Origin of the sequence: Halapricum desulfuricans (assembly GCF_017094525.1) — an archaeon.
Classification (GTDB): Archaea; Halobacteriota; Halobacteria; order Halobacteriales; family Haloarculaceae; genus Halapricum; species Halapricum desulfuricans.
The window spans coordinates 2,004,626-2,062,296 of sequence record NZ_CP064788.1; the positions used below are offsets into that span (position 1 = coordinate 2,004,626).

A 57,671-nucleotide genomic window follows, 5' to 3' on the forward strand; every position below is an offset into this window, starting at 1 on the left:
ACTTCGCCTTCGAGGACGCGCTGGGCCGCAGCTGGGACGGACCAACCGTCCAGCTTGACTTCAACATGCCCGAGCGGTTCGATCTCTCCTACGTCGGCGAGGACAACGAGGAGCACCGCCCCGTGATGATCCACCGGGCGCTGTACGGCTCCTACGAGCGCTTTTTCATGGTGCTCATCGAGCACTACAACGGGAAATTCCCGCCGTGGCTCGCCCCCGAGCAGGTCCGGATCCTGCCGATCAGCGACGACCAGATCCCCTACGCCAAGCAGATTCAGAATCGATATCTCGACGACTACCGCGTCACCATCGAGGACCGCTCTTGGACGGTCAAACGGAAGATCCGGCAGGGACACGAGGATCGCGTCCCCTACATGCTCATCCTCGGTTCCAACGAGGAAGAGGCCGGGACGATTTCGGTACGCGACCGCAAGGAGCAGGAACTCAACGACGTCGACCCCGAGGCGTTCGCCGACCACCTCGGAACCGAGATCGACCAGCGACGCACCGACGTGACCTTCGTCCAGCAACACGGGAACTGACGGCGTGGCGCGCACCGGGAGGAATCAATCCCGATAACGCGGCCAGTAGATCTTTGATCCTGCGCCACAGACTGTCCTGCGATGTCGATTACGTCCCGTGGTCAGTCCGAAACGGTGGGGTTCGTGCTCGTTATCGCGCTCGTGCTGGCCGGGGCGGGGCTGACGGTCGCGATCGGCGGGGCCGCGATTCTCGACACGCAGGCCAGCAACGAGTACCAGCGCGCGGAACACTCGATGACGCTGTTCGACTCCCGGGCCGCGATGGTCGCGCTCGGCGACGCCGACGCCCAGCGCGTCTCGCTCGGGCACGACAGAGGAACAATCTCTGTTCATGACGACACCGGCTGGATGCGGATCACCCATGCCAACTACTCCGACAGTGGCGAGACGGAAATGATCTTCAACGAGACGCTCGGCAGCGTCGTCTACGAGAGCGAGGAGGGGACGATCGCGTATCAGGGTGGCGGCGTCTGGAAGACCCAGCAGGGCGGACAGGCCCAGATGATCTCGCCCCCCGAGTTCCACTATCGCGGGGCGACGCTGACGCTGCCGGCGATCCAGGTGACCGGAGATGGAGCTGCGAGTGGCAGCGTCGATCTGACAGTCACGCCGCGCCAGCAGGCCCGAGTGGTCTACCCGAACGCGACGACCGCGACGGAGGACGGCACCGGGGCACCCTACGACGAGACAGCGACGACCTCGTATCGAAACTACACCAATCCCGTTCGGTCGGGGACTGTCAACGTCACGGTCCACAGCGAGTACGCCGACGGGTGGGAGACGTATTTCCGCGAGCGCACGACCGGGAACACGACGCGAGAGGGAGATACTGTTACGCTAACCTTGGCGACGACATCCGGTCCGCCTGGTGCATTCGAGATGCCGGTATTTGGAACAGAGGACTACGTGGAGGCTTCAGGGATCGGTGACGACCACCCACTCACGGATTTTGAGACGTCTGTCGTGTTTGATGAGGGCGGCGGTACGAACGAATTCTCATACTGGTATGAGGACGAAGATTCCGGAACACAATGGGAGCTACACGTCTCACCAAAGAATTCAGGCAATTTTGACGCAAGTGACGAACCTGACGTATATATCGCCCAGTACTTTTACGACGGGAACAGTGTTGAAGAGTACGAGGTGTGGGAAACAACGGTTTCAGCGAGTTCAGACGCGATAGAATGGAGCGAAAAAGACAATGGCGATCCTGAACTGACGATCGACTTCATGGCGGCGGATACTGAAACGGAGATGGAATACGACGACAGCGGCGTCAAGACAGGCGGAGGAAAAAGCGGTGACGTCTGTGACGGGAACCAGTGGTGTTTCGGCGAAAATATCAACGATAAGGATACAGAGATGAAAAACGAGGTTACGCTTGATGGACACGGTACTATCGGGGGCTGTGAACCGGGGACATATTCAAAAGGCGAGACAGATACAGGCTGTATGCTCGGCCATATCGTCAACCACTATTTGAGTGAGGCCGGCCCGGACGTGCGGCTACACGCTAAAACCGGACCAGGAGGGAGCGATCCCATTCAGCAAGGTCGCTCAGGTGGCACTCTGCTCTACGAGGAACAGCCTGGTGCTCGGTTCGTCACATATCTTCACGTCACGAAAAATGAGGTTGACGTCGATCTTGACTGATCATTCGACAGCGACGATTGTACCAATGTGTAGACTAGACTTCACGCCTCACGTTTCGAACGCGTAGATGATCAGGTTTCCAGAGACGTGTACTGTGTCGGGGTCGTCGATCCGGCAGCGAACATTGTCGGTTCCCGTCTGTTGACAATCCGTGATACTGTCGCGAGACGAGAGATAGTCCGCCCACAGGTCACTGCGGGGGGATGTGATGTTAATGATCACTTTATCGAAAGACGAGGGAGTCCGTCTGAACTCGCCAACCGGTCGGCGGTCTCGCTCCTCGGCCCTGACCCGAACAGTCGTCCCGCTCGTGCTTGCGGTGTCTCCTCGGTGGCGAAGCTGGACAACCGGTAGTACGATGTCTCTGGAACCGATCAGAAACGGTGGCTCGGTGATGAGTATGCTCCCATCGCCTGTCGTCCGAAAGACGGCGCCACCCGAGTAGACGATTTTGGTATCACCACTGGCATAGACGATCGGTTCCGACGTGAACTCGTTGACGAACGACGCGCCGGTCTGGTTGACGCCGGTAACGTTAAACGTGACCGGGTCCCCGACTTCGAGCTGTGCCGATTCGAGATTGATCTCGGTCGCGCGGCTCGGCGCACCGTCGGCGTGGATGTCGGCCATGTTGTCCGCGAGCACGTCGAACGCGCGCTCGGCGTTGTTCAACTCTTCCTGATCCCGGGTGTTCTCCAGTTCGTCGAACCCGACCACGGCAACGAGGACGGTCGTCGAAACGACGAGCGCGAACACCAGTGCGAATCCGAGAACCTCGCTCATCCCGCGCTCGCCTGTGTTTCGGTCCTGCTCGGTTGTCGCGCGTCGGTCTGCAGTGCGTCGAGTCATCTACTGCTCCCTCCGTTCGAGGACGAGTTGCCCGCCGGTTTCGGTCACCTGTATCGGACCGCCGGTGATCCGCGTCGGCTGGACGGCCGTCCGATTCGAAAACTGTGCCATGACTTCGATTTCTGGGTCGTTCGACGTCAACACGAGCCTGGGATCGGAGCCGCCCTCGACGGCGATCGTGTACCCCGTTCCGCTGACCCGTGAGGGGACCGACCGCTCGACGGCAACGGTCCCGTTCTCGGTCGTCCGTGCCAGCCGATCCGCCGACTCGACGTCCGCTGCGAGCTGCTCGGCGACGACCTGCAGTTCCGTTTCGATACTCGTCTCGCGCTGGTCCTGCACGAAGTTCCCGCCGGCGAGAAACAGGCCAGTAATCAACAGGAACGTGATCGACAGCCCGAGCACGTAGTTCACCGTCGTCGAGACGGCACGATCGTCACGCGTCGCAGCGCAAGTATCACGCCCCGTGCCGGCAGCGTCCTCACGCATCGTTCTCACCCGGAACGACGGTCGCGTCGGTCGCGTAGACGTGATCCGGCGACTCGTGGCGCAGACGGAGCGTCGCTGCGTAGATCGCCTCGTCGTCGACAAACGGTGAATCCCGATCGTTGTGGTAGTTCGTCCCGTCGTAGTTGTCGTCCTCGTACTCGGTCGAGTTCACGACCAGCGAGTAGTTCCCGGCGATCGCGTCCGCGTTCTCGAACTCGATCGAGTAGGGCGCGGAGACGTCCTCACCGAACGCGAGCGCCTCACACGGGCTGCCATCGACCGTCCCGGCAGTCAGGTCGATCTCCGGCGTTGAACCGACGGTACACGATCCGGCTCCGTCGACGTCGACCGTCGTGTTGCCGCCGTCGTCGTAGATCTCCGCGGACCACGTGTTGCCGTCAGTCACGCGCACAGTGAAACGGTTGCCTGCTCCGTCCTCAAGCGCATCTTGATCCGTGATGTTGATTCGGAACGCTCTGGTTCCCTTGACGTCGTCAGCCAGTTTCCAGTCCGGATCCCCACTGGCGTTTCTGAGGTCCCGCGAGGCGTTGAACTGACCGATGAACGTCCCGCGCGTGACTCCTGTAACGGCGAGGTCGGTGGCGATCCCGTCGGTCGACTGCAGCAGCGCCGTGCTGTTGTACATCGATCGAGCGGACTCGTTGAATTCCCCGGTTCGATTGGCGAACGTCGATCGGTTCGCGTTGGCGTACTCGATGAGCTGCTCCGCGCCGTCGACCATGTCGGCCCGGTATGCGATCGCCTCGGCCCCGCGGGCGTCCTCGTCGCGGGTAGCGAGGTTCTCCGAGTAGATGACCGCGTTCAGCATCACCGCGACGGCGAGAAACGCCACGGCCAGCACGAACCCGGCGATAAGCATTACCTGTCCGCGACTGGCGCTGCCGTCGGCCGACCCCGAACGACGGCTCAGATCCGCCATACGACCACCTCCACGCGGATCGTGTTGTAGTACCCGCCGTCGCCGACGTCCGGAACGTAAAAGCCGGTCTCGTCGATCCGATCGCCGCTCGTCATGTTCACGTGCAGAATCCGATCGTCGTCGGTCAGCACGACCGATCGACTCGCCACGACGGCGTTGTCGCTGGGTACGCCTCGATAGATCAGCTCTTCAGTCCGAAGTCTTCCGTCTGCAGTGGTGTATTTCAGGTTGACGTTGTAGGCGATCCCCCGATCGCCGAAGGAGTCTTCCAGCGTCCGACCGAACGCCGTCGGCATCGTTTCGCTGTAGTAGCCGTTGATCGTCCCGCCGTGGAACCGCTCGCCGGACGCGTTCCAGTACAGGATGGACTCTTCGAGCGCGCCGTTGACCTGACCGATCGAGAGGACTCCGGCGGCGCTCGCCTGTTGCTGGTTTTCGATGTGCTGGTTGGACGTGCTCGCCGACAGCGGAGTCACGGCCGTGATCTGGAGCGCGAACACGACGCTGGTGAGCAACAGCAGTGCCGCGATGACGGCTTCGAGGGTGTGCGCCTGCCCCCTGCTCACCATAGCACCACCACCAGGAACACGTCCTGACCGTCCAGTTCGACGACCCGTCTCGCCGTCACTGTCGGCTGACTCTCGACCGGCGTGCTCCCGGCCGAGAGCCTCGTCGCGTCGTCATCGCAGTCGTCGATGGGGACCAGTCGCTCGCCCGGCGGCGCAGAGTCGTTCCAGCAGAGCAGCGGACTGGTCTCCGAACTCGCGTCCCCGCTCGCGCGGACTGTGATGTTCACGAACTGCCTGTCGGTGAGACCGACCCGTTCTGACAGTGTCGTCCCGCTGTAGCCACACTCCGACGATGGGGTCACGCCGGCGTCGAAAAACGCGACGGTGCAGTTTTCCGAGAGCACGTACGGTGTCGTCGGCTCACTGAGTGACTGTTCGGCCAGTTGATCGGCGACGCGATTGACGGTCACGAGGTCTTCCTGTCCACCCTCCTCGAACGGTTGCAGCGCCCCGGGGACGAACAGGAACACGCTCGCGAGTGCTGTCAGAAAGATCACGACGCCGATCGTGAAATCGAGCGTCGTCTGTCCGCGGGCAGAGTCGCGGCCCGCCGTCCTGTCACTCCTCATCGTCGTTTGGTCGTCCCGCTGTGGCTCTCATGGTGATCTCCCCGGTGTCGAACGCCAGTTCGCACTACGTGGGGCACAGTGGACTGTGGAGACGCTTATCTGTTGTGGCCAATTCTCAAAACAGATAGTTCCGTTCACATCGGTCGGTGATTCGCACCGAGAGCGTGAGTTTAATCCTCGTCGGGTCATAGCCACCCGGTATGGGAACCAGCGACCGGGTTGAACCGCGGGTACCGACAGCGGATCCCGCGACCGACGACCGGGCCGACTACGACTACGTCGGTGGCGAGGTGGATCGACCGGGGCTTGTGGCGGATCTGCGTTCGCGGGTCTCCGGCGACGTTCGGTTCGACGAGTACACGCGCCAGCTCTATGCGACCGACGCCAGCGCCTACGAGGTGACGCCGATCGGCGTCGTCTTCCCGACCGGAACCGACGACGTCGCCGCCGTCACGGAGTACTGCGCCCAGCGGGACATCCCCGTTCTACCCCGGGGTGGCGGGACGAGCCTCGCGGGACAGACCGTCAACGAGGCGGTCGTCCTCGATTTCTCGCGGTACATGACCGACATCGTCTCGGTCGATACCGACGCCGAGACCGCCCGGGTGCAGTCGGGGCTCTATCTCGAAGACCTGAACGAACACCTCGCAGATGCGGGACTGAAGTTCGGACCCGATCCGGCCTGGCGTGACAAGAGCGCCGTCGGCGGGGCGATCGGGAACAACTCCTCGGGCTCGCACTCGCTGAAGTACGGCATGACAGCCGCCTACGTCGAGAGCGCGGAGGTCGTGCTGGCCGATGGGACCGTCACTGAGCTGGGCGAGGTGACGCTCGAGGAACTCGACGAGCGGGCCGATCCCGATGGCGACATCGAGGCGCAGGTCTGTGCGACGGTCAAGCGCCTGATCGAGGAGGAGGGCGACCGGATCCTGGAGGCGTTCCCGGACCTGAAGCGCAACGTCTCGGGGTACGACCTCGACCGGATGGTCGAGCAGGCCCGCGAGGAGGGGACGGTCAACCTCGCGCGGTTGCTCGCCGGCAGCGAGGGGACCCTGGCGACGATCACCGAGGCGACGCTCGGCCTGGAGACGGTGCCCGAAACCAAGTCCGTGGCGCTGCTGTTCTACAAGGACCTGATCGACGCGATGGAGGACGTCTCGATCATCCTCGAACACGATCCTTCTGCCGTGGAAGTGCTCGACGACGTCCTGCTGGATCTGGCGGCCGACACCGAGGAGTTCGGCGACCTCGTCGAGGAGATCCTGCCCGAGGGGGCACAGGCGACGTTACTGGTGGAGTTTTACGCCGACAGCGACGAGGCGGGCGAGCGCAAGGTCGCAAACCTGCTCGCCGATCGCGTTCCGAACGTCGACACGATGGTCGAGCCCGACGAGGGGGCCGCCGACATCACCGACGCCGACCCGATCGCCTTCGACGCGAGCGAGGCCCACGACGACGAGCGCCGGAGTCGGTTCTGGAAGCTCCGCAAGTCCGGCCAGCCGACCCTGCTCGGTCGAACGACCGACGAGAAACACATCTCGTTCATCGAGGACATGGCCGTCCCGCCGGAGAACCTGCCGGAGTTCGTCGCCGACTTCCGGGAACTGCTCGCCGAAAACGACACGTACGCGAGCTTTTACGCCCACGCAGGTCCGGGCTGTCTGCACGTCCGGCCCCTGGTCAACACCAAGACACAGACGGGAATCGCGCAGATGCGATCGATCTCCGAGGGGGCGACCGATCTGGCGGTCAACTACGGCGGGAGCGTCTCCGGCGAGCACGGCGACGGACGCGCCCGCAGCGAGTGGAACCGGAAACTGTACGGCCAGCCGGTCTGGGAGCTGTTGCGCGAGCTCAAGACGGCATTCGACCCCGAGTGGTTGCTCAACCCCAGTCAAGTCTGTGGGTACGCACCGGACGAGCAACTTCCCGAAGGCACGCGCGAACGCGCCCGCGTCGCGTCGATGACCGAACAGCTCCGGTTCGATCCCGAGTACGAGCTGGACATCCCCTTCGAGCCGACGCTCAACTGGGACAACGACAACGGCATGCAGGGGATGGTCGAGCTCTGTCACGGCTGTGGCGGCTGTCGCGGCCCACAGGAGACGACCGGCGGCGTGATGTGTCCGACCTACCGCGCGGCCAACGAGGAGATCCAGTCGACGCGGGGCCGAGCGAACATGCTCCGGCAGGCGATGAGTGGCGACCTCCCCGACGATCCGCGCGACGAGGAGTTCGTCGACGAGGTACTGGACCTGTGTGTCGGCTGCAAGGGCTGTGCGAAGGACTGCCCGAGCGAGGTGGACATGGCCAAGCTGAAAGCCGAGGTCAAACACGCCCACCACGAGGAGCACGGGCCGGGGCTGCGCGATCGGATCTTCGCTAACGTCGATACGATGTATCCGCTGGCCAGCGCGCTCGCGCCGCTGTCGAACTGGGCCCAGAAGGTTCCGGGGACCGGCTATCTCCAGGAGAAGCTGTTCGGGATCGCCAGCGAGCGGGAGTTCCCGCCGTTCTACCGGAACACCTTCGTCGATCGCTTCGCCGACCACCAGCCGGCCGTCAGCGAGGACGAGGCCGACCGGAAGGTGCTGCTGTTCCCTGACACCTACACCAACTACAACCGCCCGATGGCAGGGATGGCCGCCGTCGAAGTGCTCGAAGCCGCGGGCGTCCACGTCGAGGTTCCGACCGATGTCGTCGACAGCGGTCGGGCGGCACACTCGAAGGGATTTCTCGACAAGGCCCGCGAGCACGCCGAGCACAACGTCGAGTACTTCGCCCCGAAGATCGAGGAGGGGTGGGAGATCGTCGTCGTCGAGCCCTCCGAGGCCGTGATGTTCCAGCTCGACTATCTGGATCTGCTCTCCGGTCACGATGTCGAACGCGTGGCGGATCACACCTATGGCGTCTCTGAGTATCTCGACGTCTATCGACTCGACGAGCACATCGACTTCGACGCGCCTGAAGAGACGCTCACGTATCACGGCCACTGCCACCAGAAATCGACCAAGAAAGACCATCACACGGCGAACGTCCTCCAGCGGGCCGGGTACGAGGTCGACGCACTGGACTCGACCTGCTGTGGGATGGCGGGTTCGTTCGGCTACGAGGCCGAACACTATTCGATGAGCAAGGCGATCGGGTCGATGCTGTTCGACCAGATCGATCGCAGCGACGGCGAGTCCGTCGTCGCGCCCGGCGCGTCCTGCCGGGGACAACTCAAAGACTACGAGGACGCCGAACCGCCACACCCGATCGAGCGTCTGGCCGACGCGCTCGCGGAAACCCCCTGACGGCGTCGTCCCGGTCCACCCCACAACACAGTACTTAACTGTCGTGCAGGGGACTAGGCTGGTAGATGGTCCGCTGGTCGAGCGTGCTCGCAGTCGTGTTCGTCCTCGTCGTCGGGACGGTCGCCGCTGTCGGTCTACCGACAGGTGCTGCGGCCGATCAGCGGTCTTCCGCTGCCGCGATCGATCAGCGACCCGCCGCAGCCGTCGAGCAGGCCGGCGCGCAATCACAGAACGGCGTCGAGACGGGGCTGCTCGCCTCGCCGGGCCAATTCACCAGCACGACGCACAGACTGACTGTCTACGCAAACGGGAGCGTCCGGTGGACGGACCGTCACACCAGACCGCTGGAGAACGACTCCGAAATCGACGCATACGAAGCGTATGCTGCCGATTTCAATTCCAGAGAGACGGAACTGTACACGCAGTTTCGCCGAACGGCCGCTCAGTTGACCGCGACCGGCGCGGAGACGACAGGCAGGCCGATGAACGCGTCGCACTTCAGCCGGCGTGCGTATGTCGCCGAAACCGGCGAGAGCGGGTTCACGCTTGGGACACAGGGCGTCGTCGAGATGTCGTTCATGTGGTCGAACTTCACCCAGCAGTCGGGCCGCCAGCTCCGGATCGGAGATCTCTTTACGAACGGGCTTTCGCTGGGTCCGGATCGGCGGCTCGTGGTCGAAACGTCGGACGACCTGCAGTTCGTCGAGGTCGATCCGGAGCCGGACAGTACGTCCGGCCCGAACGCCACTGCCAGTCAGACGGTCGCCTGGACCGGCGAACATGAGTTCAGCCCGTATCGGCCGCTGATCAGGCTCGCCGTAGCGTCCGCGGACCTGACCGCCACCGAGACGCCAGGCGGCACTGACACATCCGATGGCGGGACGGACTCGCCCAGCGACGGGACGCAGACACCCAGTGGAGCCGACGAGGAGAGAGGGCTCTTGCCGTGGCTTCCGATCGGTGTCGTCGTCCTGATCGTCACGGGTGGAGCCGGCGGCGTCTGGTATCTCGTTCGGCACAACTCCGTGCCGTCGTCCGAAACGACAGGGTCAGAGCAGCCGCAAGCAGGTCAGGCAACTGAGACCGAACCGATCGAGTCCGACGAGATTCTGTCGGACGACAACCGGGTGAAGTCGCTACTCGAGGATCACGGTGGCCGGATGCGCCAGTCCGAAATCGTCGAGGCGACGGGCTGGTCGAAATCGAAGGTGAGTATGCTGCTCTCAGACATGGAAGACGAAGACGAAATCACAAAGATACGAGTCGGCCGCGAGAATATCGTGAGCCTCCCCGGCCACGAGCCGGACGCCGCCGGATCGCCGTTCGAAGACGACCAGTAGGTCTGCGAACGATCGGCATACGGCGATCCGAAACGGAACGGTTTTACGTATCTCCCCGGTATGGTCGAATGCGCTCTGGTGGTGTAGTCCGGCCAATCATATTGCCCTCTCACGGCAATGACCAGGGTTCAAATCCCTGCCGGAGCATCCTTCCCCTCTTCCTTCCGGCGATTTAGCCTGTGACCGATACAGAATTTGACCAATGTCACAGGGCAACTCGATTGGAACGAAATCCGGAACCAGCCGCAGTCTTGCGATTGGTCGTATTGCTAGACCATATCGGTTCGAACGAATCACACATCTAGGAACTGTGATAAGTATGGAGGGGTAGCGATGAGTCTCCCAAAGAGCATCACAGTTGTGACCGAACCAGCGAGAGAGTACCTCAATCAAAAGCAGTTATTGGATTATCGGTCGGAGCGCGAAGACTGCTTGTCGTGGCTCCTCGCATTCGGCAAGGATCCTGAAACTGCAGATGGATACGCTCTGGGGACAGTCAAACCACGAGCCTACCGGATGGACCAGTTCTACCGGTGGATCTGGGAACAAGAAGGCGGATACACTGCACAGCTCTCTCATGATTACGCCGACGCGTGGATGCGTCATCTTGCCCAAGAAGATTACAGTAGCACACACCAGACAAACTGCCAAAAGGCAGTTAAGATGCTCTTCAAGTGGTGGAAACACGAACGTGGTGGCGGTCTTTGGGACCCGGAGATAACGTTCACGGGTGCCAATAGTACGAACCCCCAGGATTATCTCACTCGTGATGAACGCACTCAAATTCGAAATGCGGCACTCGAATACGGGAGTATTCCCGAGTATTCGAACGTCACGCCTGCTGAACGGGACCGGTGGAAACAGTATTTAGCCCAACGGTTTGAGAAACCAAAGTCCGAGGTCACACCGAACGATTGGGATCGAGCAAACAGTTGGAAGATACCTTCTCTGGTCTGGGCTAGTATGGATGCGGGGCTACGGCCAGTTGAAGTAAAACGATCGACACTTAGTTGGGTTGACATTGACAATCGTGTGTTACGGATCCCGAAGGAAGACAGTGCTAAATCCAACGATGCGTGGATAGTTAGCCTCCGAGAACGAACAGCGAAGTTCCTTGATCGGTGGCTCGATGAACGAGAACAGTACACTCAGTACACAGATTCAGAGTCAATTTGGCTTACGCGGGAGGGGAATCCGTACGAGTCTCAATCACTCCGGTATATTCTACACCGGTTGTGTGAGATCGCAGGGATCGAAACGCAAAATCGTCAGATGAGCTGGTATGCAATGCGACATTCGGTAGGGACGTACATGACACGTGAAGAAGACCTGGCAGCCGCACAGACACAGCTCAGACACAAATCAGCTGAGACAACGATGAAATACGATCAAACGCCAATTGAAGACCGGCGAGATGCCCTTGACCGAATGGGGTGATCAAGCCCTAGTCTACAATTTCTTGACGTACTCTGGCAGTGGTTGAGTCAGTCAGTACTGATAGGAGTTGATGTAAGTCTTCAGACTTTCCAACGTAGCGGATTACAGATGTGTTGAAATCGGCGTGCAAGATATAGAGCGTAAGTTCATCAGCGGGGTATATGTATCTGGGCTCTAAAATACATTAGAAAGAATGGAGAATCGCAGTGTTTCACCGGTTATTTCGGTAACACTCATGGTAGCAGTTGTGGTTATATTAGCAGCAGTTCTGTCTGTGATTGTTCTTGATTTCAGTGAGGATCTTGACGACCCTGCGCCGAATATCGCGGAAACAACCGGCGAATTTGAAGCTGGGGGTAACAGTGACGAACAAAACGTTCGGATTACCCATATCGCAGGCGACAAAGTGGATGTAGAAGAAATAGAAATCATCGTTCGAGTATCCCGGCCTAATACAGACAATATTGAGGTACGTCTGATTGATCTTCCCGGTGATGGATATTTTTCTTATACATTGGCCGATGAGAATATTTTGGGGGAAGACGACCTGATTGATCAAGGACCTGATGGGACCTCACGGATAATCGTTGTCGATGACTCGAATGTATGGACTGCGGGAGACACAATTCAATTTCGAATAGCAGTACAAGAAGCCGACTTCCGTGATCCACCGGACCTTGACCCCTCGAACCCAAGAGCTGACGAACTTGAAGTACTCGTCATTCATACGGAGTCGAACTCAATCCTCACAGAATACACGTTCAATCCGTAGTAGTAGTGCGACATTCGCGCACTCCATCTTGCACACCGTTTCTGACAGATTCTGAGTAGGTTTGCTACAAAACTATGGATTGCTCCGCTAATCCCTATGATTTTAGCCGTCTTTGGAGCTGTATTGGGGCATCATTAGGAATCGTCGGGATTAATTTCCTGGCGGAGCTTTTCGATTAGCATACGTCTGTCTTCGTCTACCTGGTTAGGATCTAAACCGTATTCATAGACCCATTCGAGAGGTGACTCGCGTTCGTGGAGAGGGGTCTCTGTCTGGAAGGCATCGGATTCGAACAGCAACTCCCCGACAACAGTACCATACGTCGTCATCTTCCACCCGCCTTGGTCACCTTCGACAATTGGGTACGTCGTCCAGAGTTCTTTCCCCTCTGTCTGTGATAACCGATCGAGAACGCCGGTTGCTAACCCCGACGCACTAGAAGAATACCCAGCTTTTTCTGCAACTCTTTGAGACTTTGGCGAATCCAATTCCCAGACTGGTTTGAGCATCTCCATAGCCTCTACCTTAGAGGTGGAGAAGCCCTTTTCGTCGATTGACTCTGCGTCAGCAATCACATTTTGATAGATATCATCTACGAGTTTGAGACGCGAGTACTCAATCTCAGCCTTAATAAACTCTTGAACAGTTTCTTTTGTTACGGGATGACCGCGTTCTTGGAGACGGCCCCGAATCTTTGAGACTAGCGTATCAGTAGGCGTTATACTATGGTCTTCTAGCTCGGTTCTAACCACATCTCGCCTTTGCTCATGCTGTCGAAGAAGGAAGTCAACCCCTGATTGTTCACGCTGCGAAAGATGATATCGTGCGGTACTTCGATCTTGAATTGTATCGATAAGACTCTCAAGGGCCTCCGCCTCCATATCTTCTTTACCGGGTTTTCCCCCAACAAAGCCAAGAATGACGCCCCAGAGGAAATCCGTCCAGTCCGGATCACCTTTCGCAGTCTGATAGAGGACGTTCATCACACTCCCAATTTCGAAACCAAATTGTACGTCAGAATTGACGCTCTCTGGGCGTGTGAAGAAGAAGTCACTGGGCTGATGAGTTCCTGTAGCGCGCCCTTTAATATTCCTAATATTTTCCCACTTTGTTGCTTGAAGATAGTTTCCATAGGCAAGGAGCGCAATATCGTCAATCACATCTTGAATTCGGGTGGGCAGTTTCTCGGCCTTCTGTCGAATAGACTCTGTCGGCGAACTTGTGTCATCATAGGGTGAATCTCCGGTTGCGATGAACGCACGCTGCCCGCCATGCAAAACATAGTCGGGAGGACTGTATCCACCGTCCACATTCCAGGGATCTTCGAACGTCATTCTCGTTACCCCTGTTATAAGTGCTGGTAAATACTGGTTTTGGTAGAAAACCCCACTATATAAACGAAATTAAAAATCCGTTGCCGTAACTGGGGACCCCCCTATATAAAAGAAGCATAAACCGGTTTTGGCGATTTGAACATGACGGGTAGCCACCCAAGCCAAGCCCGATGAGCGCTGATCGAGACACAGACTGCGACGTCGAATATCTGGGAGAGGAGAGCCTGTCCGCACTGAATTTTCAGCAAAAGATTCTCTACCAGGACTTCTGGGAATCTTTCCTGTCGTTTTTGCGAGAGAAAGGCAAGAACCCAGATCGATTCATCGGCTATGAAGAATCGAATATCCGACCAACTGCTCGTCGCGTGCATCAGGTTTATCAATACTACTGGAAGAACGAGCGAATAATTTTAGAACTCACTCCCGAACTCGCTGACCACTACATCGAGAATCTCGATAAAGCTGACATCACGACGAACGCAGGAGATGAGTACAGCGAGGGGGGGAAGCGAAAATTCGCGAACTCGCTTGAGGCGTACTTCAGATACAAAGGCACTGACTGGAACCCCCCGATCACGTTCGGAAGTGATGAACCCTCATTCGATTCGGACCCGTTCACGCGTCAAGAGCGCGAATTGTTGTTGAACACGGCCTTGGACTACAAATCCCCGCCATCGTACGCGAACGTATCACCGGAAGAGCGAGACCGATGGAATGCTCATATCGCCCAGTACTTAGGGAAGCCGAAAGACGAGGTGTCACCGAAAGACTGGGAAGAATTGCAGCGTACCTGGAAGTTTGCGTCGATCATCTCGACTGCGTTGGATGCTGGGACGCGAGCAAAGTTAATAGAGCGATTGGAGAAAGTGCATCTCGACCTGGAAAACGACCGAATCATCATCCCAGCGGAAATCGCTGTCAAAAACGACCGGAAGTGGACAATCGAGTTATCAACCCGGTCTTGTCGTATACTGAAGCGGTGGCTTGTCGAGCGGTCGAATAAACCGCGGTACGATGACACCGACGCCCTGTGGCTCAATCGGAAGGGAAACCGTTACGACTCGAATAATCTCAACACCCTCCTTAGTAACCTGATGGAGGACGGTGGGATTGAGGAGACTGGACGTACTCTGACGTGGCACAGTATCCGGCACAGCACCGGGATGTATGTTTACGATCGGGAGCGCGATTTGGGGATCGTCGCGGAAATTTTGCGGCAAGCCAGCTTAGAATCAGCCAAAAAATATGCGCATCCCACTCCGGAGGCAAAGAGAGATGTCGTCGAGGGTATCCAGGGGGGGACTCTCTCGCTATGACCATTACTACTGGTGTTGAGGCAGACAAACACGATCCCTTCGTATCTCGGTTGCCAGTAGATCGTGATCAAACTCAATCGATTGATCTGCTATACAACGTTCAAAATCTGATAGATATCCATCAAATACAGAGAGCCAATGGTAGTAAGATTGGTATTAACTACCCTGTAGAGAATGCTGAGAGTCTTGGCAACCTCAAATATATCGAGTCACAATTTGCCGCCGCGAACGCAATCAATGATCTTGATCCTGATCTCGTGGATACCACAATACTACGTGCAATGCCGGACTGTCTCGCTGAAGAAGGAGTCGTCCTCCCTGATGATCCCACCCTTGCTGCGAGAGTGAAAGCACTAATCTTTAAGGAAGCTCGTGGGATGCAATCCCGAAGAGATCTATTAGAATACTTAGACAGTCACTTAGAGACTGCTAAGTCACTCGGGCTCTGTATTGATCCGATCAAAAGTGAGAGTACCTACTCTAGGGCAGCTCAAGAATGGAGGATGGATCGGCAGTCCGTCCAAGACGCCATATCAAGACTACAACATTTCCTGTTCAGAAACGGATATATACTCAATTGGGAATCAGAAATGTACACTGAGAATCAACCGATTCCGCATAGCTCACAACTCCCAGATGCACTTTACTGTCAAGGTATGGTGAACTATACTGATCTATTACTTCGCCGATTAGGTGGCATCTCATTTAAACGTGGAACCGGAAATAAGTATAGCCCGCGTGAAATTATTGGTTCCTTGGCCCAACTGGCACTCCACGAGAATCCAACGAAAGCACGCCAACTTTCGAAATGGCATTATGAATCCGATCTCATCACAATGAGTAGAGTAAAACAAATAATATCTAATAATTTTTATAGAAATAATATTATGCTTGCTAAGTCTAGTATTGAAAGTCTCGATAAGACATTGCATCAGATATTATTCAAATTTGCCAACAATTTAGGATTGTATCAGCAACCTATTGATATCGCCCTTGATCCGACTTGGGTACCAGTTACCGATAACGTGGAAGACACTCCAGGAGCGATCAAAAATCCCACAATTGCTGACGATGCGGAAGGAGGGTTTACTTATCCAATGGCAGTTTCGGTTACGCCAATGTCTTCCTTCTCATTAGGTGTGAAATTTGTCACCGATAAATCCCAGTATCATAATGCCTTTCGACAATTGCTGTCAAGAATAAAAGATTTCTGCGATATCGGATGGATTTTTGCAGATAGAGAGTTTGACAGCGCAAATATGATTAGTTTACTTCGATCTGCAGCAGATAAGAAATGGATAATCCGAGTCAGAGAGCATAATAAAGTGATCACTCCGGGCGTATCTCGATCGCTGGAAAAAAACGGTAAAGCACAAGTATCGATCGGGAACCATAATATAAACGTATTCTCAAAAGAGTTCCAGAAACCCAAGTATCCCTTTTTAGAAGAGGGCGAAAATATGATTCTTTTGAGTGATATGCCAATTGAAGATACGAATCCCTCTTTACTAGTTAAAAAGTTTTTCAATAGATGGGGTGTTGAAACGTATATTCGGGAGATAAAGCATGATTTCTCTCCGAAAGTAAATCAAGAACAAGCGCCGATAAACCAATTTATGTTCACGATAGCGAGTGTCTTTTATAATATTTGGAGGATTATTAACCAGTCAACTTCTCCAATATACGGGTTGCCACTCCAACCTCGTTATTATGATGTGCTCAAGTCAATTGTACAATCAACGTTCGCAAGTCGTCACCAGATCCAGTCAGATATCGATAAGTTCGTATGAAGCTAGCTGTAACACCATATTGTCAGTTAATCGAACCGATGCAGGTTTACCACTCTAAAACAACCAGAGAAGATAAGCCAGCTCCTGAAATACGGTGGATTGTCGGGGAAAATATACGAATAATCGGTTTTGACGAATTCAAATATCAGATCAGACTTACAATCGTCCGATTAGATGGTGAGAGTTGTGCCGTCTCAGATGAGCGGACATCAGAATTTTTCACAGAAGTCCCTGCAACAACTGATCTAAAACCGGTAGTCAATGACACGGAGGTTCACATTGATACAGAATCTCTGCAAAGTCACCTAATTGTTAACAGTGGAGATCTCCAATACAAGATCGAGAAGATACCTGGTTCTGAGCCGCTGGACTTCAGGCAACAGTACCTGCCGATTAGTCAGCCGATTGCAGAGGGTAGTATCCCAGCAAAGAAATTATACCAGTATGTTAAAATGGCCCCGAGTGAGAACCTACAGGTGAAAATTAGCGACCAAGCCGTTGAGTTTATTTCAGAATCATCCTTTGATGAACTACGATGGGGTTCCACTGAGGCAAGCACAGTCCACATCAAAAACACAGAACGTACTTATTTATTTGATGTTAATTTATTATACGATACTGTTAAGAGAATACCAGATAACAAAATGCTACAGTTCTTTGTGACTGAAGAGTCCATCAAATTCCGCTATGAACTCGGAAACATTGGTTATGTGAATTATTATCAGCGGACTAAAAGCAGCAGTGATACATTTGTCATATAATATTACAGTGAATACTGGCGGTGGTGCAGAACTGTTCTCATAGCGTGATGGCGGTGGTGCAGAAGTCTTCACAAGTGAGTGGTAGGACGAAATTGATGTGTCCAGCAGCAAGTCCGTCCTACCGAGTAACGATCCGGTCGAACGCTTTACACAACGTGGAGAGGAGATCGGCCGCGCTGAGGCCAATCCCCCCAGTTATTTGTGGCATCTCTTTGAGCAAGTCAATCGTCATTCGATAGGACGTATCAAGGTAAATCCGCAGACAGTGTAGGGAAACGAAGGCGTAATACTGCTATTCGGTACGGTACAGAATCTCCAGCAAATTTCACACTGAACAACAAGTACAATGCCTTTCCTTTTGTTACTTGGAAATTGGAAATCACAATGCAGATAGAAGAGTACGTCGAGCAGATTTCCGACGCACATGGCATCCAAGGTTCGACTGTTCTGCCAGACGGGACAATCGTTTTCACAGCCTACCGAGACGGCGAATACGAGTTGTGTACACTAGACGAGCAACTCACAGAAACTGACGGCGACATTACGTACCCAGAACGGCTTGAAGGCCGCGAATCGGTCGTCGCTCACCGGGATGTCGACGGTAACGAGGCCTACGACCTCGTCGAAGTCGATCCAGAAGCCGGTACCGTGACACCAATCCTCGACGATCAGTTCCAGAACCAAAATCCCCAACAGAATCCGACTGATCCTGCTCAGTTGGCTTTCGTCTCCACCCGCGACCGTTCGCTTGATTTGTACACCCTTGGCCTCGAAACGGGTGAGGTGACGAAACGCTCCGAGAATGACGACCCAGTCTGGGGGTACGCGTGGTCGCCCGACGGTGATGCACTCGTCTACCAGTCCGGCGCTGGTGATGGGGACGCCCTCCGGCTCATTGATCTTGACACAGAGACTGACGAGGTACTGGTCGACGAGCCGGACTCGGAGCAATCCCTATCGATGACTAGCCGCCATCAAGGACGTGGCGCGTGGTCGGACAACGGCATCGTCTTCACGACGAACCACGAGACCGGCTACCGGGAACTTGCCGTCGCTGATCCATCGGGTGACTACGACCTCCACCACGTGACTGAATGGGACAAGTATGACCCTCGCTGGACACCTGACGGCGACATCGTCTTCGTCGAACCACGTAATGGGAATCGAGAAATCCGGCGTCTTGACGATGGTGAGGTTGAAACCATCGAGTCGGTCGGCGCACACGTGTATCGCGACCCGACTAAAAACGGCGTCTACTACGCTAACTACAGTCCAACTGAGGCGGGCGACCTCAAGAAAGATGGCGAAACAGTTGTTGTCGAGTCGGAGGTTGACTTCCCGACGACTGCCCCCGAAGAAATGACCTACAAATCAGGCGACGGGCAGGAAATTTCTGCCCGTCTCTACACGCCCGACGAGGAGCCGGTCGGTGGGATTGTCAACATTCACGGCGGGCCGCCAGCCCAACACTACAACCGTCTCGATCCCACCACCCAGACGCTCGTCCAGAGTGGGTTCGAGGTACTCGCTCCTGACTATCGTGGGAGCGTCGGGTATGGCCGAGAATTCCGAACCTCAAACATCGGTAATATTGGGGCTGTCGATGTAGATGATGTCGCCGCAGGGGCAGCATATCTGCGTGAGCGTGGCCGCTCGCAGGTCGGCGCGATCGGAGCCTCATGGGGTGGCTATTTGACGCTTATGGGAGCCTCGACCACAGACGCGTTCGATGCGGGTGCCAGTATCTGTGGGCTCGTTAATCTGGAAACCGCGGTCGAGAACGCTCGCGGCTATCTGGGAGAGGTAATGGAGAGACTAGCAGGGGGGACGCCAGAGGAAGTACCGGAACTGTACGAAGAGCGGTCGCCAATCGCTCACGTCGACGACATCAATGTGCCGTTGCTTGTCGTCCAAGGCGCCAACGATCCGCGCGTTCCCCAGAGTGAGGCCGAACAACTCATATCCTCACTTGAGGAGCGTGACATTCCACACGAGTACCTTCTCTTTGAAGACGAGGGCCACGGCGTAGTGAAAACGGAGAACACGGCGGAATACCTCAATCGTACTGTCTCACTTTTCGAGACAGCATTTGAGAGCTAAAGCGTCCAAATCTCGTCGGCGGACTTTCAACACTATCGTGGAAAAGTGTCGGCACCTGGCTAAACAAGCGTTGGGGAAGCACGCGGGCGAGCCCGCCAGCGGCGGGTTCGCCTGCTGGAAGCACGTTGTCATCCACTGTTTCCGGCGTGAAGAGGGCTATAGCTTCCGTGAAACCGAAAATCGGCTGGAGTACATGACCGCACTGCTGGAGGTACTTGATATAGAGGAGGGAGATGTCCCTGATTTTACCACGCTCAACAAATCGTTTGATCGGTTCAAAATGTGGGTCTGGCGGGCGTTGCTACGCGTTTCAGCGCAGCAACACCCGCAGTCTGGTCACGTCGCTCTCGACAGCACGTTCTTCGATCGTGGCCACGCCTCAGCGTACTACCGTACGCGTAGCGTGTCATAGAAACATTCACAGACGATTCTCCGCGGTGCTACCGGATAGTGAAATGTTGGAGTAGATATAATTCCAGAACGCGGTGCAACATACAGAGGTTGGATGCACCACTACGGACTTGTTTATTCCGAGTAGGTCGTCTGCATTGTCTGGTAAGATTGTATAGCAAATCTATGGTATCAGCTGTTTTTCCATCTCGACAAGCGTGAGTTCGATACCGTCCTGATACTCGTGATTATGCTCCATCACACGTTCGTACCCTTGGGCCTCGTAGAATGACACCGCGTTACGTGAGGCCCACAATCCAACGAATTGGAGCCATCCACTCCGGAGCCGCCGCCAGCGCCGCTATCGTCCGTCTTCATATCTTCAAGTTTGTCGATGTCCACGCCGAGTTGTTCCACGAGTTGCTGTAATTCGGTGGTGTTCGTGGTCTTATAGGACCGTTCTGGACTAGAGAGTTCAACATCCTCCATTTCGTGCCGACCGAGTGGGACATCGACGGATACGTGTAAGCCCAATGTGAACAGCCAGACTGGCAATGCCATTTCTGACTGTCACAGCCACTGTTGGAGCCGCCGTTGCTGTTGCCCTTACGCTTACTGGTATCGTGTGTCTTGATCGCGAGGGCGTCCGGCGGACAACCCACTCAATATGGGGGCAGATCATCGAACTAGGACCGTATCTCGGCCTGGCCGGGGCGATATTCTTGCTAAAACAGCTTACTGGCGACGCCAGCCTCCGATTATCGAAGGCGATCGGCCTGAACATCACGGCCGCGATATACAGCATCGAGGGAGAAGCAGTCGCACACATTCAGCAGTTGACGCCATCAGTCTTGATTCCCGTTTTCTCCGGCGTTTACCTCTTAGGATTCGCATATCTGGTTGCAACGCCGGTCGTGCTGTACTTTTTCTCCTCGTCAATGGAGACACTGAAACAGCTGATCGTGGCGTATATTATCAACTACATCGGTGGAATCGTATTTTACACACTGTTTATCGCCTACGGACCCCGGAAATACGTGAGCGAACACGTCGACGGTCTGCTGTTCGATCTGTTCCCGCAGACGCGACACTTGACCGGCGCTGTCTCGGTCAGTTCAAACGTCTTTCCGTCACTGCATACGTCACTTTCGGTGACCGTTCTGCTGTTTGCCTTGCGGACTCAGCGGACGTACCCTGCCTGGGCTGTGATCGCAACTGTCGTCGCTGGGGCAGTTGTGCTCTCAACGATGGTCCTGGGAATCCACTGGCTTACCGACGTCGTTGCCGGCGTCGCTCTGGCATTTGTCGCCGTCTGGAGTGCAGAACGAGCGCTGTCCGCTCCGAAAGAGACTGCCTCGTGATGGAATGCCATTCGACACGATGGTGTGCTGACACCGGTGGCTATTGAACTCCGTGCTCATCCTGAAATACGCCGAGATATCAGTGTGACAAAGCATCGTGTTAACTTTGGCATCGGTTCCACCAGACGGCGAATGCTTCGAGCCAAGATTCTGCTGTCGTCGGCTTGACGTTGCTGAACGTATTTGACGGCGTACACCTTCGAGGGCATCGTTCGGATCGGAAACCAGGGCACGGACCCGAAGTACGTCTGGACGAGCGTCGCCAGCGCGGCCTTCGGCGACGACGAGCTGTATCTCTATACCGGGGATTCAGCCACCCCGCTGTCCGACGCTTCCGCGGTCGAAGTGGGCGCGGGCGAGTCGATCTCGGTCGGCCTGTTCATCGATACGAGTGGCCTCGAAAGCGGGGACTACTCGCCGACGCTGACCGTCGAGGCGGCCGACGAGGACCCGGGCGCGCCCGGGGGATCTCCGGGTAGCGACCCCGAGCCGCCCGAGGAGACGGTCTCCCCGCTCTTGCTCGACTCGGTGGCGAGCCTGCTCGACGCCAATGAACAGCCACTCACTGACGACTCGCTGATCGCCGCCTGGGCGGAGTCGACGGCGACGAATGCGGACGAGGACGGCAACGGCGACGCGGTGTCGTACCCCGATGACACCGACATCCCTGTCGTCGCCGTCGACGGGACCGTCGTGGGTATCACCGGCCCGTTCGTGACGACCGACACCGACTTCGCGAACTTCGGCAACGAGGAGTTCCTGCTGAACGTCTACGACGAACTCGTCGACGGCGGGACAGTGCTCCACGACGAGGGCCACGGGCAGTTCTACACGCTCTCGTCAAACGGCGGCGACGACTTCCAGGCGTTTGCGGATTACGTCGGAAACAACGGATACAGCTACGAGGCGACGACGGACCTGGAAGCCGACCTGGCAGACGCCGACGCGGTCACAATCACCTCGCCGTCGAACGCCTTCACTGATAGCGAACTCGACGCGCTGTCGACGTTTGTCGATGGCGGCGGGGTCGTCTTTCTGCACGATCAGTCGGACTTCAACGACTTCGACGCGACGGCGAACCACAACGAAATCGCCGCGGCACTTGGGGCGGGTTTCCGGTTCAACGACGACCAGATCCTCGACGAGGAGAACAACACCGGCGCTCCGTTCGTTCCAACGACCGAGAACTTCAATCTGGGAGCGTTCCCCGGTTTTTTTCGGAACCGTGATGGCCTCGGCCTCGAACTGAACGTCACCGAGAGCTACGAGGTCGAGGTCGTCGATGTCACGGACGGTGACACGGCGGATGTCGCGTTCCCGGACGGAACCGTCGACACGGTCCGGATCGTTGGGATCGACACGCCCGAAACCGGCTCGACCGGCGAGCGACTCGAAGAGTACGAGGGTATCGACGACGGCCCGGCGCTCAAGGACAAAGCCGACGGGGCGACCGACTACGCGGTCGACGAACTCGACGGCGAGACGGTGACGCTGAGCTTTGACGAGGGCGAAGGCCTGCGGGGCAACTTCGGCCGACTGCTGGGCTTTCTCGAACTACCCGACGGGAGCGTCTACAACGCGAACGTCATCGAGGACGGCTGGGCCCGCGTCTACGACTCCGGGCTCGGCCGCCACGACCGGTACTGGGAGCTGGAACACACCGCGCGGGCGAGCGGTGACGGCATCTGGGCTATTTCCGACCCCGCGGCCACCCCGGAAATCGGTGACGACCCGGTCGAAGAGCTGTTCTTCCCGGAGCCGGTGGCAGTCACAGGGCCGGACGTGCCGGTCCGCTCGGAAGGCGGGGAGCCGCTGGTCGCGCTGGACGCCGATGCCGGTGTCGCTGTTCTGGGCGGCCCGCTCATCGAGGAGGGTTTCGAGTCCGCCGAGGGCGGTCCCGGGCTCGACGATTACGGCGTCTATGCGTTCCTGACGAACGTTATCAAGGAGCTCGGGGACGCGACCGGTCCGGTCATTGTCGACGGCGGCCACGGCCAGTTCGCGGTCGACTACGCGGTTTCCGCCGAGGACACCGCCTACTACATGCGGTATCTCGAAGGCCAGTCGACAGACGAGGTGGATTCCATCGGACTCGAAGGCGTCGTCGATCTGACCAGCGACCCGGGTCCGGACCTGCTCGACGGCAGCGGGGAGCCGGCCGCGCGGGCACTCGTGCTATCGACGCCGACAACGGCACTCACCGCCGACGAACGGGCAGCCGTCGCGGAGTTCGCCGACGCGGGCGGGGCCGTCGTCCTGCTCGGTACGGCCGCCGACACCGACGCGCTCGGGAACTTCGAGGGGCTACTCAGCGAGATCGGGACGAGCGTCGGCTTCACCACGAACGCGGTTACCGACGCATCGAACAACCTGGACGGTGACGAGGTGCTCCCGACGACGACGAACTTCGACAGTTTCCCGGAGCTATTCACCGCATTTACGCCGGATTCCGACACCGGATAGCTCACAGTTAGCGAGATCAATGCGGACGCGCAGGGCGCCGAGCTCGAAGCCCCACAGGAGAACGTCATCTTCGAGAACGCTGGCAGCGGATCGCTCGATCTGAGCGGTTACACCGTCGAAGACGACACCGACGGATTCAACTCGTATGACTTCCCCGACAGATTTACCCTCCAGCCCGGCGAGACGGTCACACTGTTCTCCGGAGAGGGAACAGACACCGAGACGGAACTGTACTGGGGCAAAACCGGAAGCGGGGTCTGGAACAACGGTGGCGATACCGTGTTCGTGTTCGACGCCGACGGCACGACGGTAATCGAGCAGAGCTACTGACGCCAACGAACCCTACACCGGAGTCACTCCAGGAAGTCGGGCTCGTATACCCCTCCAGCCTTTGATTCCATCACTACCACGCCACTGTTGTTGAGTGTCTCTATCGCCATGTTACTCTCTCGTTGGCTCAATGTGGTTGTACCACTCGTCTATCTCACTCTCTTTGACGAGGTCTTTGTTGTCAGGGTTGTCGTCTTGTGTGCCAACCCCTGGAAGGAGGTGGGGTGCTAATTTACCTTTTTACGTGACTATCAGATAATCCGCCACGATGAAGACAATCCCACTTGACAACGATTCGTAGCGAGTCTTCCTCGACATCGATGAATATCGTACGCTCCTGAACAGCGCGTACGAGCCTCCGGGTCGGTCCGTACGACAGGTGCGCCTGGAGATGCGGCTGATGGCCTGCTCGATGCGTGTCGACACGGCCAGCAATCTGTTGTATATACTTGCGCGCCTATCGCTGGTCTTTCGCCGTTGCCGATACAGACACTCAGGACGAATCACCGGAAAGGTTCTTGGTGGGTCAATCGTAATGTTAGGTGCCGGCACTCTTTGCCGGCTGTCAGAGGCGAGCACGCTCCGGCGTGTCCTGTTTCCCCACCTCACCCCCACCACCCCTCAGGTTACATTGCCCCTCCGGGGCGTGCCTTCACCCCTCTCGCGTTTCGGTGGGTCCTACACGAGCGGATCACCCATCTTAGTGGAGTGGCTCGCTCTATCGACCAACGTCACCGAATCGAACCTGACGGCGTGGAGCGCGTCAACTACCCCGCCCTACTCCCTCGGTCGCTGAAGCGACCTCGGTCTTTGAGGGCGGGGCTTCCACCACGGTGATGGTTTCGGCCTGCGCCCCCGTGCGTGAGCGGGGCTGGTTGCACCGCGACGGTTCACGAGCGGGGAACCATTCCGTTCCCCGCTCGCTACTCCACAACCCGTGAGTGGGGGAACGCCCAATCTGGGTGGTCGCGTCACGCCCATTTAATTGGCGGTGACCTCCACTCGAACCCGATACGGGTGCGGAGAAGCCTGCCACCGTGGATGGTGGCAGGCTAGCACGCTCGTTTCGCCGGTCCCGTCTTGAGGGGGCGGTTGACTGGCGGCCCGTACTAACCGCGACTTCAGCCCGATTAGTACTACTGTAAAGTTAGATACGAAAAGATAAGAATATTTTGAAACCATTGTTAGCCATAGAGACAATACTCAACCAACACTGAACAAATACTTCTGAGCGGCACTGTCTAGTTCAGCACCTCCTCGGCGGGCGTGCGGCCATCTAATGCCTGGTTCGGTCGATGTCGGTTGTAGTAGTGTCTGAACTGTCGCAACCAGCGTCTCGCGCTTGATTGACTGCCCCGCCAAAACGAGTGAAAGCGGTCGATCCGCATCGTGACGGTCTGGAACCATTTCTCGATATGGTTCCGCTCGCTGTAGTTGAGTTGACCGCTCAATTCCTGGCGAGCAAGGGCAGTCAAATAGCCGCCAGCATCGACGAGAAACTCCGTCTCATCGACATCGTGTTTCTCAGTGAGGCGATGGAGAGACGCCGCCGCGGGATCGGTCCCTCGGCGGCTGTACACGTCCACCTCTAGCAGGAGTTTTGAGTCCGTGTCGATGGCGGCATAGAGCCACTTTTTCTCGCCGTCTACCTCGATTTGTTTCTCGTCGACCGCGACCCGCGACGGTCGGTCGCACGCCCAGCTCATCCTCCACGAACTTGGAGAGTATCTCGGCTACTCGCCACCGCCGTTGCTGGAGCGACTGATCGAGGATGCTCAGAAGATCCACCAGCAACGAACGATATTCCAAGAGACGCTCGCTACCGCTACGCAACCGAGGTGTGGGGTCTAACTAAAGACGAATGCGACTGCAAACAATAGCAACATCTTTAGAACTGTTCGGCCCGAATATATGCGGACGATAACGAAATTCCGATGACCTATCGGGACGGAAATGCGTACGCCGGCGATCGCCCGCGGTTGCTCGTCGTCACCCAACAGAACGATTTGGCAACGCGCACCGAGAGCGCAGTCGACGCGGAAACGACAGTCGAAGATAACCCCCTCACTGCTGTCGAGTTACTTGAGGAGTTTCCGTTCGACTGTGTCGTTTGTGAGCTCGATATCGGGCCACTGAGCGGCCTGGAGCTGCTCGCGGCGGTCCGCCAGCGTGATCCGACACTGCCCGTTCTCGTAGTCGGTGGGGACGACAGCGATGCAGTTTCAGCTGTCATTGACGGCAAGACCGCCGAACACGTATTGTCGCCGGCTGATGAGGAGGCGATAGCCGAGGCTATCCGGGGTCTGCTTGAGCGGACTGTCAATGACGAAGGCAAGGCGAGTATGGGGATGACACCCGACGGACAGGCTCAGACACAATCACTCGAACGGATCAACGACGCCACACAGCAGTGTATGGAGGCGACATCGACGTCCGAAGTCGCGACGATCGTTCTCGAAGCGGCCGCGGACGCGTTTGGGGCTGAGTTGGCATCAGTCTGGTACGTGAACGAGGCGGGCGATGCGTTGCAGTTACAAGAAGCGACAGACACGTTGTGGCAACTCCTCGGGAACGCCGGTGAGCCGCCGTTCGTCCACGAGCAGGGCGACCGGGTCTGGCACGCCTTCCAGAACACGGCCCCCCAGGTGCTCTCAGATATCCAGCCGGAGGAGTTGGCGGCTGATATCCCCGTCGAGACAGCACTGATCGGGACGCTAGGCAGCCACGGAATCGTCTCAATCGCCCGGGGCACCGCCCGGCAGTTCACTGCCCACGAACGCGACTTGATTAGGATCCTCGCTCGCAGTGCAACAGTGGCACTGGATCGGCTTGAACGCGAGCGCGAACTCGAACAGAACCGTGACTTGCTCGCACGTGCCCAGCGACTCGCGGACGTCGGTGCGTGGGAATACGATCACGGATCCGATACGATTCACCTGACAGCACAGACGCGGCGAATCTGTGGCTTGCCGCCTGAGGGCGCAATCAACCTCAACGATGGGCTAGCTGTGTATCACCCTGACGACCGCGGCCGGATCGAGCGCGCCGTCGACCGAGCGCTGCAGTTTGGTGTCGGCTTTGACTACCGAGTCCGTATCGTCCGCGAGGAATCAGTCCGGCGGGTCCGCGTGGTCGGCGAACCGGTGATCGAAGACGATTCTGTTGTCTCTGTCCGTGGCGCATTGCTTGACATCACGTCGACTTACCGGCGACAGCGCCAGTTGGAACGTAACGAACAGGCATTGCGTGACCTGCACGATATCGTCGTTGACACTGACCGACCGTTCGACGAGAGGATCGACGCGTTACTCGAAGTCGGCCGCGAGCGCGTCGGGCTCTCGGTAGGCTATCTCACGAATATCGACGACGAGACTGTTGAACTCTCGCGGATCGTGGGAGATGCTACCTCGCTCCAGAAGGGTCAGCAACTCTCGCTTGCGGAGACGTTTTGCCGAAAGGTGACTGAATCACAATCGGTCGTCAGCATATACGATGCCACTAAACAAGGGCTGGACGACGATCCGGCCTACCGGCGGTTCGGCTTCGATTCGTATATCGGTGCGCCCTTTTTCGTTGAGGGCGAGTTGCGCGGCACGCTCTGTTTTGTCGATTCTGAACCTCGGGAGCGGCCGTTCTCAGACTTGCGGCTGGCGTTCGTTCGCGTGCTCGTCCAGCAAGTGGCCGCGCTATTCGCACGTCGGCACCGCCGCGAGCAGTTGCAAGCGCTGCACGCGGCCACGCGGACGCTGTTCGAGGCTGATTCGACCGATGAGATTCCCACGCTGGTGGTTCAGTCACTCGAACAGGCGACGACGCTCTCGGTGACGTTCTACCGGTGGGACGAAGACGTCGGCGGACTTGTCCGCGCTGCGTCGTCGACGGACCGGTCTGCTCGGGACGACGGCCCAATCCGCCCCGGCGATGACCCGGTCTGGGAGGGGTTTGTTCGGGGCGACGAGGCGCTGGAACCGCTGCAAGTCGAAGCCGATGAAACCGATATACATGGGACAGACGTCGTCGTACCAGTCGGCGATTACGGAGTGATCGTCGCTGACAGCCCGAGCGGGAACGAGGAGACGCCGTTCGATATGGCGTTTCTCAGCACACTCGCTCGGAATGTCACAGCCGCACTCCAGACAGCCGAACAGAACGAACAGCTACAGGAGTACACGGCGCGACTCGAAGACCAAAACGAACATCTCGAACGGCTCGAACGCATCAATGCCATTGTCCGTGATACGCTACGGACGCTCGTCGAGGCGGAGACTCGCGAGGAGATTGAACACGCGGTTTGTGCAAACCTCACCGCTATCGAGCACTGGGAACTGGCGTGGATCGGGCGCCAAGATGTCTCCGACCAGTCTCTGTCGGTGCGGGCGAGTTCCGACGAACGGGCGCGGGCCATCGCGTCGATCACCGGGCACGAGGACGGTGAGTCGATCGCACAGACGGCGGCCGACGACGGCCGCATCGTCGAGGTCTCGAATGTCCTTACGACTGATGGCCCCGAGCCCTGGCGGCGGACCGTGCTTGAGCAGGGCCACCAGTCCGCGATCGCCATTCCGCTCAGTTTCGGCACGCGCGAATACGGCGTACTGGAGATTTACGCCGACCGTCCCGGGGCATTCACCAGTGGGGAGCGATCCGTGCTGGCGGAATTGGGTACGACAATCGCATACGCCATCGCGGGCATCGAGCGACAGCAAACACTGCAGTCCGGCGCCGGTGTCGAACTCGACATCTCGATCCCACCGGCCGAGGAGTTCCTGTTGCATTTCGGGACGGCCCTCGATCAGGAACTGCGGGTCGAGAACCTCATTCATCGGACCGACGGTGGATACCTGGCATACGCGACCGCATCGGATCCCCAGGCCGCAGCGGAGGCCCTCGCCGAGGAGCCGCTGGTCGATCGGGCGACGGCGTTCGATACTGCTGAACATGGGAAAATCGAGTTCGGATTCGCGGACAGTCAACTCTTGGAGACATTGTCGGCATACGACGCCGGACTCGATCGGTTGATCGCCGGCAAGCAAGCGAACACGCTGACAGTTCGACTGCCCAGTACCGGACAGGTTCGGGCGTTCGTCGAGCACCTCAGAGCGGAGTATCCCGACGTGACACTACAGGCCCAGCGGACGGTCGAAACCGAGACAACTTCCCTGTCCGGCGTCCTTGAAGACGTGACTGACCGCCAGCGCGAAGTCGCGGCCATCGCCTATCGCCGAGGACTGTTCCAGTGGCCCCGCGAGAGCAGCGGCGAGGAGATCGCCGAAGCCGTCGGAATCTCACCGGCGACCTTCCACCAGCATGTCCGAGCGGTCGAGCGGCAACTGTTTGAGGCGCTATTCGGGTCGAGAGAGTCTAGCCAGATGACCTAAAGAATTTGGTTGCATGATCTTCGCTGCCCAATTTCTATAGGTGGAGAACAAAAGTGTGGTCAAAATAATTACTATGGGTGTGAGGACAAATGAGATTTACAGAGAAACTTTCAGATTGGCTTGACGCGGGGCAACGCGACGAACGACACACCGAAGCAGACACGGCCGAGGACCGCGCGCAGACAGTTGTTGACGAAGACAACGGAGAGACGACCGAAAACCAAGCTGTAACGGCCACCGGCAATGACAGTGAACCGATTACACCGGACAGCGAGCGAACTGAGAGTGACGCATCGCCTGCTATTGACGGCTCAGTACGGGCCGGAAACGGAAAGACAGCCCAGTCCACGCAGGCGCTGCAGTCCGATGGCGGGACCGTACAAGACAGCGGCCTGGAGGTATCCACAGCCGAAGAGTCGGACCGACCGCCGGAGCCGGATCGCCCCGAAATCGAAGTCGTCCTTGAAAACGATCCCGATCAGTTGTACGACACATCTGGATCGGCACAGCGGGTTATCGACGGGGACCTGAACGTCGTCAAGCAAAATCGCGTGATGACCGAATGGACCGGTATGGACGCCGACCGACAGCAGGGCGAACTGAAATGTATGAACCAGATGTCGGGGAAGTTCTGTGGAACCAAAGACTGCACGATGCGGCAGTTGATGGAGCAGGGCAAACAGCGCGTCGAGGTCGAAATCGAGAAGGAACTACCCAACGGCGAGACCAAGCAGACGTTGCTCGTGTCTGAGCAGATCACCAACGAACGTGGCGAAGTCGTCGGGATCACTGAGAGCTTCAAGGATATCTCGAACGTCAAGGCCGCGGCCGAGGAAGTCTCGAATTCGATCGACGAACTCAGTCAGAACGCCGATGACGTGGCAGCTAGTTCCGACGAGATCAGCTCGACTGCCGAGCAGATGGCCGAGTCGATGGATGAAGTGACCGGCGAGGTCGGCAACGTCAGCGCCTCGGTTGAGGAGGTCGCCTCCAGCGCCGAAGAGGTCGCAGCGACCAGCGAACAGGCCGAAAAGCGAGCGGAAGACGGCTACGACCGGGCCGAGAACGCGATCGACGAAATGGAGGGTATTGACGCTGCGACGGCCGAGGTAACCGAGGACCTCAATGACCTCCAGGAGCGCGTTGACGAAATCGACGAAATCATCGAGGTGATCAACGACATCGCCGATCAGACGAACCTGCTGGCGCTGAATGCCAATATTGAGGCCGCACGGGCCGGCGAAGACGGCGAAGGATTCGCTGTCGTCGCAAACGAGGTCAAGAGCCTCGCCGAGGACGCCCAGGAGAACGCCGAGACCATCGAGTCGATGATCGCGGGGATCAAGGAAGACACCGACGAGACCGCTGAGAGTCTCCAGGAGGCAAACGAGCAGGTTGATTCCGGGATCGAACAGGTCCAGGCGACAATGGAAGCGCTTGACGAGATTCTCGATGCGACCCAGGAGGCCTCCCGGGGTATCGGTGAAGTCGCCGAAGCTACCGACGACCAGGCCGCAAGCGCCGAGGAAGTCGCCTCCCTGGTTGATCAGGTCGCCGAGCAGGCCCGTGAAGTGTCCGCCGAGATTCAGAACATCTACGCCGCCAACGAAGAGCAGGCACAGATGGTCAAGAGCCTCGAAACAGCGGTCGATCAACTTGAGAACGGGAACTGAATATGTCGCTGAAAGCTAGCGACTCCGAGACACAGACGGCAGATGAGGACATCCAGGTACTTGAGTTCGAATTGGACGGCCAGCGGTACTGCGTCATGATAGCGGCGGTTATGGAGATTGTCGACGAGGAGCCACTGACGAAGGTCCCATCCAGCGGTCGGCACGTCCTTGGCGTGATGAACCTCCGCGATGAGACGACGACGATCATCGATCCAACGGTCGTCTTCGGAGTTGATTCGACCGCCGGCGATCGTCGCATCATCATCTTCGATGATGACTCGGACGAGCAGTATGGGTGGCTTGTCGACTCCGTCCACCGCGTCAGCACGTTCAAGCGGTCCGACGTCGAAGAACAGGCCGACGCCGAGGCGATTCGTGGACTCGTTAATCGTGACGAGGACTTTCTCATCTGGGTCGATCCGAGCGTGATCAACGGGGAGTCGACGACGCTGTAGGTGAGGTGAGGAGAGATCAAGGCGGATTTTCTGTACCTTTTGAGAGTTGGATCGTGATTTCGTTCCCTTGCGGCTCGTTCGCTTGGAAGGTTAGCGAGCCCTCTGACTCACGGACGCTATAATTGACTAACCAGAGTCCGAGGCCTTGCCCGTGATATAGCGGTTCGATTTTCGAGGTGTCCCATAGTATCTCACGTTCCATCTCAGGAATCGTGGGATTGGAATCGGAAATCCGGACCGAGCCTGCTGTGGAGTCACAGTCGATTGCCACCTCGATCCGCGGATCGTCGCTCTCCGCGTGGACGATAGCATTTTCCAACAGTTCTGTGATCGCCTCTTCGATTGCAACGGATCCTTCCACCAAACATTCCTCAGGGAAGTCCTGACTAACACTCACATCTTGGTACGTATCGTGTATTCGTGTGAGGGCTGCCTCCGTCGTTGACACCAGATCGATTGTAATTGTCGGGGGTGGATCCGCGAGTAAATTCGTAATCCGGCGTTCCTTATCAACAATATTCGTGAGTTGACGGCTGTGCTCCTTGATTTTTGCTGCGTAGTCGCTGGCGGATGAACTAGCTGTTATCGACTGGATGTGTTCAGCGAGTCCATTGATGACCGTCATATGGTTTCGCACGTTGTGGCGAAGAACTCGCTCCATAATTTTCATTTGTGTCTCGTATTCATTGATCTCAGTTACATCACGACAGATAGCCACTGTCCCATCGACTGATCCTGAATTGTCGTAGTGTGGGTATCGAACTGTCGAGAGGTCTCGGATACCCTTTTCAGGGAGGTCTGCTGTAACCTCATAGTTGATAACAGTTTCATCGTTGACCACGCGATCTTTCATCTCCTGAATGCGTTTCGCGGTCTCGGAATCCATAAACGCAAATTCATCATTCCCGCGGAGTTCCGACTTCGTGAGGCCGGCATAATCGCTTACTCCGTCGTTTACCACTTCGAAGTTGCCGTCCAGATCTTGCAGCATAATTGGGTCGTCGATCCGGTTAGCAATTTCTTGAAATGTTTTATACCGCTGTTCGAGGGCGTAATTGTGGAGCACAAGTCCGATATCGTCAGCAAGCTGGCCCAACAGTTCAATCTCGTCTACTACGATATCGGGTTCTGTCGGCGTATGTACTGTTAGGACGCCGAATTGTTCATCTTCGTATGAAATAGCGATCGCGATACCTTGGTGGGACGGTTGTTCGTTGATGTGTTGTCTGAACGGCTCAGTCGTGACATCATCTATTTTCAGGATGCCCTGTTCGAAAACCGCGTTGAGATACTCTTGTGTATGAAACTCCCTGACGTCTTGCTGGCTGAGTTCTGTGCCGCTCGTGCAAACGAACTCAGACGACCAATCAGATGTCAAAGCGAAAAATGTGCACTCGAAGAGATCGCTAGAAGCGATAATATTAGTCACACTGGACAGTGCGTCTTGGGGCGAATCGATCCGGACCAGTGAGCTATGGACGTTGTTCATCACCCGACGGAATTCAGCTAGCTGTTGTTTGCTTTCAATGAGTTTCCGCTTCTCGGTTATATCACGCATCGATGCTCCGACACCGGTGATATCACCGTTCTCATTCTGCAACGGGAAGTACTGGACATTGAGTCGCCGTTTTTCCCCCTCAGCGTCAGTCCGGACTGTCTCGAACGTGCTGTGTTTGCCTTCTAACACCGTCGTTAGATGGGGTTCAACCTGCTTCATCTCGTCCTGTTCGAGCACGTCTGAGAGAGCGAGATCGCTCACATCGGCCTCGGGTGATAGTCCGTGGAACTCTCGGTAGCGGGGGTTCGCAAAGAGGAAGTTATAGTTCCGATCAACTGCGGTGAGTAGGTCGTCTGTATTTTGTGCCGCCCGACGGTACTCTCTTAGTTCCTGTTCACGCCGTTTTTGCTCGGTAATATCGTGCTGAACCGCGACAAACGCAGTAATATTTTCATCTATATCGGTGATCGGTGCGATCGTTTGGTGTGCGTAGTAGATCTCACCGTTTTTCCGCCGATTTATCACTCTCTCTTCCCATATCTCTCCAGTAGTAAGCGTGCCCCACAGTGTCTCGTAGTACTCATCCGACATTTGCCCCGAGCGAAGGATCCGTGGGGTTGAACCAAGCGCTTCAGATGCCTCGTACCCAGTAATCTCCTCAAACGCCTCATTGACGTATTGAATGGTCCCCTCCGGATCGGTGATATACACAGCGTGACCTGACGCTTCGACGGCCTTCCGGAACTGTAATAACTGTGCTTCTCGCTCTCGGCGTTCAGAGAGATTTCGACAAATGAGAAGCACCGCCGAGCGTTCGTTCCATCGCATTGCTGTTGCTGTCACTTCCACAGCCGTGGTGGTGCCGTCGAGCGCAACGGCCCTGCGTTCCACTTGTTTGAGAACTCGCTCACCCTGTTGCACACTCTCGATGATCTCCGGCGTGGACTCTTCCAACTCTGCGTCAAAGCAGGGGACGGGGGCCCTATCGGCGAGGTCGGCAAGCGATTCGGCGTTGAATAAACTCAAGAGCTCTTCATTGCCATATTGCAGTTCCCCAGATTGAACGACTGCCATCGGGTCTGGGCTCGCCTGGAAGATACTTTTGACTGTCAACTCAGGGGCGGTGACTGCCTGTCTCGTTTCGTAGTAGGACGTCACCTCGATGATCAATGCCCGGAGTTTCTCCCATTGATCTTGCACTTGTGACTTGATCACATAGTCCGTCACTCCAGATGAAATCGCCCGACTAGCCAGTTTTTCGTCGCCGCTATCGGTAAAGAGAATAAACGGCAGTTCTGGGTATTGGACACGGATCGTTTGTAAGAGCGTAATGCCATCGAGGTCGGGCAGAGTATGGTCAGAGACGATACAATCGACGTGATTCTGGGTTTTCACATACTCCAGTACTTCGCTAGCAGTAGAGTACGTCCGAACGTTCAGCCCTATCTCGTCTTCTAGTTGTTCTTGAAACTGCCGCTTGTCAGCCGCCACGTGAGTGGCATAAACAACCGATAAGGCGTCTGTGCTCGTTCGGTCGTCTGTCACAATTGTCAATTATTAGAAGTTGACTACCTAAAGACCTTGTGCACAATGGTTGATCTGCCCTTGAAGGTATCTGCACACCCTCGAAACAGGAAGCTTGCTCTCGTGAGCATAGGAGTCCCCCCACGCGGGGGAACATTCAACTTGCTATGACCCGGTAAACTGGACGATGGCACTCAGCGCCAGAAACCATCTCGAAGGTACCGTCACAGACGTGGAAACCGGGCAAGTGATGGCCGAAGTCGTGATCGAACTCGGCGACGGCCAAGAGGTCACTTCGACGATCACGCGCAACTCGTTCGAACGGCTCGATATCGAACCCGGCGATGAGGTCGCTGCCGTGATCAAGGCCAGCGAAGTCATGGTCAGCAACAACTAGCGCGTGGGCTTTTGCCGCGATACGATACTGCTGTACGCACTTGCGGGAACGACATCCCGAGATCCGGGAGTCGTATTTCGAGGGCGGTGGATTTTGGCAGCCTAGATGCGTGGATCTGGTAGATGCGGCGTCTGAGGGAATGAACGGTATCTCGACGAGGAGGAATATTTGACCGGGTGTCGGACTCCACCCCTCGATCCAGCGGAGTCGTGGCACACATCCCCCAAAGGGTGTAGACCCCGGGAACCCTACACTGGAGGGATGGCCGACACCGATCGACAGTACGATATCGTCGTCTGGGGTGCCACGGGCGTTGCCGGACTAGTATCTCCAAATTTGACGGTCTCTTTAAATACATGTGTGAGTGCTTTTGAGTGGGGTTTTCAGCCACTATAAGTCAAAAGGGAGTATATATGTAGTTATTGTTATGGTGAAAAATTAGAAATGCTTTTTATCCGATACAGCGGGACATGTTCTGATTACATCTGCGAAGACGATCGATAGTGCTACTCTTGCCGAGAAATATGGCACAGCAAAATAAGAATTCACCATTCTTGCAAATAGGACCATATTTGACATTTATAGAGGCTGCCTAGTTGAGGGATTGAGAAGTGAGGAAGCCGTAATGAGAAATGATTATCGAACTCGCATACCTCCGAAGAGAACGCTTAGACGTGTAGAATCAAGTACTTTGTAGGATCGCTATAGTGCCGCTTCAACCGTGATTTGCTAGATTTGTGCGGGTATAGTGCCTCTCTCGGTTGAATTTAGAAATTCAGAGAGATTCTCACTCGTCGTGGTATGTCTGTCCCCTGTACTGACCACTGAGAAGGCGTGAAACTCTTTCTATGACAGGCTTACACAGAAAAGCTGTTCTCGGCTAATGTCAAACCAAGACCGGTACGAGAGGGGCTACGTGAGGTTTAGACCAGTCCGCCCGGCTCTTAGGCCAAATTATATAGTTCTCGATATGTGATGATTTGTGACTGAGTGCACGCGACAAGAGTTTCCCAATCTACGCCGGATAAATAGCCACTCTCACGGATTTTTGCAATATCCTCAAACAGCGGCGATTGCCACGTGGTTGCATCGTACCACTCTTGGAGTGCTTGTCCCCGTGCAAACTTGAATCGTCTCGGAACCATCGGATCATCCGGTTCATAGCCCACGGCAGGAACATCGTACCAGCCATCAATCGGTCGGTATCCGTACTCGGCTAATTTTTTCAACACGACCCTTGGACAGAGCTCTGCCTCGTTGAATTCCGCTTCTCCAGCGTCTGGCGTGATGACAAGCGATACCGTGTCTGTCTTCCATGGGACTGGTCCAGTACTGAGATTGGTAATGCTTGGCAGATTCTGTTTAAGATTCTGGAGTACGGCCATCCGAACAAAATCGCCCACTCGGGGATTCGTTAAGCTCTCGAATCGGTCCTTGATTTGTGGGCGTCTATCAGGGAGATCCGGGAAGGCAGTCCAGTCTGTCATTTCGGCAGCCCGAGGCAGACGGTATGTCGAGACTGCAGTCGTTCGGTACCATTCGAGATAGTGGCCCCATGGGATGCTGTCAGCAGTCACACGGTCAGCAAACGCCGTAACGGCTTCTTCATCAGAAAACCATCTCTCGTCCACTTCGAAGTCTTCCTGGGAATATTCATCTTTCCAAGCGAGTCCCAACTGCCGCTGTTCCCACGGCACACCGGCCACAGGATCAATGGAATCAGGCAACGTTCCACCCTCAGTAATTGACCACCATTCCGGCCAATACCCGTACTGATAGAGTTTTGCGAGTGATGGCAGATGCAGGAGTCTGTTGGGTGTTTCAAGCGTTGAAGGATGAGTAGTCATACTGATTTTACGCTCGTTATGCGTTTTGCTAAATCCAATATCGACGATTTCATCCCGAGATTTCAATGCGGCCAAAACAAGCTGTCGGATCGCATTTCGCACGGACCCGTTACCTGGGACCGGAGCCCCTATCGGCTCAGCGAGTGGGGTTTCGCTTTCACGGACTCCTTGTATGGTTGTATCGCTGTGTTGATTCTCTTGTTCGAGGTAGCGGGCAAGTTGTTCTGCTATCTCGTCCGGGCTCGCTGGGATCTCCGAATCTGGATCGTAGACTACCATTATTCACTTCTTAGGAGTTGTATGTTAAAACAGTTTCAGTGTGCCCTAGAATCCTTTCCAACTGCTCAGCAGGCGTGTGTTGATACCGCTGTGTGTCTTATCAGATATGGGAGTGTTTCCTATAGCCGTGCAAGATGGGGGCGCATAGTCAGCAGTTCAAATCGTCAGTATGGAGATACGATCAGTTGTTTGGGTAGGGGAAAGAAGTTATCTCACTCTCATTGTAAGAACGGTCACCGATGGCAGTATATTCGTTTTCAGTCCTGATATCTGAGAGAGAATAAATAATAGGTGGCTTATTCAACTTTCACCAGAGATCTTAGATGAGATCAAAGCGTGATCTCGGCATCAGTTATTTTCTAGGACTGGGACTTGGCTTAATCGTTAGTCTGATTGTGTATCTGGCTCTGCTTCACCGCTCAGCCAATGTTGTGGCGATTGGAACACTGACAGCAATCGGATTTGCTGGATCTCTGCCTATTGTAGGCATCTGGCTTGCACAGTCTGAGCTAAGCGAGTCGGCGATTTGGCGTATTGCACAGTGGTGTACTCTCGGGATCGGTCTTGCAACAATGGGGACGAGTAGCTTGATGATTGCAGGGATCCGGCCAACCATTGTCATCCAATTCCCGCATTTGTTGGTGAATCTCATTACTGCTGGTGGCGTCATCGGCACCCTCCTTGGCCTCATCCGGGAACTCCGGACTCAGTACAATCGGGTTGACGAACTCAACCGACGGAATACAGTCCTCAATCAGGTTATGCAGCATGATATCCGGAACGACGTAAATGTAATCGAAGCACGGACAGAACTTCTCGCCGACCAATACGACGAGATCAACCCGGAAGATATTGCACCGCTTCAACGCAAATCGGAAGATATTATCGAAATCAGTCAACTCACCCGCCACGTGCAACAACTTCACGAGGATTCCGATACTGGGCCAGTTAATGTTGTCTCTCTCGTCTCAAAGTGCGTTTCCAGTATGCGAAATTCCTATCCAGATGCAACGATTTCCGTGTCCAAGCCAGACGAAGCGTGGGCCGACACTGGTGAACTACTCCAGACGGTCATCAAAAATCTCGTCGAAAACTCCATTGAACATAACGATCAGTCGCCCGATATTACCATTGAAGTTGAGGTGGCTGGCGATGACATCATTGTGATCGAGATCGAGGATAACGGCCCGGGATTGCCTGTTGAGCACCGCGAGATGCTACAGGCGGATAAAACGCCAGAGACCCCGCCAAGTGGAGACCTAGGACTTTGGCTTGTGAAATGGTTTGTCGATCAATATGAGGGGACGCTCAATATTACTATAAATGAACCGCGGGGTACACATATCACACTCAAGCTTCCAGCAGCAACAAAATATCCTGCTCCACCGGAGCATGTATAAGACGCATTACCTGGTACCGTTACATCGCATACTGAGCAATCAGTTCAATAGAACGGTGCTACACGAAAGAACAGCCTCGTACTGACTACAGCCTCTACATCTCGCACGGCGATTCTGAGAGAAATTGGATAGGTCGATAGCACTCGTGCAAGATAGAGGGCGCGAATGTCGCACTACTACTACGGATTGAACGTGTATTCTGTGAGGATTGAGTTCGACTCCGTATGAATGACGAGTACTTCAAGTTCGTCAGCTCTTGGGTTCGAGGGGTCAAGGTCCGGTGGATCACGGAAGTCGGCTTCTTGTACTGCTATTCGAAATTGAATTGTGTCTCCCGCAGTCCATACATTCGAGTCATCGACAACGATTATCCGTGAGGTCCCATCAGGTCCTTGATCAATCAGGTCGTCTTCCCCCAAAATATTCTCATCGGCCAATGTATAAGAAAAATATCCATCACCGGGAAGATCAATCAGACGTACCTCAATATTGTCTGTATTAGGCCGGGATACTCGAACGATGATTTCTATTTCTTCTACATCCACTTTGTCGCCTGCGATATGGGTAATCCGAACGTTTTGTTCGTCACTGTTACCCCCAGCTTCAAATTCGCCGGTTGTTTCCGCGATATTCGGCGCAGGGTCGTCAAGATCCTCACTGAAATCAAGAACAATCACAGACAGAACTGCTGCTAATATAACCACAACTGCTACCATGAGTGTTACCGAAATAACCGGTGAAACACTGCGATTCTCCATTCTTTCTAATGTATTTTAGAGCCCAGATACATATACCCCGCTGATGAACTTACGCTCTAAGTCTTGCACGCCGTTTGTGACAGATTTCACCGGCATTAGCAAATGTCCCCGATTTCTTCCAGCCTGTTCAGGCCACCCCTCATAACTATGAGACGGGGTCTATGACACGGTGTCAAACAGCGCTCTCATCACTCGCCGGTTGTTGGCTCGTGGAACGAGCGCCCGGAACGGAACTCAGTGAGTTCTTCAATGCGGTCTTCGAGTTCGTCGATCTCCTGGCGGAGTTCGTCAGCTTCCTCACCCTCTGTGGCCGCGAGTTGATCCTTAAGTCCCTGCAGGCGCGTCTCCTTCTCTGCTTCGTCTACCTCAGCCTTGCGGACGTACTCGCTCTCTTCGATGTCATAGACATCCGATTCGGCAAGTTCAGTCACGTCAAGCGCCTCATCCACCTTACTCGAATCGACAGTGGTCAACCGCTCACGTTCAATCCCAGCGGCCTCGAACGCATTTAGCACCAACTCATCGTCTTTGAGCGAGCGATTCCGACGAGTTGTACGCTGGACGGAGCCAAACTGCCCGCTGACGGGCTGGTCGTGGTGGAGCCGATCAAGCAGGAGACTCCGAATCTCTTTGCGCAACTCGTTGGCGTTGCGCTGGACGTCCGACAGCAGCGTATAGAGATTGACCAACGCGGGCGTCTCAGTGTCTTCGAGCGTCGTGAGATCGTGGCGTTCGAGGGCGTCAATGAGGAGGAGCGCGTCAGCGTAGACATCGACGTCAGGTTCTTCGCGTTGCTGGTTGGTCTCGTCAGTCGTCTCCTGGGCTTTGACGAGTGGCGAGCCTGTGGACTGCTCGCTTTCGGAGATCGTTGCCTCACGGTCATCAATCTCGTAGCGTGGGTGTAACGAGAGGACGGTGGCATAGGGTTCGGCGTCTGGCGGGAGTCGATCGAGATTGAATGTGCCATGCGTGTCCTGAATCCGATGATAGAGCGTCTCGAACTGGTCTTGCTGGAGCGGGATCGTCTGATCGTCGTCACGGTACTGTATCAGGATGCGATGTTGCTGAGTCTCGGTAATCTGGAACGCCTTGTTCGACAGCGGTGTCACGAGTGTGGCATCAGGCGGGAGTTCGTCGAGATTTTCGAGGAGGTTGTGCCAGGTTGTCGTGAACGGCATACGAGAGACTAGCTGTGCGCACACGAAAATAATGGGTCTTTGTCACACTGATATCTCGGCGTATTTCAGGATGAGCACTGGGTTCCGTATGATCGTTCGAGCTGAGTGAATCTGTGATCTATCGATCATTGTTCGCTGATATGGCCGGTAAGTCCTTACGCAAGCCAGCCGATTCTTTGCCTATCAATGTCACGACGATGGATCGTGCTGCTCGTGCTCGGGAGCGGTCTGATCATTCTTGCAGGGTGTTCCGGGCCGGCGACTGATACCACGCCAGCCCCAACATCGACGCCGACAGACACGCACAGCACGGAGACACCGACAAGCGAGCCATCTCCGAGCGCGAATGGGACGCTCTCGGTCTACACGCTGAACGTCGGGCAGGGGGCGAGCCTCCTAGTGATTGGCCCAACCGGTGAGACACTCCTGATCGATTCCGGCGATTGGCGTGATGAGGGTGAGGTCGCGCTGGCAACGCTTGACCGACTCGGGATTAACCGCATCGACTACCTGGTAACGTCACATCCGGATGCGGACCATATCGGCGGGCATGCCGAGATTATCGACGCGCTCGAAACGAACGGCGACGGGATCGGCGCGATCTATGATCCAGGCATCACATCCACATCGCAAACCTATCAGGATTACCTGAATGCCGTTGAGCGACACAACGTCACGCTCTATCAAGCCTACGCGGGCGACGAGATTCCGATGGTCGGGGCCGACGTCGAGATCTTAGGGCCACCGGCGGAACCACTCGCTGGCGGTGACCGAAACGAGAATAGTCTGGTCGTGCACATCGCCCACGGGAACACGAGCGTCCTCATCCCCGGCGACGCGGAATCCGAGGGCGAAGCGTACCTCACCGACACGTACGGTGAGCAGCTCAACGCAACAGTGTTAGTGCCGGGCCACCACGGGAGTGCCTCAAGTTCGAGCGAGGCGTTCCTTGAGGAGGTTGATCCACGGATCGCTGCGATCACAAGCGCCTATGATTCCCAATACGGCCACCCACACGAGGAAACGCTCCAGCGGTTAGCCAATATTGGCGTCCGCACCTATTGGACGGGAACACACGGGACGATACGCATGGTGTCCAACGGGACGCATCTACACGTCGCGACAGAAGCTGACGCCCCCACAGAGCCACTCCAGCTTCGGAGTGCGTCGGGCACATCCGAAGGCCCGTACACGTCGCTCACTGATCGCTTCGTGCTGGCAGTTTCGTCGATTGATGGCTCGACGATCGTGACTGACGGAGGGGAGACCGAGCCGACGACGACAGCGTCACCGACGACAGATACTGGGCTAACAGTGACACAGATCCACGCGGACGCAGCAGGTGACGATCGGGAGAATCTGAACGACGAGTATGTCGTCTTCACGAACAGCGGCGATTCGACACTTGATCTGGCCGGCTGGACGATCGCTGATGCAGCGGGCCACACGTATACCGTCCCAGCCGGCGTCTCGCTTGATCCCGGAGCGGAGCTCGTGCTGCGAACCGGGAGCGGGACGGATACCGCAACAGAATTGTACTGGGGATCGGGCTCGCCGATCTGGAACAACAATGGTGACACCGTGATCGTTCGCAATAGCACGGGTTCGATCGTCATTGAGGAGGACTACGATGGCTAACGAATTCACGGGCGTTATCGATCGGTTCGAAGGCGAGCAGGCAGTCATCCTCCTCGAATCGGACGGTGAGACAGTTGATGAAGTCGTCATACCACGAGAGGATTTGCCAGCTGATGGACGGCGTGTAGACGCTGTGCTACGGGTCGTGCGCGAGGGTGGGGAGATCATCGAACTGGAATTCGATGCTGTAGAGACCAAGCAGCGAAAAGAGTCGGTGACCGATCAGTTTGACCGGCTCTCTGAACGACCCGATTAACTCCGGATCGAATCCTCACTGTGAGGAGGTACTATCGGACGTTTTGGATACACGCACGCCTATCTATCCTACTGGACCATACGAAAAGAGTGATTACGCGCTTGTGGACTATGCGCGGTTAGGGCCACTTTGCTTCCAAGAACGAACTGAGATTTAAATATCATCCCGGCTCACCACGGTCTGATGCACTCTGAATGGCATCCACAGGACTGGCTACTGGTACTCGAAGCACTCAGTAAGCACGCTGCCGATCCATACGTTGCGGCCCATCGTCGAGATCGAGCAGAGCTTCTCATTGATGGAATTGCTACCAAGCTCGGGGTTGATCCAGTACGATTCCCCCAGCAAATTGATTCCGATTGGCCAGGCTCTTCTAACTCGTGACTAGCAAGCGGACTTGCGCTATTTGAGATTTTGCCTGTACTCACTGTAGGCGCGTGCCATTTCGGCCTTCTGCCCGTCACTCCAGGACTCATTTTCTTCGGGATTGAAAAATGGCAGTTCCTCCTTTTCTGCCACATCCATCAGGACACCTGCGGGGAGGAACTCCGTGTACCAGTTTTCCAGCACCTACGCTTCGTTATGCTGCTTGATTTTCCGGTAAATATGCATAGTGATTTCGGGGTACTCGTGATACAGGTCCGGATACTGTTCATAGAGGTCTGGACACGTCGTCGAAGGATGTTCAGTCATTGTTTTGGTCTGTTTCTTGCACGGTCTGCCAGCTGTCTCTGTACCGTTGTTCGTCCTGCTGATCGCGCTCTCGTTCCCGAGAGTCAAACGGTTGGATCGCCTCTTGATCGAACTCAGTCCGCAAGATATGGAACCCATCGGGGACCTTTCCGGCGACCCGATAGGCTCGTATCGGGTGATAATACGAGTGTTTGACGCTCTTGAGTCCCTCACGCAACCAGCGCTCGACGAACACCAGTTGATTGACGTACTGTCGGTGCTCATAATCATCGAACGAACCGTCGCAGATTTCATCCTGAATGAACGTCGATTCGACCGATGTGTACGGGATTTCCGGAAACCGGAACCAATTGAACCGCCCGCGGTCGTCAATCGGCACATCGGCTACCTCGGAATCGTCGGTATACGTTTCGCCGCGTGCAACAGCCTGCCACTCGGTGCGATGCCGACGGGCCCACGCGTGCCGCAGTTCCAGATCTTCATTGCGGTCCTGGCAAATAGTCTGCTCGGCTCTCGTCGGCTTCCTGAACTCCGCGCGGACCCGATCGTACGCCGACGGATATTTCAGCGCGACCAGTGCGTCATTGTAGCTAATTCCGGACGCTGAGAGTCCAGTACAATTTTCCGGATAGCCATTTCTGGCGAACCACTCGACAGAGATGAGACTATTGACGAACTGCCTGTACTCGATGTCATAGAAACTCCTCTCGTGAATCTGCTGACGAATATACATTGACTCCACGTCCTCGTAGGAGATCACGGGATACAGGCTATCGATCATCTCTTGGGGTTCTCCATGACGACTGGCTGTCTACGCGCTACAATTGGGTTGGCCTTATCCCGATATAGTACCCCAGTGTATAAATAATCTATTGAAAATTACCAAAGGGAATATTCAGACTAGAGAAGCCAGCAGAGTACTTAAATCGGACACCCGACCGCACAGCGGATGGTCACACCGGATTCACTCGTTCGCGGATGTGTCTGGTTCTTGAACCGAGAGTTCGACTTGTGCCTCGTGTTCGAGCAAGTGATCAAGATCTTCTACTGCATCAGGATCCACACGAAGGAGTATGAGGTCGTTCTGTCGCATTACAGTTCCAGTCACTGTCGAGGGGTCGTCACGAGCAAGCTGTTCAGGGAGACGTTCAACGGTAGTTTCGATTGCGTCTAACCGTGTCTCGATTGTGTCGAATCTCGTCTCGACGGTGTCGGCTGTCGCGCTCTCAGCGACGAGATCGCTCACCGACGATTCGAGTGCCTCCAGACGGTCATTGACCGTCGACTGGAATTCTCGATCGATCTGTGGCTGCACCTTTTCATTGGTCTCCTCCTTGACCGCGTCCGCTTGTTGATCAGGCTGATCCTGTATGGCATCCACGGTCGAGGTCTGTCCACCATCAGACGTGGCGACATCCTGTTGTGGCGAGTGTTGTGGCTCGGCCGACTCGAACTTGCCCAGAAGATGGTCAACGGCCAGGCCTTCATCCTCAAGTTCGGCCGTTCCCTTCTCCCACGAAACGGCTGGCAGTTTCTCGATTGGTTTGTCAAGTGGTATCCGCATTCCACTCTCTCGATAATTCCGCTGGCGAATGAGATTCGCCCCTGAATCAGAGAGCCATCGAGGAGCGGACCATGACCCATCATCATACAGGCAATGTGTGTTCATATCATCGTTCTCCCAATGGAACAGATTCTCCAAGGAGGAAGCCAGCGATTTCGCCTGATCTGTCTGGATGTGCTTGAACACGAGATGCCGGGGAAGTTGTTCGTCCACGAACGCCAGGAATTCTTCTTCTGTGGGGTGATTGGGGACCTCAAAATAGTGTGTTGCACAGACGCCACGCTCAACGATATCAGGGCTGGACGTAGCTAGTTGGACAAAGACAGCGCCGGGGTCGTCTTCGATGACGCCGAACAGTCGTCGGATGCTTCCTTGTGATGGGGCTTCGGGTCCTGCAATCGTAATCGCTCCCGACGCAAGGACTTCGTCAGTATGGTCAAAGTGTGAGTGGGGGGTAACCGATGGTACGTCGTAGCCAAGTGCTATGTAGTGCTTTGCGGCCTGGCCGACGAGATGGATCGGATGAGCGCGGTCAAGGCGGTCAATCATATGTCCGAGGAGGTACGCCACATGGACACCCGTGAGCGCGCTTGCAGCGACTACCGTTGTCGCGCCACTCAGGGTCCGTTCGAGTATCGTCTCCAGTGCTTCGGACAGCGTCGGCTGAAAAGACTCGGCGGTTGACGCATTCGCAATTAGGATATCAATATCAATCGGATCCGGAATCGATAGCCCGGGGTAGCCAGCGACCGGTCGTGTCGTGAAGTCTCCGGTCGCAAGCACTGTGATGGTTTCCTCGTTGTACTCTAAATCGTCGATCCGGAACAGGAATGCGGCTGCGCCCGGCGTGTGACCAGCGGGGAGGGGCAGCACATCAATGCCATCGCTCAACGATGTCCACGTCTCGATACCAGTGAGCGCAGATGTGATCGCCTCCAGATTGCCGAGATTTTGATACTGCTCAGCTTCGGCATAGACTTGTTCCAGTATCGTCGCCGTGCCTGGTGCTGTGTATAATGGCACATCTGCACTCGTATCGAGAATCTGCCCGAGGCTGGCATAATGATCCGAATGTGCATGCGTCAACAGAACACCATCCAACGACTCGTCTGTCCCAAGAAAGGCATTCGGTGAGACGCTCTGTCCAGCATCGATCAGATATCGATATGGATCCCCATCTCTCGGGGTAATAGTCAGGAGTGTCGAATCATGACTCGCTGAGGGATTCGTATGCTGGAAGGATATCTCCATACGTATGTCAGGCCTGTCCAGTGCATTAAGATAGGGGTCGCTTGTCGCAATACTACAACCGATATCGGCCGAATCAAGCGTTGGATAGATCGACGCCAGCTGAGGTGGTGCAGAACGGCCGTAGTGAATCGCCAGACGTAGCTTGATTTCATTGTTTCACTGCCTGGTTGATGTTGTGAACTACACACATCAGAACGATTTCTCGAAATTCACCGTACCATGATCAAGCACGCACGGCGTCGCCGAGCGTGCGCTTGATCGTCGAGAAGACGGTTTCACACATCGCTCGTTGGCGGTATCGAGACCCATTGATCCACGCGTTGTGCGCGTGATCGATGGGCCGGAACTTTCGATGCTTGATTAGCGATCTTACGCCTTCTTCGCGGAGTTTTTCGCGTGACTCCATCCAGTCGTAGCCTTTGTCCGCAGCGAGGCTGGCGAGGTCGCCCGCGTGCGGCGGGCGACCTGCCAGCCGAGCTGTGTGTCGTGGCGTTTCTCGCTCGTACAGTGAACGTCCAGAATTGCTTGGCTTTCTGTATCGACGAGAGCTGTCGCTTTGAGCGTCTGGACGCGGCAATTCGTCCGTTGGTAGTAGTGTTTGCTGGCGTTTTTGCGGTCAAAGAACGTCGCGTCGATCGCAGCGTGGCCGCTCGGGTCGTGAAACTGCGCCGAGAGGCGCAGCAGCACTCGCCAGAGTGCTGTCTTGATTCTATCAAACCACTTCACTAACGTCGAGTGGTGCGGGAGATCGGCCGCGTTAAGGCCGATTTCCCCAGTATATGTGGTATCTCGCTCAGCAGATCCAACGCCTCTCGGTAGGGCTTCTCCAAGCAAACCCGAAGACAGTGGAGCGATACGACAGCATAATCGGCGACTTCGCCTCGGCCACCGACGGCATTTTAGCTAACTGAACCGCTTTCTTCGTGAAGAAGGAAATCTTCGACATAGACATCGGCGGTTTCCCGCCTCATACTCCTAGTTCTAACGGTCGAAAACGACGCCTTCCAGCGATTCACCAGAGACTGTAGCTGTATTGTTCGCTTATATAAAAGCAGTTTGTCGCTCCGAATATTGTTTCAATTATTTCAACAGCTCATCTTCCGCGTTACCGACGTTCTTCGAGATTGCGCTCGGAGTTTTACCACGGATGTCAGCCCATTCAGTTTGATTCATCGCATCAAACTGTTCGGTCATAATGTAATCGACAGCTTCGGCACCGGATGCTCCAGCTTCACAGATTGCGCGGATTTCGTACCCATCAGGCATCGACACATCACTATCAACATCCACCCTCACCTCTGGATACGGTGGGATAATCCGTGCCTCTTTCAGCTCAGTCATAACGCCGTCTAACGTCTCGTCTTCGACATCGAGGAACCGGCCGATTAGGTAGTCGTTGTCGGCAGTGTCGAGCCACGGATCAAGCGTCCACCCTTCGAGTGAGATCGGTTCGTGCGTCAATGAGCCACCAAAGACCGCTTCCTGAGCGTGTAGGTTGATGTCCTCAGCGAACTTCCGCTCAAAATGGTCCTTCCGACGGTGGAGTGATTTAAGCGCGTCAACGACATCGTCGCCAACCTCGTCGATCTCTTTTACATTCTCGATAGTCTGTTCAAGTTTATCCCATTCGATTCTGTCGTCGTAAGTTACCTCAAGTTGCCCGACATTTTCGATGCCGTACCACGCATCAACGAGGTAGTTATTGTTCGGGATCGTCGCCAGTACATCAACATCAGTTTCTGGGATGTTATAGATACCGTACCGCGCTTCTGCCTCGCCTTTGATGGTCGCCCGCTTCTCCCAATTGTCCGGAATCGTCCACAGTTGCTCACCTTCCAGCACCGCCCCTCGTTCAGCTGGGACGCGCTTCGTCCATCGCATCCGAGGTTCGTCACCCCGAGCGACAATCACATGCTCATCGCCTTCGCGGTAGGCGTAAAGGTGCCCGTCAGCACTGTAGCGTCGAACCTCATCGTCACTGTTTCGGACATCTCTTAAATCGCGGATTTCTTCTGTGCCACCATCGGCAACTACTTCCGCCGTGTGTCCGTCACTCTCGTCGGTAGATGATGGTCCATCGTTGCTGTGAGTGAGCCCTTCGTGCGTTGCGAGGCCGTGTTCGGTGTCAAACTCATCGCCGCATCCGTCGCATTCGTGCGTCTCGGTGATGACTGAAACCCATTGCTTGTTACCGGTATTCGCTTTGGCTTCGATGGTGTTTCCGTTCAGTTCGACCGTTATCTTTGAGCCGCCGATTTTGAGTTCCGACATTGTCTTGCTAACCCCACATGTGAGTATAGGTTAGAACGAATTAAGTATATTGGTCTAATATATCATAATTCATACTTTTATTCTATTACTTCTGTCTCAGCTGAACTTAGCCTCATAGTAATTTTCTTAGGTGGAAACCTGTTTTTGCTCGGTTCTCTGAGGCCGTAGCTACCCCTCTGCTGCGTGATGAACGACCGGACCTCCTGTGCATAATATCTAAGAATCGGAACTCATAGTCGGAGGGCTGCCGAACTTGTCTCGGTACCAGCCCCAAAGGACACCATCGAACAGCTCAGCAAAGTCGTACGTGAATGATAAAGGTCGAACTCAAATCGACCGACATTGAGGGGGAGCAGGCGGGATGATCGCGGCCGGGTGCCGTCGCCGACGTATGACCGCGCGCGCTACGAACGCGACGCCGTCAGGACCGCAGTGAGCAGCTGCACGGGCGAGATACTCTCCGGCAACTGCTCGTGGAGCTCATCAGGATCCAATTCCGCCACCATCGACGCGATGTCCGGATCCCCATTAACTGGGTCGGACGCACTGTGGTGCCTGGTCCAGGTTTCGACGGGAGCGTCCGCGTCGCCATCAGCGGCCGCATCTATATCATCACTCTCGTCTTCGGGTTCGCTCTCGACTTCGCCGCTTGCTGTAGCCGCTGTGTCGGCTCCCGCGGCACTGTCACCCATCGTCGCGTTGTCGCTGCGATTGTGCTGGAGACGCTCGTCGGTGGGCTGGCTTTTCGGCGGCCGACCACCATCGCGGAACGCATCTATCGGAAAGTCGTAGGCGCGGGCTCGTTTTTCCTTGGTGGCCACCGTGCGTCGCGTGACATCGAATACCTCGGCGACCGTCTCTTGATTGCACCCCCGCTCTAACGCTTGCCGAACCAGCTCGTCTTCCATCCGCTGGAGGAGGGCTTTGGTCTCGCTCGGAATGTGTCCGCGTGCCGAATGCTCGATCTGCTCGGGAAGGCCCCACTTGCCAGTCTCGATGTCCTTATCGACGAGCGGGTGCTCGCGCCCCTCGACGACTTTGTCCAACCCCATCAGCTGCCAGAGTCGGTCGCGGATCGACACCGTCGACTGATCGACTGACAACCGGTCGGCGATATCACCCGTCCGCAGCGGCCCGTTCGCGGCGAGCAATTGCAGTATCTCACGATCCTGGGGCAGCATCTCACGCTCGTCGGCTGCAGTGAGCTCAACCGGCAGCGTCTCGGGCTCGGGCTGCTGGTGATACCAGGTATGACACGCGTGACAGAGGACCGTCAGGTTCGCCGGGTCGTGGACGTCCACCTGGTCGGGATCGCGATCGAGATGATGGACCTGGAGCGTCGCCATCCCGCCGTTCTGCGGGCCGTACGTCCCACAGTTCTGACAGCGGTAATTGTACGCCTCTAGCATCTGTTTGCGTGTCTCCGCATTAACCGTCTCGGCGTCGGAACGGCCGCGAGCGGTGTCGTCGCTTGGATAATTGTCTGTCGAGTCGTCGTCGGCTAGTGCTTTGGTGTCACTCATATCTTAGTGGAGTCTGCACGGCAGTGTTCGTTCGTATGCGATGCGTCTCGACGGTGGGCGGGACGGCTGCGCCATACCCGGGCCGGCCGTGACTGGCGTATGGCGTCCGCCGCGACGGCTCGGCTGTTCTGACCAGCTCTCCATCGCGCTAGCCGTCCCGCTATTGGGGTGGCTGTCTCACTCATCGATCGTTGGCGTCAGCGACTTCAGGTCGAAATCGGACTTGCTGCAGTACCGCTGGGCGAGCGTGCTCAGCGCTTCCGTCCGCAGGATGTCCGCCAGATTGTGCATGACGACATCTGTATAGTGTCCGGTCTCGAAGGCTGTTACCGCCTCACTGCTCTCGTCGAAGGGATCATACGCGCCGGCGTCACCATCACAGAGCACGTCGTAGGCGGTGACGAGATCAGCGTCCGCGTCGCCATCGACAGTCGTGTTGAACAGCCGCTGGATGAGGGGCAACAGGTCGGCATACGGGACATCTACGAATGGCCAGGCGATCCCGTGAGCAGCTAGCCGCGTCCTGAGGAAGGGTAGGTCAAACCCGCCCTGCCAGGTCTCGCCATTGTACGCGACGAGTAGGACATCTACCGGCGAAAGCTGCTCACGGACGTACGTCGCGACGGCGGTCAGCAGCTTGGCTTCCGTCCGATAGGTTGCGACTCGGACGTGTTCGTCGGTCGTATCTTGGACGGCCGTCGCGATATCGCCGGTCGGGTGGCTGGCCGTCTGGGCGAACAGCTGATAGCCCAAGTCACGCTCGACGCCGACGACTGTCACCGCATCCGACGCGTTGAAGCCTGTCGTCTCGATATCGAACGCCCGCTGGGTCAACTGCGTCATTGGCGCGCACCTCCAGCCCACGTCGTCGCCGTCCGCGATGCGACGCGGGGTGTGGCTGCCGACTCGCGTGCCTGGCCTCGACTCGTATGGCCGTGGTGGTGATCCGCGGCCAAGAGCGGGACCGCTGCTGGCTCGTCAGTGCCACTGTCGCCGGATTCGCGGTCGCTGCGCTCGCAGCTGTCAGGTACACCCTCAGCCGCGGTCATGTCTCCTCATCGGCTGTGGGTAGCCCTAGATCACCATCACGGGCGGCCGTCCGCGCCTGCACCGCTTGCGTGACTGCGTCGCGGCAATCTTCTCGCCAGTGTTTGTCTTTCGTGTCCATCGCTTTCGTCGATGGGCGGGCGCGATCGATATCCCGGCGCACTTCGTTGTTGTTATACAGCGGGTTTATCAGCCAGACGTCTACAATCTCGGCGTCGATCGTCTGTGCGTCATCTCCTTGGATGGTGACCTCGTCGCTGTGGCTGTCAAGGTACGACATCGCTTCGGCGATGAGTCCGACAAACTCCGGCCTCAACTCGCTCAGCGTGAGCCGCCACATCTCCCGGATGGTGCCGAGGATGTCCCGGTCAGCTTGGTGCCGTGGCTGACCGTCCTCCTGCTGGGAACCCTGCGTGCGCGACTGTTGATAGGGCTCGCCGTGCGGGATGGCTCCCTCCCGGTGCGTTGTCACCACCGTGATTGGCCGGCGTGACAACTTACCCGACTGGTCGTCGTGCGCGCCGAACAGCTCGTGGACGAGGCAGCCGGCATCGTGCTCGTCGGTGCACGTGCCGTGCTCGTGATATCCCGTCTCTAGGTCGCGGTCGGGGATGTCCGCTCGACTGTCGTCGCCAGTCGAGACGCCGGGGCGACAGGCCGTCGCGCCAGCCAGCTGGATGACCTGCTCGCAGCTATAGCGCAGCCAGCGATGCAGTGAGGCCGACGAGAGCTGCCCGCTGAGCTGGTCCATCGGGTTATCGTCCGTGTGGTGATCAGATGGAACGTGCTGGTGGTCTGTGGCGACGCCGTCGGCCGGGGCCAGTACGTCGAGCTCCAGGCCAATATACAGATCGGGCAGCGTCATCTCGTCGAGCCGGTAGGGGCACTCGATGTCGATATCGAGCGGTGTCTCGTCGAGGGTCTGCGGGGCGGTCGTCATCGGTGTGATCCCCCGCTAGGCTCGTCGTGTGCCGTGTCGTGCCCGACGTCCGTCGGTGTGGAGTTGGTGTCGGTCTCAGAGTCGGTGTCAGTGTCCGTGGACGGGTAGTCGCGGGTGGCTCGGTCAGTGCGTACGGCCGCGCGCTGCCAAGGGTGGCGATCGGTCGCGTCGTCAGTGGCCACGTAGTGGTCGCTGGACGCGATCGGCTGGCGGACGACGGTCGCGCCGGGCACGGGGTGCAGCTCGGTCGTGTCGGCCGGGCTTACCGCGCGTAGTTGGGGTGCCAGCAGCACCGGCCACGACGATTGGGTGGCCTGGTCAGTGCAGGTGCCGATGCGGCCGTCCAAGATGAGGTCGCGCACACCCCGAGTCAGGTGTTCTGTTGGCTCGTGCCGACAGTCCGGGCATTTGAGATGCGCGATCTGGACGGTAGGTTGATCGGCCACCCGGACGGCAACTGCGGTGCAGCGGGCGCCGTCCCGGAGGTCCGTGCCGCAGACGTGGCACGTTGCGGTTTCCTCCCTGAGTGGGATTTGTGTTATTTGGTGTATCTCTTCAATCAGTTGTCTGTCGCTACCTTCTTGAGTCAGGGGTGTTGACCTATTCATGGGTTCTGTACTCTCAACCCGAGAACCCGGCCTGCGTGTAGCAGCACGCGGGCACTTCCGCACTTCAGTTCCGTGCCCTAGACAGCCAGGCTCTCAATCATCTCTATATTCTCTGCAGTTATAAACTTAACGGATTGTAAAGGTAGATAGTAAATACGGTTTGTAGGGATGGAGATAAGGGAGATGCAGAGACATATAGAACCAAATGCCTATCAAAATCGATGACAACACTGATCTAGTCATTGACCAATTTCTTGAAAAGGGAAATCTGACTACAGGAGCTTTAGTTGATTTCACAGGATTATCGCGACCAACAGTGACAAAACGTCTAGATCGCCTGCACGCTGCAAATCATATCAAATATCTACATAAGCCGACTGCTCTTTGGACACTAATAGAGGATCCCAGAGAAGAGTGAGATTGCTGTCGTTGAACGTAGAAGCACTCTCTGCGTGTGTAATTGTGTCGGGTGGAAACATCGCTTGTAGCACATAGACCGGCATCTGAAATTCCAGAAATTGCGGGCGGCGACTGGTCTCTGCTTAAGGACAATAAGGAGAGGGGATGGAGTCTCGGGAAAGAGATCTTCGACTTTCACTCGGATAGGGATCTTTTCACGTCTCGTCTGTTTGGGCAATCATCGGCTCTACAACCTTGGTCACCACCTAGTCGTGTATTTGGTCGTCGCCAAGATCCACTTGTACCCCTATGATTTCCCTAATTATACCAATATATTATTATTTGATAATACGGGGTGTGTCGTTGTACTGTTCAACAAGTCGCTTGTTCAATTCACGGAGCCATATGACCAGCGGTTTATCCGCCGTCTGGTATTCGGGGCCGCGGAGTCCTTTGACCTCTTCAACGATACCACTATCAATCAAATTGGTGATTTGATCAACGACTGTTTGGTAGGACACGTCAGCGCCACGTTCAATGGCGGCCTTTGTGTGGGACTCGTTACCCGCCAAATCGAGGAAAAAACTTATGAGTTGTTGTCGTCCCGGTGTATCGAAAACCTCGATTACTTCCTCAATATCAGTGGGACAGTTACGGAGGTAAGCAATGATAGAGTTGTCTCCTATCGTGTAGTGGACGATCCGTGCATCGGGTGACCCTGGCTCGAAGATCCCGAATCGAACCATCGGACCAGCCATAAGCTTGTCATCGTCTTGGCGACCGATTTCCTTGATGATCGTCGTATGAGATCGATCAGTCGCATCTTTTAGATCGCTTTTAGTGTACTGACGCTCAGGATCTGCTGTGGTCAGTGCAAACTGAACAAGATCACGCCGGGTTTCGCTCCCGAACAACTGGACAACAGGCAATTCGTATTCATTCATTGATCCACCACTCTCCGTCTGGCACTGGGGTAAAGCCAAACCCCTGCAAGACCGTGCGAATTGTTTCGTCAAGGGTAGCACCCCCTGAACGAGTGACGCCGCCAAGTCGATCTGTCTTCCCACGCCCAATTTCAGTCAGTGGTGTAAACTGGATGTTGCGACGACGGAAGGCGGTTCTAAATTCCCTTTCACCATCTTCAGTCGCGTACAGAACCACTCTTTCGGGGTCGTTCTCGATGTTAGTCAATAGTACGTACTGATCGTGAGGTAGTACGTCCGTATGCCTGGTTGGCGTAATCTTATGTTCGACGGTTCCGTCATCATACATAACTGTCCGCGTTTCCATAGCTCCCTATTATGCTATATGTAACATAAAAGTATAGCAAATGCCGACCACTACTATCCATTTTAATTAAATATAGAAATATGAGAATATCATTCTTCCAGTGAAATGGCTCGATGCAGCCCCGCTCGAACCACCTCGTCGAACTGCTCGTACTCCGTCCTTTCAATGATCGCTTTCAGTATGGTATGTACAACAGGGGCTGTTGCCGCATTGATGTGTTTGTCTGATCCTTCAACTAGTTCAATTGAGTCGACAGTACACTGTGGTGTGTTCTCGGCTACCCAGTTCTCTGGTGGGATGGTATAGGCTACGTCAAATTTCGTACGCGCCAGTGGCATGTCAGCTTGATCTAGCACTGCTGCCACTTCGATACGTAGCGCGCGGTCGATCGCTTCGCTAAGTGTGGTCAAGTCCTCACACCGGATGAATGCCTGTGCAAGTGAGCGAATTTCACCGTCGTAGTCCATAATCCCGAGCTGTTGGGTCCGTGTTGATTCAAGATCCGTGGTAGTTAGTTCCATAATCGAGTCTTCGATTCGCCACGGCTGTACAACGATATGAGGCATACTTATGATCCGCATATACGATATAAAACATATATAGGCTTGGCGCTGATTTAGGGAGAAATACCACCATTTCGCCCCTCATAATCACTGTATTCTACCTGATCGCGTATGGATAATCGCTATATTTTATATTAATTATATTGATATATTTAACACTGAATTCTTTTGCACGCCCGCTTATGTTGATAATCGACTTGTTTCACAACTCGATTACGAACTAACCGATAACCCCAATCTAACCGCGAAATTGGCCCGGACAACCGAAAGAACTAGACGGATTCCCAGTAATATCCGATTATGGTCCGCGTCGACGACGCAACGGACGTGCCGAAGTGCTGGTTGTCGCCGGAGGAGCTAACGCAACTGGAACGGACGGCAGGTGAACAGGGATGGGAACGAGAGATCGCGATGCAACTGATGGGACGATGTGGGCTGCGGGCTTCTGAAGTGAGCTATCCGGGCGATGATGACCTCCGGTACTCGGAGAAAGGTGACGTATGGCTATTCGAAGTGCGTGGGAAGAACACGAAGGGCGGGAATCGGAAGCTCCGGGACGCTTGGATGCCCGACGCGGTAGCCGACGATGTCCACAAATACAGCCGTGAGCGCGATCTCACCCCGTCAGAGTCGTGGGTTGATGTGAGCACGCCCACTGTCCGTCGTTGGGTGAAAGAAGCCGCACAGACGCTTGCTGACGAGCTTGATGAACCACGCTGGCGGATGGTCTCGTCTCACGATCTGCGACGCTCTTGGGCGACATATCACCTCGTCGAGCGCCAGGTAGATGTCCGGACTATGATGAGTATCGGTGGATGGTCAGATTACTCGGCTATTGAACCGTATCTTGCGGAACCAACTGAGGCCAGGATTGGAGAAGCGATGGCATAGGCCTCTGTCAATCAGTACGCGAGTGTACCATCTATAGAAGCGAATACCCGATATTTCAACTCCCACGACTCGTAGATCTCTATTCCTCATTCAGGCGGTATCAGTGTCGAGATTGCGTCACTCGCAAACCTTTAAGTCGATCTTGGTGCCATCGCTAGTGTGGAAATAATGACTGTAAGGGACAGTTGCCTCCCTTGCATCCGCCAGCAATCTATTCATGATTACAACCGTAAGTAGCCACTATACTAAATCGGATATCAACAGATCGGAATCAGTGGAAACATCCGAGGGACGATTCAACCGTCAAAGAACCACCCACAGAAGGCGGAGGGAATAAAATGAAACACCAGCAATCACCTCCATCAGTATTCGACGCTTGCGAACCACGTGATGACGTGTTACGCGGAGAGCTTGCGGAAGATCAATTTGCCGCAAACCTCGCGTCGGTCGCATTCGATCCAGAAGACGCCGCGCCGGTGTATCGAGACGCAGACGAATTCTACGCTAGTACCTACCCGACGGACGGGCTCCAGACCCTGCTGAGCACCATCACGAGTCGGTTCCTCTCGACGACCGGTAGAGAACCCGAGTACTCGGCCGGGATCCTGTGTCTGGACACCACCTTCGGTGGCGGGAAGACACACGATATGATCGCCTCGTACCATCTCGCCTCTAATCCAGGTGAGATTACGGGACTCGACCGTCACGTCGAAGACGAGGGGCTAGCAACGGCGTATGAAGACGCCGTCGAAGACGGGTTATCGCCACGTTCAGCCGTCTTCGTTGGTGGGTATGTCGACGCCAGAAACGCCCGGAGTGATACGAACGATCCTGACGCCCCGAACACGAATACTATGTGGGGCGAGATCGCGTACCAGCTCTACGGCAACGACGGCTACGAGTACCTCAAAGAATACGACCGAAACCGCGACTCTCCGGGTGAAAGCACGCTACAGGGCCTCTTCGATCTTTCAGACGATCCGGCGCTTATCCTCATCGACGAGATCGCACAGTACCTCGAAGACGCCTCCGGTATCGAGACTGGCAACACGCTCCTCAGCACGCAGACGCTTAGCTTTATGAAGTCGCTGCTGGAGACAGCGTCAAACCGAACCGACGTAACCGTCGTCTACAGCATCGCCGACACCGCGTTCACTGACGAAGCTGAGACCGTCCGCCAAGAAATCAAAGATCTCGACTCCATCGAGCAACGCCAACAGCAGACGATCACCCCGACGGGCGACACTGAGATCAGCTCCGTTCTTCGGCGTCGGCTCTTCGATGACATCGAGGACGACGTTGCTGAGTCTGTCGCAACGTCTTTCTACGAGTTCTACCGCACGATCGACCGGCAACTGCCTCCGGGTGTTCTCGACACGGAATACCGCGAGAAGCTCGAACGCAACTATCCGTTCCACCCGACGACGATCAATACGCTCACCGACAAAATCGACTCAATTCCTGGTTTCCAGAAAACGCGGGACGCTCTCCGGCTGCTCGCGCGTGCTATCTACTACCTCTGGAACCACAAACCCACGTCGTACGACCGACATCTGCTTCGCCTCTATGATCTAACCCCGGCTGACAACGAACCAGATGGGAGTATCCGAACGAAGCTAAGCAATACCCTCTTCGATGCGATTGATCTCGACTCAGCCGTCTCTGCGGACATCTACACTGACGACGAATCGGCACACGCACAGCAAGAAGACAAGCGGTGGAGCGAAAAGGGGCTCCCACCACTCGGAACGCACGTCGCCACGTCGGTGCTGTGGAACAGTCTGGCCGTCGGAGAGAAAGCGACCGGGATGACGCGGGCAGAGCTGTACGCGTCAGTCGCTCATCCGGAAGTGTCGTTCGACCACTACGATAATGCGCTAGAGAATCTGACCGGTAGCGACCACCAGGTCGGCTGTTACTACCTCTACGACGAGGACCGGATCAAGTTCAAAGCCCAGCCGCGTCTGCTCTACATCATCGACCAGTATACGCAGAACACACCCCGAGCGCAAGCACGAGACCGATTCGAAGGACGACTACGCCAGGAGA

44 protein-coding genes, 1 tRNA gene and 6 pseudogenes (2 of these 51 running past the window's edge) are annotated in these 57,671 nt (G+C 56.0%); 26 read left to right on the plus strand and 25 right to left on the minus strand.

What is annotated here, in order from left to right:
- Positions 1 to 542 carry the 3' portion of a threonine--tRNA ligase gene (gene thrS, locus HSR122_RS10395; RefSeq protein ID WP_229109691.1) on the plus strand. It extends 1,414 nt beyond the left edge of the window, so 542 of the gene's 1,956 nt are visible here — the last part of the coding sequence; its start codon lies off the left edge, out of view; it ends in the stop codon at positions 540 to 542.
- Positions 543 to 623: 81 nt separating this feature from the next.
- Positions 624 to 2,195, plus strand: coding sequence for a DUF7289 family protein (locus tag HSR122_RS10400; protein WP_455428708.1), 1,572 nt, complete (start codon positions 624 to 626; stop codon positions 2,193 to 2,195).
- Between the two features lie 48 nt (positions 2,196 to 2,243).
- Here the strand turns inward: HSR122_RS10400 and HSR122_RS10405 are convergent, their stop codons facing one another.
- Genes HSR122_RS10405 through HSR122_RS10425 form a run of 5 tightly spaced genes read right to left on the minus strand, consistent with a single transcriptional unit; the run spans position 2,244 to position 5,611 of the window.
- The gene (locus tag HSR122_RS10405; protein WP_229109693.1) at positions 2,244 to 3,044 is read right to left on the minus strand and encodes a DUF7289 family protein; all 801 of its coding nucleotides are present in this window, start codon (positions 3,042 to 3,044) and stop codon (positions 2,244 to 2,246) included.
- Positions 3,045 to 3,533, minus strand: a complete 489-nt coding sequence (locus HSR122_RS10410) for a DUF7266 family protein (protein WP_229109694.1) — start codon at positions 3,531 to 3,533, stop codon at positions 3,045 to 3,047.
- Complete coding sequence (locus HSR122_RS10415) at positions 3,526 to 4,473, minus strand: DUF7261 family protein (protein ID WP_229109696.1); 948 nt, start codon at positions 4,471 to 4,473, stop codon at positions 3,526 to 3,528. The genes HSR122_RS10410 and HSR122_RS10415 overlap by 8 nt, the downstream gene beginning before the upstream one ends.
- Positions 4,461 to 5,042, minus strand: a complete 582-nt coding sequence (locus tag HSR122_RS10420; RefSeq protein ID WP_229109698.1) for a DUF7288 family protein — start codon at positions 5,040 to 5,042, stop codon at positions 4,461 to 4,463. Before HSR122_RS10420 ends, HSR122_RS10415 begins: the two co-directional genes overlap by 13 nt.
- Positions 5,036 to 5,611 (minus strand): DUF7287 family protein, encoded by a 576-nt coding sequence (locus HSR122_RS10425; RefSeq protein WP_229109700.1) that lies wholly within the window; start codon positions 5,609 to 5,611, stop codon positions 5,036 to 5,038. Before HSR122_RS10425 ends, HSR122_RS10420 begins: the two co-directional genes overlap by 7 nt.
- 200 nt (positions 5,612 to 5,811) lie before the next feature.
- On the opposite strand from HSR122_RS10425, the gene HSR122_RS10430 reads away from it, so the two are divergent.
- The 5 genes from HSR122_RS10430 to HSR122_RS10450 all read left to right on the plus strand — a co-directional run bounded on the left by HSR122_RS10430 (position 5,812) and on the right by HSR122_RS10450 (position 12,456).
- Positions 5,812 to 8,907: an FAD-binding and (Fe-S)-binding domain-containing protein gene (locus HSR122_RS10430; protein WP_229109702.1), complete on the plus strand. Its 3,096-nt coding sequence runs from the start codon at positions 5,812 to 5,814 to the stop codon at positions 8,905 to 8,907.
- 65 nt (positions 8,908 to 8,972) lie between these two features.
- A complete protein-coding gene (locus HSR122_RS10435) occupies positions 8,973 to 10,247 on the plus strand; it encodes a helix-turn-helix transcriptional regulator (protein WP_229109703.1) in 1,275 nt (424 codons plus the stop codon).
- 72 nt (positions 10,248 to 10,319) lie between these two features.
- Positions 10,320 to 10,394 (plus strand) — tRNA-Glu (locus tag HSR122_RS10440).
- A 186-nt stretch (positions 10,395 to 10,580) separates the two neighbouring features.
- On the plus strand, positions 10,581 to 11,684 hold the full coding sequence (locus HSR122_RS10445) for a tyrosine-type recombinase/integrase (RefSeq protein ID WP_229109704.1): 1,104 nt from the start codon (positions 10,581 to 10,583) through the stop codon (positions 11,682 to 11,684).
- 193 nt (positions 11,685 to 11,877) lie between these two features.
- The gene (locus tag HSR122_RS10450; protein WP_229109705.1) at positions 11,878 to 12,456 is read left to right on the plus strand and encodes a type IV pilin; all 579 of its coding nucleotides are present in this window, start codon (positions 11,878 to 11,880) and stop codon (positions 12,454 to 12,456) included.
- A gap of 134 nt (positions 12,457 to 12,590) precedes the next feature.
- On the opposite strand, the gene HSR122_RS10455 is transcribed toward HSR122_RS10450, so the two are convergent.
- The gene (locus HSR122_RS10455; RefSeq protein ID WP_229109706.1) at positions 12,591 to 13,790 is read right to left on the minus strand and encodes a hypothetical protein; all 1,200 of its coding nucleotides are present in this window, start codon (positions 13,788 to 13,790) and stop codon (positions 12,591 to 12,593) included.
- Between the two features lie 170 nt (positions 13,791 to 13,960).
- Between HSR122_RS10455 and HSR122_RS10460 the strand changes: the two genes are divergently transcribed.
- The 3 genes from HSR122_RS10460 to HSR122_RS10470 are packed head-to-tail and all read left to right on the plus strand — an operon-like array spanning position 13,961 to position 17,657.
- Positions 13,961 to 15,106, plus strand: a complete 1,146-nt coding sequence (locus HSR122_RS10460) for a tyrosine-type recombinase/integrase (protein ID WP_229109708.1) — start codon at positions 13,961 to 13,963, stop codon at positions 15,104 to 15,106.
- Complete coding sequence (locus HSR122_RS10465) at positions 15,103 to 16,896, plus strand: transposase (protein ID WP_229109711.1); 1,794 nt, start codon at positions 15,103 to 15,105, stop codon at positions 16,894 to 16,896. The genes HSR122_RS10460 and HSR122_RS10465 overlap by 4 nt, the downstream gene beginning before the upstream one ends.
- A gap of 38 nt (positions 16,897 to 16,934) precedes the next feature.
- Positions 16,935 to 17,657 carry a hypothetical protein gene (locus HSR122_RS10470; RefSeq protein ID WP_229109712.1) on the plus strand — a complete coding sequence of 241 codons (723 nt, stop codon included), beginning with the start codon at positions 16,935 to 16,937 and terminating at the stop codon, positions 17,655 to 17,657.
- Between the two features lie 130 nt (positions 17,658 to 17,787).
- On the opposite strand, the pseudogene HSR122_RS10475 reads toward HSR122_RS10470, so the two are convergent.
- Positions 17,788 to 17,943: pseudogene (locus tag HSR122_RS10475) on the minus strand (IS5/IS1182 family transposase); the annotation flags it as partial.
- Between the two features lie 98 nt (positions 17,944 to 18,041).
- Between HSR122_RS10475 and HSR122_RS10480 the strand changes: the two are divergent.
- The 3 genes and pseudogenes from HSR122_RS10480 (at position 18,042) to HSR122_RS10490 (ending at position 21,508) form a co-directional block, all read left to right on the plus strand.
- The gene (locus HSR122_RS10480) at positions 18,042 to 19,757 is read left to right on the plus strand and encodes a S9 family peptidase (protein WP_229109716.1); all 1,716 of its coding nucleotides are present in this window, start codon (positions 18,042 to 18,044) and stop codon (positions 19,755 to 19,757) included.
- 34 nt (positions 19,758 to 19,791) lie between these two features.
- A pseudogene (locus HSR122_RS10485) lies at positions 19,792 to 20,166 on the plus strand (IS5/IS1182 family transposase); the annotation flags it as partial.
- A 535-nt stretch (positions 20,167 to 20,701) separates the two neighbouring features.
- Positions 20,702 to 21,508 (plus strand): phosphatase PAP2 family protein, encoded by an 807-nt coding sequence (locus tag HSR122_RS10490; protein WP_229109721.1) that lies wholly within the window; start codon positions 20,702 to 20,704, stop codon positions 21,506 to 21,508.
- 100 nt (positions 21,509 to 21,608) lie between these two features.
- Here the strand turns inward: HSR122_RS10490 and HSR122_RS10495 are convergent.
- A pseudogene (locus tag HSR122_RS10495) lies at positions 21,609 to 21,710 on the minus strand (IS6 family transposase); the annotation flags it as partial.
- Here HSR122_RS10495 and HSR122_RS10500 point away from each other — a divergent pair.
- Both HSR122_RS10500 and HSR122_RS10505 read left to right on the plus strand, forming a co-directional pair.
- Complete coding sequence (locus HSR122_RS10500; protein ID WP_229109723.1) at positions 21,692 to 23,971, plus strand: thermonuclease family protein; 2,280 nt, start codon at positions 21,692 to 21,694, stop codon at positions 23,969 to 23,971. The pseudogene HSR122_RS10495 and the gene HSR122_RS10500 sit on opposite strands and share 19 nt — an antisense overlap.
- Before the next feature lie 15 nt (positions 23,972 to 23,986).
- Positions 23,987 to 24,301 (plus strand): lamin tail domain-containing protein, encoded by a 315-nt coding sequence (locus HSR122_RS10505; RefSeq protein ID WP_267491236.1) that lies wholly within the window; start codon positions 23,987 to 23,989, stop codon positions 24,299 to 24,301.
- A gap of 1,241 nt (positions 24,302 to 25,542) precedes the next feature.
- Here HSR122_RS10505 and HSR122_RS10510 read toward each other — a convergent pair.
- Positions 25,543 to 25,989 (minus strand): annotated as a pseudogene (locus tag HSR122_RS10510) (DDE-type integrase/transposase/recombinase); the annotation flags it as partial.
- Here HSR122_RS10510 and HSR122_RS10515 point away from each other — a divergent pair.
- The 4 genes and pseudogenes from HSR122_RS10515 to HSR122_RS10530 all read left to right on the plus strand — a co-directional run.
- Positions 25,988 to 26,152: pseudogene (locus tag HSR122_RS10515) on the plus strand (IS4 family transposase); the annotation flags it as partial. The pseudogenes HSR122_RS10510 and HSR122_RS10515 sit on opposite strands and share 2 nt — an antisense overlap.
- Positions 26,153 to 26,235: 83 nt before the next feature.
- The gene (locus HSR122_RS10520) at positions 26,236 to 29,679 is read left to right on the plus strand and encodes a GAF domain-containing protein (RefSeq protein ID WP_229109724.1); all 3,444 of its coding nucleotides are present in this window, start codon (positions 26,236 to 26,238) and stop codon (positions 29,677 to 29,679) included.
- Between the two features lie 89 nt (positions 29,680 to 29,768).
- Positions 29,769 to 31,352 carry a methyl-accepting chemotaxis protein gene (locus HSR122_RS10525; protein WP_229109726.1) on the plus strand — a complete coding sequence of 528 codons (1,584 nt, stop codon included), beginning with the start codon at positions 29,769 to 29,771 and terminating at the stop codon, positions 31,350 to 31,352.
- Positions 31,353 to 31,354: 2 nt separating this feature from the next.
- Complete coding sequence (locus tag HSR122_RS10530; RefSeq protein WP_229109728.1) at positions 31,355 to 31,807, plus strand: chemotaxis protein CheW; 453 nt, start codon at positions 31,355 to 31,357, stop codon at positions 31,805 to 31,807.
- 16 nt (positions 31,808 to 31,823) lie between these two features.
- Here HSR122_RS10530 and HSR122_RS10535 read toward each other — a convergent pair whose 3' ends face one another.
- On the minus strand, positions 31,824 to 34,850 hold the full coding sequence (locus tag HSR122_RS10535) for a PAS domain S-box protein (RefSeq protein ID WP_229109730.1): 3,027 nt from the start codon (positions 34,848 to 34,850) through the stop codon (positions 31,824 to 31,826).
- Positions 34,851 to 35,016: 166 nt separating this feature from the next.
- Between HSR122_RS10535 and HSR122_RS10540 the strand changes: the two genes are divergently transcribed.
- Positions 35,017 to 35,226 carry a TOBE domain-containing protein gene (locus HSR122_RS10540; protein ID WP_229109731.1) on the plus strand — a complete coding sequence of 70 codons (210 nt, stop codon included), beginning with the start codon at positions 35,017 to 35,019 and terminating at the stop codon, positions 35,224 to 35,226.
- Positions 35,227 to 36,170: 944 nt separating this feature from the next.
- On the opposite strand, the gene HSR122_RS10545 is transcribed toward HSR122_RS10540, so the two are convergent.
- On the minus strand, positions 36,171 to 37,352 hold the full coding sequence (locus tag HSR122_RS10545) for a hypothetical protein (RefSeq protein ID WP_229109733.1): 1,182 nt from the start codon (positions 37,350 to 37,352) through the stop codon (positions 36,171 to 36,173).
- A 323-nt stretch (positions 37,353 to 37,675) separates the two neighbouring features.
- On the opposite strand from HSR122_RS10545, the gene HSR122_RS10550 reads away from it, so the two are divergent.
- Entirely contained in the window at positions 37,676 to 38,752 is a 1,077-nt protein-coding gene (locus tag HSR122_RS10550) for a sensor histidine kinase (RefSeq protein WP_229109735.1), read from the plus strand.
- Between the two features lie 179 nt (positions 38,753 to 38,931).
- Here the strand turns inward: HSR122_RS10550 and HSR122_RS10555 are convergent, their stop codons facing one another.
- Both HSR122_RS10555 and HSR122_RS10560 read right to left on the minus strand, forming a co-directional pair.
- Complete coding sequence (locus HSR122_RS10555) at positions 38,932 to 39,510, minus strand: type IV pilin (protein WP_229109705.1); 579 nt, start codon at positions 39,508 to 39,510, stop codon at positions 38,932 to 38,934.
- Positions 39,511 to 39,698: 188 nt separating this feature from the next.
- Positions 39,699 to 40,688 carry a hypothetical protein gene (locus HSR122_RS10560; protein ID WP_229109737.1) on the minus strand — a complete coding sequence of 330 codons (990 nt, stop codon included), beginning with the start codon at positions 40,686 to 40,688 and terminating at the stop codon, positions 39,699 to 39,701.
- Between the two features lie 186 nt (positions 40,689 to 40,874).
- Between HSR122_RS10560 and HSR122_RS10565 the strand changes: the two genes are divergently transcribed.
- Positions 40,875 to 42,326: a lamin tail domain-containing protein gene (locus HSR122_RS10565; protein ID WP_229109738.1), complete on the plus strand. Its 1,452-nt coding sequence runs from the start codon at positions 40,875 to 40,877 to the stop codon at positions 42,324 to 42,326.
- Positions 42,319 to 42,582: a DUF3006 domain-containing protein gene (locus tag HSR122_RS10570; protein WP_229109740.1), complete on the plus strand. Its 264-nt coding sequence runs from the start codon at positions 42,319 to 42,321 to the stop codon at positions 42,580 to 42,582. Before HSR122_RS10565 ends, HSR122_RS10570 begins: the two co-directional genes overlap by 8 nt.
- Before the next feature lie 402 nt (positions 42,583 to 42,984).
- Here the strand turns inward: HSR122_RS10570 and HSR122_RS10575 are convergent, their stop codons facing one another.
- The 9 genes and pseudogenes from HSR122_RS10575 to HSR122_RS10615 form a co-directional block, all read right to left on the minus strand.
- Complete coding sequence (locus HSR122_RS10575) at positions 42,985 to 43,152, minus strand: hypothetical protein (RefSeq protein ID WP_229109743.1); 168 nt, start codon at positions 43,150 to 43,152, stop codon at positions 42,985 to 42,987.
- A gap of 115 nt (positions 43,153 to 43,267) precedes the next feature.
- The gene (locus HSR122_RS10580) at positions 43,268 to 44,056 is read right to left on the minus strand and encodes a hypothetical protein (protein WP_229109747.1); all 789 of its coding nucleotides are present in this window, start codon (positions 44,054 to 44,056) and stop codon (positions 43,268 to 43,270) included.
- A gap of 183 nt (positions 44,057 to 44,239) precedes the next feature.
- Entirely contained in the window at positions 44,240 to 46,090 is a 1,851-nt protein-coding gene (locus tag HSR122_RS10585; protein WP_229109748.1) for an MBL fold metallo-hydrolase, read from the minus strand.
- A 148-nt stretch (positions 46,091 to 46,238) separates the two neighbouring features.
- Positions 46,239 to 47,036: pseudogene (locus HSR122_RS10590) on the minus strand (IS5 family transposase).
- A 134-nt stretch (positions 47,037 to 47,170) separates the two neighbouring features.
- Positions 47,171 to 48,361 (minus strand): hypothetical protein, encoded by a 1,191-nt coding sequence (locus tag HSR122_RS10595; protein ID WP_229109750.1) that lies wholly within the window; start codon positions 48,359 to 48,361, stop codon positions 47,171 to 47,173.
- Positions 48,362 to 48,765: 404 nt separating this feature from the next.
- Positions 48,766 to 49,884: an HNH endonuclease gene (locus tag HSR122_RS10600; protein ID WP_229109751.1), complete on the minus strand. Its 1,119-nt coding sequence runs from the start codon at positions 49,882 to 49,884 to the stop codon at positions 48,766 to 48,768.
- Positions 49,885 to 50,061: 177 nt separating this feature from the next.
- Positions 50,062 to 50,727 (minus strand): 3'-5' exonuclease family protein, encoded by a 666-nt coding sequence (locus tag HSR122_RS10605; RefSeq protein WP_229109754.1) that lies wholly within the window; start codon positions 50,725 to 50,727, stop codon positions 50,062 to 50,064.
- A gap of 202 nt (positions 50,728 to 50,929) precedes the next feature.
- Positions 50,930 to 51,871 (minus strand): hypothetical protein, encoded by a 942-nt coding sequence (locus HSR122_RS10610; RefSeq protein ID WP_229109756.1) that lies wholly within the window; start codon positions 51,869 to 51,871, stop codon positions 50,930 to 50,932.
- Positions 51,868 to 52,233 (minus strand): hypothetical protein, encoded by a 366-nt coding sequence (locus HSR122_RS10615; protein ID WP_229109758.1) that lies wholly within the window; start codon positions 52,231 to 52,233, stop codon positions 51,868 to 51,870. The genes HSR122_RS10610 and HSR122_RS10615 overlap by 4 nt, the downstream gene beginning before the upstream one ends.
- Positions 52,234 to 52,684: 451 nt before the next feature.
- Here HSR122_RS10615 and HSR122_RS15040 point away from each other — a divergent pair, with 451 nt between their 5' ends.
- On the plus strand, positions 52,685 to 52,897 hold the full coding sequence (locus tag HSR122_RS15040) for a winged helix-turn-helix transcriptional regulator (RefSeq protein ID WP_394355524.1): 213 nt from the start codon (positions 52,685 to 52,687) through the stop codon (positions 52,895 to 52,897).
- A 319-nt stretch (positions 52,898 to 53,216) separates the two neighbouring features.
- Here HSR122_RS15040 and HSR122_RS10620 read toward each other — a convergent pair whose 3' ends face one another.
- From HSR122_RS10620 to HSR122_RS10630, 3 genes are all read right to left on the minus strand, one after another.
- Positions 53,217 to 53,822, minus strand: coding sequence for a helix-turn-helix domain-containing protein (locus tag HSR122_RS10620; protein ID WP_229109760.1), 606 nt, complete (start codon positions 53,820 to 53,822; stop codon positions 53,217 to 53,219).
- Positions 53,815 to 54,168: a hypothetical protein gene (locus HSR122_RS10625; RefSeq protein WP_229109761.1), complete on the minus strand. Its 354-nt coding sequence runs from the start codon at positions 54,166 to 54,168 to the stop codon at positions 53,815 to 53,817. The genes HSR122_RS10620 and HSR122_RS10625 overlap by 8 nt, the downstream gene beginning before the upstream one ends.
- 89 nt (positions 54,169 to 54,257) lie before the next feature.
- Positions 54,258 to 54,635 carry a hypothetical protein gene (locus HSR122_RS10630; RefSeq protein ID WP_229109763.1) on the minus strand — a complete coding sequence of 126 codons (378 nt, stop codon included), beginning with the start codon at positions 54,633 to 54,635 and terminating at the stop codon, positions 54,258 to 54,260.
- Between the two features lie 396 nt (positions 54,636 to 55,031).
- Here HSR122_RS10630 and HSR122_RS10635 point away from each other — a divergent pair, with 396 nt between their 5' ends.
- Complete coding sequence (locus HSR122_RS10635) at positions 55,032 to 55,622, plus strand: site-specific integrase (RefSeq protein WP_229109765.1); 591 nt, start codon at positions 55,032 to 55,034, stop codon at positions 55,620 to 55,622.
- A gap of 395 nt (positions 55,623 to 56,017) precedes the next feature.
- A protein-coding gene (locus HSR122_RS10640) for an ATP-binding protein (RefSeq protein ID WP_229109768.1) crosses the window boundary here: on the plus strand, positions 56,018 to 57,671 show its beginning. Its footprint extends 1,694 nt past the window's final position; 1,654 of the gene's 3,348 nt are visible here — the first part of the coding sequence; it begins with the start codon at positions 56,018 to 56,020; its stop codon lies off the right edge, out of view.

Bases quoted from the DNA above. Each gene is read 5' to 3' on its own strand.
- HSR122_RS10400 (WP_455428708.1), top strand. From the start codon at position 624: ATGTCGATTACGTCCCGTGGTCAGTCCGAAACGGTGGGGTTCGTGCTC.
- HSR122_RS10405 (WP_229109693.1), bottom strand. From the start codon at position 3,044: ATGACTCGACGCACTGCAGACCGACGCGCGACAACCGAGCAGGACCGA.
- HSR122_RS10410 (WP_229109694.1), bottom strand. From the start codon at position 3,533: ATGCGTGAGGACGCTGCCGGCACGGGGCGTGATACTTGCGCTGCGACG.
- HSR122_RS10415 (WP_229109696.1), bottom strand. From the start codon at position 4,473: ATGGCGGATCTGAGCCGTCGTTCGGGGTCGGCCGACGGCAGCGCCAGT.
- HSR122_RS10420 (WP_229109698.1), bottom strand. From the start codon at position 5,042: ATGGTGAGCAGGGGGCAGGCGCACACCCTCGAAGCCGTCATCGCGGCA.
- HSR122_RS10425 (WP_229109700.1), bottom strand. From the start codon at position 5,611: ATGAGGAGTGACAGGACGGCGGGCCGCGACTCTGCCCGCGGACAGACG.
- HSR122_RS10430 (WP_229109702.1), top strand. From the start codon at position 5,812: ATGGGAACCAGCGACCGGGTTGAACCGCGGGTACCGACAGCGGATCCC.
- HSR122_RS10435 (WP_229109703.1), top strand. From the start codon at position 8,973: ATGGTCCGCTGGTCGAGCGTGCTCGCAGTCGTGTTCGTCCTCGTCGTC.
- HSR122_RS10445 (WP_229109704.1), top strand. From the start codon at position 10,581: ATGAGTCTCCCAAAGAGCATCACAGTTGTGACCGAACCAGCGAGAGAG.
- HSR122_RS10450 (WP_229109705.1), top strand. From the start codon at position 11,878: ATGGAGAATCGCAGTGTTTCACCGGTTATTTCGGTAACACTCATGGTA.
- HSR122_RS10455 (WP_229109706.1), bottom strand. From the start codon at position 13,790: ATGACGTTCGAAGATCCCTGGAATGTGGACGGTGGATACAGTCCTCCC.
- HSR122_RS10460 (WP_229109708.1), top strand. From the start codon at position 13,961: ATGAGCGCTGATCGAGACACAGACTGCGACGTCGAATATCTGGGAGAG.
- HSR122_RS10465 (WP_229109711.1), top strand. From the start codon at position 15,103: ATGACCATTACTACTGGTGTTGAGGCAGACAAACACGATCCCTTCGTA.
- HSR122_RS10470 (WP_229109712.1), top strand. From the start codon at position 16,935: ATGCAGGTTTACCACTCTAAAACAACCAGAGAAGATAAGCCAGCTCCT.
- HSR122_RS10480 (WP_229109716.1), top strand. From the start codon at position 18,042: ATGCAGATAGAAGAGTACGTCGAGCAGATTTCCGACGCACATGGCATC.
- HSR122_RS10490 (WP_229109721.1), top strand. From the start codon at position 20,702: ATGCCATTTCTGACTGTCACAGCCACTGTTGGAGCCGCCGTTGCTGTT.
- HSR122_RS10520 (WP_229109724.1), top strand. From the start codon at position 26,236: ATGACCTATCGGGACGGAAATGCGTACGCCGGCGATCGCCCGCGGTTG.
- HSR122_RS10525 (WP_229109726.1), top strand. From the start codon at position 29,769: ATGAGATTTACAGAGAAACTTTCAGATTGGCTTGACGCGGGGCAACGC.
- HSR122_RS10530 (WP_229109728.1), top strand. From the start codon at position 31,355: ATGTCGCTGAAAGCTAGCGACTCCGAGACACAGACGGCAGATGAGGAC.
- HSR122_RS10540 (WP_229109731.1), top strand. From the start codon at position 35,017: ATGGCACTCAGCGCCAGAAACCATCTCGAAGGTACCGTCACAGACGTG.
- HSR122_RS10545 (WP_229109733.1), bottom strand. From the start codon at position 37,352: ATGGTAGTCTACGATCCAGATTCGGAGATCCCAGCGAGCCCGGACGAG.
- HSR122_RS10550 (WP_229109735.1), top strand. From the start codon at position 37,676: ATGAGATCAAAGCGTGATCTCGGCATCAGTTATTTTCTAGGACTGGGA.
- HSR122_RS10555 (WP_229109705.1), bottom strand. From the start codon at position 39,510: ATGGAGAATCGCAGTGTTTCACCGGTTATTTCGGTAACACTCATGGTA.
- HSR122_RS10560 (WP_229109737.1), bottom strand. From the start codon at position 40,688: ATGCCGTTCACGACAACCTGGCACAACCTCCTCGAAAATCTCGACGAA.
- HSR122_RS10565 (WP_229109738.1), top strand. From the start codon at position 40,875: ATGTCACGACGATGGATCGTGCTGCTCGTGCTCGGGAGCGGTCTGATC.
- HSR122_RS10570 (WP_229109740.1), top strand. From the start codon at position 42,319: ATGGCTAACGAATTCACGGGCGTTATCGATCGGTTCGAAGGCGAGCAG.
- HSR122_RS10580 (WP_229109747.1), bottom strand. From the start codon at position 44,056: ATGATCGATAGCCTGTATCCCGTGATCTCCTACGAGGACGTGGAGTCA.
- HSR122_RS10585 (WP_229109748.1), bottom strand. From the start codon at position 46,090: ATGGAGATATCCTTCCAGCATACGAATCCCTCAGCGAGTCATGATTCG.
- HSR122_RS10595 (WP_229109750.1), bottom strand. From the start codon at position 48,361: ATGTCGGAACTCAAAATCGGCGGCTCAAAGATAACGGTCGAACTGAAC.
- HSR122_RS10600 (WP_229109751.1), bottom strand. From the start codon at position 49,884: ATGAGTGACACCAAAGCACTAGCCGACGACGACTCGACAGACAATTAT.
- HSR122_RS10605 (WP_229109754.1), bottom strand. From the start codon at position 50,727: ATGACGCAGTTGACCCAGCGGGCGTTCGATATCGAGACGACAGGCTTC.
- HSR122_RS10610 (WP_229109756.1), bottom strand. From the start codon at position 51,871: ATGACGACCGCCCCGCAGACCCTCGACGAGACACCGCTCGATATCGAC.
- HSR122_RS15040 (WP_394355524.1), top strand. From the start codon at position 52,685: ATGCCTATCAAAATCGATGACAACACTGATCTAGTCATTGACCAATTT.
- HSR122_RS10620 (WP_229109760.1), bottom strand. From the start codon at position 53,822: ATGAATGAATACGAATTGCCTGTTGTCCAGTTGTTCGGGAGCGAAACC.
- HSR122_RS10625 (WP_229109761.1), bottom strand. From the start codon at position 54,168: ATGGAAACGCGGACAGTTATGTATGATGACGGAACCGTCGAACATAAG.
- HSR122_RS10630 (WP_229109763.1), bottom strand. From the start codon at position 54,635: ATGGACTACGACGGTGAAATTCGCTCACTTGCACAGGCATTCATCCGG.
- HSR122_RS10635 (WP_229109765.1), top strand. From the start codon at position 55,032: ATGGTCCGCGTCGACGACGCAACGGACGTGCCGAAGTGCTGGTTGTCG.